We start from the raw sequence: 57017 nt of genomic DNA, 5'->3' as shown, positions 1-57017 counted from the left end.
CGGCCCTGCCGCGTCGGGGGAAAGCGCGGCAGGACCGTTGAGTCGCCTGCCCGGGAGCCGCGCTCCCATGCGGTGCGCAGTGCGCTGTGGCCCGTCTCACGTAGGTGGGCAGGTGCCCGATCGGCCAGGGCCCTCAGGGCATCAACCCGGGTTGACGGGAGAGGTGCCGAGCGGGCGGCACGGGAGTGCGTGCTCGTCGGCCCCGCCGTGTCCGTCGGGCTCCACCCGGTACAGCTGTGCAACGCGAGTGCGGGTCACCGCCTCCACGAGGACACCGTCCGTGAAGAGGGCTCCCACGCCGTCGTCCACCGCCCATCCCGGCGGAAGCTTCCCGCTCGCCACGGCTGCCCGGTAGGAGGGGCAGCGGCCCGGCTCGGTGGTGTAGTGCGGGCACACCGAGCCGGGCAGCAGGCCCAAGCCGTCCGGCAGGAAGGTGAGCGGGCCGAAGGAATCGGTATGCGAGCCTTCCGCCCAGCAGTTGGCGCCCGCACTGATCCCGCACAGCAGCGTCCCGCGGTTGTAGGCCTCCCGCAAAAGCTGATCGACGCCGTGCGTGCGCCAGACGGCGAGCAGGTTCGCGGTGTTGCCGCCACCCACGTACACGACATCCTGGGCGAGCAGGTACGAGCGCAAGGCGGCGTCGTCGAACTCCCTCCGGAACAACGGCAGTACAGAGGGCTCGCAGTCGGTGCGCGACTCGAATGCGGCACGGAACTTCTCGACGTAGGCGGGTGCGTCCCCGCTCGCCGTGGGCAAGAAGCACACCCTGGGCCGGAGCGTACGCGCGTGGGCGAGCACCCAGCCGTCCAGCAGCCCGTCCTCGTCGTCCGAGAAGCCTCCGCCGAGCAGCGCCACACGACGCACGGGAGCGATGGCCACAGTGGCCTCCTTGAGGGGTGGGCCTGCACGCACAGGAAATTGTCCGCGAACAATGCCGGGCCGCGCGCTCCCGACGCAATCGAATAGTCAGGCGGCCCGGGCCGAGTCGGTGCGGCAGTCGCGGCAGTGGCCCGGTTCCCGCGCCCGGAAGGCGCGGTCGCAGCGGTCGCAGTTCTGGAGCGGGATCACGATGACGCCGCGGCGAGCAGGGGAAAGGTCCTGGGCTCCGGGCAGCGGCGGCGGGAGGAGCGTGGTGATCCGGTGCCGGAGAAGCCTCGCAGGATGTTTCAGGGGGACCGGCAGGTCGGCGGTGAGCGCGTGGCGGACGGTGTCGGGGTGGGCATCGCGTTCCAGCCAGGCGGTGACCCCCGGAGCGAGAGCGTCGATATCGCCCTCGGAGAGGACGAGTTGGGGTGCGTACCGGCGGAGGTCGGCGAGGAGTGCCCCTGCTGCCCGGTGCAGTTCCGGGGTGGGCGTCCGCGGCTGGGGGAGCGGCGGTGGCGGTGTCCGCCGTGCGGTGGGCGCCGGTACGAGGACGGGTGCGGGCTGCGGTGCGGCCACGGCAGGAGCGGCATGCGGTGCGGGCGCGGCAGGCACTGGATGTGGTGCTGCCACAGCTAGGACGGTATGCGGTGCGGGCACGGGAGCCGAGGTGCGCGCCAGCGGCGGTGCGGGGGCCGGGACGGGTACGGCCGGCGGCGGCGCGGGCTGCGGGGCCGGGGTGCCTGGCCTGGGCCTGGTCTGCGGTGCGTGCGTGGCGGGGGTGGACGCTCCGGCGTCCGGCCGGTTGTACGAGACCGTGCGGGTCGTGATGCGGCCGCTGGGGAGGCGTACACGGCTCCGGTGGAGGTAGCCGGTGGCTTCGAGCTCGCGCAGGGCGGCGGCGATGCGGGACTCGCTGTCCGGGAAGCGGCTTACAAGGACCTTGATGCCGATTCCGGCTCCGGCGGGCAGCGACTGGATGTGTACGGCAAGCCCGATGGCGACGAGTGAGAGGCCGCGGTGCTGGCTGAGGTGGTTGCCGACGACCGTGAAACCGGCGGTGTGCCGGACGTTGACGTGGATGACGCCGGATGACGGTGTGCCGCCCCCGGATGCGGAGGTCGGGGCGCACGGGGGCGCGGTAATCTGCTGAGTATCCATCGGGAAGCTATCTCTTCCTCGGTGGTCAGGCCCTCGATCGGGATTCGCTGTCCCGTTCGGGGGCCGTCGCATGTCTGTGGTTGTCGCGGCGAGCATATGCCGACCAACCCACCTCAAATCCAGCTGAGTTGCCATAAGTCACCCTTGTGAGTGACGACGGCCCGGGGTGGGTCGGGTTTGGGTGGGGTGGGTTTCTTTCCCCGATTCTTTAAAGCTTTTTACGTCGCGGGTTACCGGGTCGCGGGCAACCGGGTCGCGGGCAACCGGGTCGCGGGTTTCCGCGACCCGGTGAAGTGGTCTCCGGACGAGACCGGTCCCTGCCGGAACGGCGGTTCGTCGACTTGCTGTCCGGACCGGCGCGGACCGCACCGAACCGCACCGCACCGTACTTTCGACGCGGGGCGGCGTCGGCTCAGTCGCCGGTCAGCAGACGTGTTTCGGCGGCCGGTAGTCCCTTGGTCCACCAGTGGTCGTAGCGGCTGTAGACCCTGGGATCGCGGTCGGCGAGAAGCGCCCTGAGCGACCGTGCCTCCGCGGCCAGCCCCTGCCAGACGGGGCCGGGGAGGGGGTGGAAGGCGGTGGCCTCGATCCCTCCGTCCACGGGACGCCAGACTCCGGCGACGTGGCCGTCGACCAGCAGGGTGGGCAGCACGTCTCCGTTCACGCGGGTCACGAGCTTGCGGTAGGCGGGCGGGACGACGCGGCTGCGGTCGGCGTACGCCAGCAGGATGCTGTCCCACATCGCCATCAGTCTGGGCGGCGCCGGAGTGTCCTCGGCCGGACGTGGCGCACCGGGGATGTCGTACAGCACAGTTCCGCCGGGGCCCTCCAGCTGCTCGAGCTCGCCGGCGAGCGCCTGCACCGCCGTCCTGACCCGGGCCCGCTGGACCAGCGCGAACTGGGCCATGTCCGCCACCGAAGCCGGCCCGAAGCCCTCCAGGTAGCGGCGGATCAGGGTCCGCAGGCCCTCGGCGGCAGCGTCAGGATCGGTCAGCACCGGCAGCGTGTCGGCCGCGACGTACGACTGCACGGTGCCGAACGACCAGGGCCCGCCGACGGGGGCGTGCCACAGTGGCGCGTACTGGCGCAGCATCCGCCAGGTCACCGGCTCCATCGGTGCGCCCACCCGCTCCTCGAGCCACCCCCTCATCTCGGCGGAGGTCCGTGGCCGGTCGGCGTACTTCAGCAGATCCGGGACGAGAGCGTCGGCGTCGTCGAGGGTGAGCCCGGAGGCCGTGAAACGTGCGTCGCCGAGCCTGGAGGCGCGCAGCGTCGGCTCCATGGCCTCACGGAAGGCCCGGTAGTCCTCCGCGTGGACCATGTGCAGGGTGATCCGCATCAGCGTCGACTTGACCACCTGGAAGCCGTCCACAGCGGTCTCGAGGCCGGCCGGGTCGAAGTCGCTGAGCCGGTTCCACAGCGCGAGGTACGGCGAGGCCGGGTGCTGAGCCTGCAGGGCGACGACCCGGCGCACCGCGTCGACGACGTCGAGCGACTCCCGGCCGAGCAGCAACTGCCGGGCGAGTGTGGACCGGTTGAGAGCACGAGCAGTGATCGCCATGCCGGGATTCTCTCGTTCGGCCACGCCGTGCGGAACCCCGGCCGACTACAGGCCCGCGATGCTGCCCGTGTTCCGCAGCAGCAAGGGGCGCGTTCCCACCGGGTCGCCCGTGAACGGAATGAGTGGCTCCAGTCGTGCGCGGGTCACGGCGTGCATCGTGACCCGCGCCGCTGACTTCAGGGGTTGCGGAAGTCGCCCCGGTGATCCGAGCCGTGGCGAAGCGCGGTCAGTTCTGCTCAGGGCGCTCGATGGACACCTTGGGCAGTTTCCGGGCCAGTGGGGCAGGGAGCCACCAGGCCCATGTGCCGAGCATCTGCATGGCGGCGGGAACGATGAGGCATCGGATGACGACGGCGTCGAGGAGGATGGCGACGGCCAGGCCGAGTCCGAACTGCTCGAGCATGCGGTCGTCGCTGAGGACGAAGGCCCCGAAGACGAACATCATGATGGCCGCGGCGGCGGTGATGACCCTGCCGGTGGAAGCGAGCCCTTCGCGTACGGATTGCGAGGGGTTTTTGGTGCGCGTCCATTCTTCGTGGATGCGGGAGATGAGGAAGACCTCGTAGTCCATGGACAGCCCGAAGACGATCGCAAAGATCAGCGCTGGAATGAAGGCTTCGATGGGCCCCGGCTGTGCTCCGAACCAGCCGTGCTGGAACACCAGGGTGATCACGCCGAGGGCGGCGGAGATGGACAGCAGGTTCAGGAAGGCGGCCTTGACGGGAATCCAGATGGATCGGAAGACCAGCAGGAGCAGCAGCGAGGAGAGGCCCACGACGACGGCGACGAACAGGGGCAGGCGGTCGGCGAGTGTTTCGGAGACGTCCTGGGAGGCGGCGGTGGCGCCGCCGACCAGCACTTGGGCGCCAGTGGTGTGCTCCAGGGGCGGGGCCACGTCGTCGCGCAGACGGTGGACGAGGTCCACGGTTTCCTCGGACTGCGGCGAGGTCGTCGGGTAGACGAAGACAGTGGACAGGGCGCCGTCCTCGGAAGGCATCGCAGGGCTGGCCTCGGCGACGCCGTCGGTGGTGGCGAGCTGTGCCTGAACGGTCCTACCGGCTTCTTGATCTCCCTTGACCAGGACGATGAGCGGTCCGTTGAAGCCGGGGCCGAAGCCTTCGGCGAGCAGCCCGTAAGCGTGGCGTGACGTGGTCTCCTCGGGGTCGTTGCCGGAGTCGGCGAAGCCGAGGCGCATGCCCACTGCCGGTGCGGACAGGGCCAGGAGCGCGATCACGCCGACCAGGAGGGTCGGGATCGGGCGTCGCTGTACGGCGCGCGCCATGGCGCGCCAGCGGTTGCCCTCGGTCCTGCCCTTCCCGGTGGCCTCGGTCTGCTGCTTGAGGACATGGCGCTGGATCCGTTCGCCGGACAGTGCCAGCAGGGCGGGCAGCAGTACCAGGGAAGCGGCCATCGTGATCAGGACGGTGATTGCCACCGCGAGGGCGATGCCCTGCAGGGAGCCGAGTCCGAGGGCGACCAGGCCCAGGAGGGCGACGATGACGGTGCAGCCCGCGAAGAAGACCGTCCGGCCGGCGGAGTCGAGGGCTTTCCGGCCGGCTTCCGAGGGCTGGTTGCCGGCCAGGAGTTCATGGCGGTAGCGGTAGAAGATCAGCAGGGCGTAGTCGACGCCGACGCCGAGGCCGACGAGCATCAGGATGGGCGGGGTGAAGTCGGCGACGGTGAAGATGTGCGAGGCCAGGGCGATCAGGCCGATGGAACCGCCGACCGCGAACAGGGCGGTGATCAGCGGCAGAGATGCCGCCAACAGCGAGCCGAACAGCAGCACCAGGATGACCAGGGCTGCCACGATCCCGGCGAGTTCGGCAGTCGGGCCCGCCTTGTCCTCCGCGTTGCGCGCGGCCTCGCCGCCCACTTCGACCTGGAGGTGCTCGGTGGCGACGCCCTGCGCGGTATCGATGATCTTGGCGACGTCCTCCTTCGGGACATCCTCCGTCTTGCCGTCCAGAGTGACGGACGCGTAGGCGATCGTGCCGTCCTTCGACACGGCCGAGGCGTCGGCGAAGGGGCTACGCACGTCGGCGACCCCCGCCATCCGCTTCACCTCGGCCAGCATCGGCTCGATGCCGCCCTTGTCGCTCTTGATGCCGGCGGTGTCCTTGAAGACGATTTCGATACTGTCGCCCGCCTGGTCACTGCCGTGTTCCTCGAACAGGTCGGTGGCCGCCTGGGAATCGGTGCCCGGCAGCGAGAAATCGTTCTGATACGCGGAGCCCGCAGCGGTGGAGCCGAGCGCGATGGCAGCCACCACGGCCACCCAGAGCACGATGGCGGCCCATCGATGACGCTGCGCCCAAGCTGCCAGGGCACCGAACCGTCCGACGGGCGCGGACGAACCGCCCTGCGGCGCAGGCGGGACAAGGGACGCGGCCGAGCCGCGGGGGGAAGACATGATGCCTACCTCGAATTCGAGCGAGTGTTGCCTTGGGTCATCACGCCCACAAATCCTCCGGAAAGAGCGGGCAGGCCGAGCGTCAGCCCGGCGAACACACCGCTGACCGTGATCGAGAACGTTCCGGCGACGGTGATCAGCAGGATTCCGGCGGCGGCACCCACGAGTGCGCCGACGAAGGCAGCACCGATCCGGGCGGGATCGCGAGACGACGACATGCCTCGATCCTGCTCGGGAACCCCGGGCGCGGGCGTCCGCCCACGGCTGACACCCGGCCTGCACCAGGAGCAGGAGGCAGCGGCCGTGCCGTACACCAGCAGATGTACGGCACGGCCGCCGCGTACCTCCCCAGCACGCAATCGCTGCGCAAAGTCGGACATACAGTTCCGGTTCCCGGCGTGCCGCAGGCAGAATGAAGCAATGCCGCACCTCGATACAACGCGTCTCCGCCTGCCCACCGGGACAGGTGCCGACATCGCGCTCGCCGGGGTCGTGCTGGTACTGGTGGGGGTGGCCGAGGGACAGCGACTGGGATCGGACTGGAACGCGAGCACATCGGTGATCGGCTCCTGGCTCTTGGCAGTGGCGGTGTGCGTCGCGCTGCCTCTGCACCGCCGGCATCCGGTGGCGGTCGGCTGGCTCACGGTGATCGGCACAGGCGCCTACTACCTGCTGAGCACAGTCGACGGTCCGCTGGTCCTGGTTCCGATCGCCGTGCTGTACGCACTGGCGGCCCGCGGACGGACCCAGGCATCGGTCGCCATGGCGGCGGTGATGGTCATCGGGGTGGGGGCGGGAGTTCTGGCAGGCACCGGCGACGTGAACGGCACAGCGGTGTTCATGCTGACCGGCTGGCTCGTCGCGGTGGTGGCGCTGGGAACGATGCGCCACGGCCGGGTCGCCTACGCCGAGGAGGAGGCCAGGCTGCGCGCCACTCAGGAGCGGCTCCGCATCGCCCGTGAACTGCACGACGTCATCGGCCACAACATGTCGATGATCCACGTGCAGGCGTCGTCCGCCCTGCACCGGATGCAGAAGGACCCCGCCCAGGCGCAGGAGGCGCTGACCGCCATCAAGCAGGGCAGCAAGGAGGGCCTCCAGGAACTCCGAGCCACCCTCGGGGTACTGCGCCAGGTCGACGAACAGGCCCCCACCGCTCCGGCGCCGGGCCTGTCCAGGATCGACGAGCTGGTCTCCTCGACCGCTCGCGGGGGTCTCGACGTACGCATCGAGGAGAGCGGGACCACCTCACCGCTCCCGGCAGCGGTGGACCTCGCCGCCTATCGAATCATCCAGGAGTCGTTGACAAACGCCGTCAAGCACAGCGGCGCCCGGCACGTCGCCGTCATGATCCACCACGGCGAACGGGGACTGAGGCTCAGCGTCGAGGACGACGGACGCGGTGCGACCCGCTCCAGGCACGAGGGCGGAAGCGGGATCACCGGCATGACAGAACGGGCCCGCGCACTGGGCGGAACGTTGAGCGCCGGGCCCGGCAGTGCGGGCGGGTTCCTCGTCCGGGGCCAGCTACCGTTCCCAGACCACCACGAGCCGATCGGCGGGGCAGTTGATGATCAGGATCCTGCTGGCGGATGACCAGCGTCTCGTGCGCGCCGGGATCCGCGGCATCCTCGACGATGAGGACGACCTGCACGTGGTCACCGAGGCCGCCGACGGGCAGGCCGCTCTTGCCGCCTGCCGTGAACTGCGGCCCGACGTGGTGCTGATGGATATCCGCATGCCGGTCATGGACGGACTCGAAGCCGCTCGTCGCATCACCACCGACGAGGACCTGGCGGCGGTGAAGGTGGTCATGCTGACCACGTTCGACCTCGACGAGTACGTGTACGGGGCCCTGCGAGCCGGAGCCACGGGCTTCCTCGTCAAGGACACCGAACCGGCGGAACTCCTGCACGCGGTGCGCGTCGCCGTGCGAGGTGACGCGCTCATCAGCCCTTCCATCACCCGCCGGCTCATCGCCGAATTCGCCAACCGCCCGGACAACCCTCTGGAGCCCGACCAGCGCCTCGACATGCTGACCAGCCGCGAACGCGAAGTCATGCAGCTGATCGCCGCCGGATGCACCAACGACGAGATCGCCGCACGACTGGTGGTCTCGCCTCTGACCGCGAAGACCCACGTCAGCCGCATCATGGCCAAACTCGGTGCACGGGACAGGTCGCAGGTCGTGGTCATGGCCTATGAGTACCGCATGGTCAGCCCCGGCTGGCTCACGGACTGAATCCCCGACCCCGACAGAACCTCAGACCCTGAGGTTGCTTGCCATGCGCTGCCGAGCATCCGCTGCGCGAGGACGTGTTCGCGTGGATCTGCCTCGCACCGGGCAGCGAAGTGGGTGAGCTACGCGAACACCCCACGCGTTCCTTGCCCAATTGGAAGTCCGCAGGCCCCTGCGCATGATCACCGAGCAAGCGCGCTGCCCACCGGCCGCGGAATCCGGTGTTTCCGCAGGAGCCAGTGCTCGTGAGGGATCGGGCATGAAGAAGGGCCGGTCTGTTTTCACAGACCGGCCCTTGATCAATCAGGGTGAGTAACGGGACTTGAACCCGCGACATCCTGGACCACAACCAGGTGCTCTGCCAGCTGAGCTATACCCACCATGTCGTCCGGTCGTTTCCGACCGGCCGAGAAAAAGTGTACAGGGTCCGGGAGGGTGCTCGCGCCCGAGTTCTTCCGGACCGGGTCACGGGCCCCGCAGGGCCCGTGACCAGGGGCGTTTTCCTACTGCCCGGCGGGCAGTGCGTGGCGCGCCGCGATCTCCTTGGCGTGCGCCGAGTCCGGGCCGGGCTGCGGGACGAAGACCGCGTCCCGGTAGTAGCGGAGCTCCGTGATCGAGTCACGGATGTCCGCCAGTGCCCGGTGGTTGCCGTTCTTGTCCGGACTGTTGAAGTACGCCCTCGGGTACCAGCGGCGCGCCAGTTCCTTGACCGAGGACACATCGACGATCCGGTAGTGGAGGTACCCCTCCAGTGACGGCATGTCCCGCGACAGGAAGCCGCGGTCGGTGCCGACCGAATTCCCGCACAGCGGGGCCTTGCCGGGCTCCTTCACATGTTCACGTACGTAGGCGAGGACCCGTTCCTCGGCGTCGGCCAGGGTCGTGCCCCCGGCGAGCTCGTCGAGGAGGCCCGAGGCGGTGTGCATCTGCCGCACCACCTCGGGCATGGTCTCCAGGGCCGCGTCCGGCGGGCGGATCACGATGTCGACCCCTTCGCCGAGCACGTTCAGTTCCGAGTCGGTGACCAGTGCGGCCACCTCGATGAGTGCGTCGTCCGTCAACGAGAGCCCGGTCATCTCGCAGTCGATCCACACCATGCGATCGTTCATGGCTCCACCCTACGGGGCACTCCGCTGCCCCGGCAGGGCCGGGCGCCCCGGAACGTACGACTCGGGCCCCGGTTTCAGCTGCTCCGCAGGACCGCCGGAGGTCGCGACCGCGGTGACGGGAGACGGGCCGGGGGAAGCCGCCGCAGCGGTCCGCCGGCTCTGCGCCGAGCCCTGGGAGGGCACGGACGACTCCAGCACCGTGGCGACGCTCTCCAACGCCCCGCCCTGCGGACGACGGGCCCGGTAGGCGGCCCGGTACGCGGCGGGGGAGGAGCCCAGCTGGCGGCGGAAGTGCCCGCGCAGCGCAACCGGCGAGCGGAAGCCGCAGCGGCCCGCAACCTCGTCGACCGAGTAGTCGGAGGTCTCGAGCAGCCGCTGAGCCTGCAGCACGCGCTGGGTGATGAGCCACTGGAGCGGTGCGCTGCCCGTGAGCGAACGGAACCTGCGGTCGAAGGTCCGCCTGCTCATGTAGGCGCGCGCCGCCAGCGTCTCCACGTCGAACTGCTCGTGGAGGTGCTCCAGCGCCCAGGCCACGACCTCGGCGAGCGGGTCGGAGCCGATCTCTTCAGGTAAAGACCTGTCGAGGTAGCGCTCCTGACCTCCACTGCGCCGTGGCGGTACGACGAGCCTGCGGGCCAGGGCCCCGGCTGCTTCTGTGCCATGGTCGGTACGGACTATGTGAAGGCATAGATCGATTCCGGCCGCCGTTCCGGCGGAGGTGAGCACATCTCCGTCGTCGACGAACAGCTCACGCGGATCGACGTGCACCGACGGATAACGCTTGGCCAGCGTCGGTGCGTACATCCAGTGTGTGGTGGCCGGGCGGCCGTCCAACAGGCCGGCTGCGGCGAGGACGAAGGCCCCCGTGCACAGTCCGACGATGCGTGCGCCCTCCTCGTGGGCGCGCCGCAGCGCGTCCAACGCCTCAGCGGGTGGTGGCGATGTGATGGATCGCCAGGCGGGCACCACGACGGTGCCTGCCCTGCTGATCGCCTCCAGTCCGTACGGCGCGCTGAGTTCGAGCCCGCCCGTGGTGCGCAGCGGTCCCTCCTCGCCTCCGCAGACCAGCAGGCGGTAGCGCGGAACGCCCGCGTCCTGCCGGTCGATTCCGAAGACGGAGAGCGGGATCGAGCTCTCGAAGATAGGGCCACCACTGAACAGCAGTACGGCTACAACTTCCCGGCGTCGCCGCCCGGTCAGCTTCCGTGCGGCCTCCGTTGCGGTGGCGGAGTCCTGGCTCATGACGCTAAGCCCCCCTCGGTGTTCGCGTCTCCCTGGTCCCTACGGGCCTGTCGCTCCTGCACGTTTCCCCTCGGTCTCGCACACGTCCCCAGTCCTCGACACTCATGATCGAATCTACTGCGTTCCGTGGTGCCGACGTGACACGTTTCCCCACCGGCACTATGTCGACAAGGCCACTTGGCGCGAAGCATTCGATCACGAAGCGTTTCACTCACGAGCCCCTCAGGGAAGTGCGCATGGCGATCATGGCCCGTCCCCGTAGGGTCAAAGCGTACCGCGCGGTCTATTCCTGCCTGCTGGCACGTGGGTTGGTCGGCCAAAACGCCAAGAAAGTGAGGGCGATGTGAAGTTGGCTGAAAAGTAGTGGTTGCGTGCGCGGATTCCAGTCAAGCGACCGGTGCACCACCCTGTGCATCAGAGGCCTCCGTGCGCCCCGGAGGCTTCTGCGGGCCGCGCTGACCCCGGTTGGGGACGAGGCGGAGTCGCTCGGTGGCGCGGCGTGACGGCCCGGTCGCGGCGGTGGGCGCCGCATCCGGCCGTCTGGGGCGATCCGGCCGTCACGGCCTGAAGGGGCGCGGGTGGGAGCGCCTCCACGCCGGACGAGCTGGATGTACGACACAACCGGCATTGCCATACGGGGCCGGCTCGGGCATGCTCCCTCCATCGCCGCATGCGCTTTGCGAGGTTCTGGGCGGTGGAGGAGTGGCGCCGTACCCTTGGGGGTAGGGGGTTGGGAAGCTCATTCCCGGACACAGCTTCATCCATAAACGAACCTCCGAACCGCTCTCTCCTCACGAGGACTCTCTTCGCCGAGACACCGATGGCCGGTCACGAAATCCCTGAACCCGCAGACCGCAAGCAGGTAGCCGACCCACGGTCGGACCCGCAGACGGTCGCAGAGTCGCGCCCATCCTGCGATCCAGCCTTCCGGCATGGAGTCGTGGTCGGTTTTGACGGCTCCACGTCGAGCGAACGAGCCCTCGCGTACGCCATCGGCATGGCGAACAGACTCGGCTCCGGGCTGATCATCGTCCACGTCGCCAACCGGCTGCCGACCACGGTCTGGGCAGGCTGCGAGCCGCCCGTCTTCGTCGACGTCCCCGATCACCGCACGGAGGTCCTCGGGCTCGAGCTGGCCTGCGCGGACTACCTCGCCGAGGTGCCGTGGGTGCTCGTGGAGCGCGGTGGCGACATCTGTCACGAGCTGGAGGAGGTCGGCCGGGAGTACTCGGCCGACGCGATCGTCGTCGGCTCCACGCACGGCATCGTGGGGCGGATCTTCGGCTCGGTGGCCGGCCGTCTCGCGCGGCGGGCCCAGCGCCCGGTCATCGTCATCCCCTGAGGCGCGAGGCGCACCCTCCTGGGGCCCCCGGCACTGCCCCGCTCCCTGGGTGGCCGAGGTGCCGTACTTCTCCCCGATGCGCTCCGCGAGCTGGTCCCTGACTGAGCGTCAATCTCCCGTTGTCCGCGGCGAATCCACTCGTGCGCGCAGGTGGATTGTGCGCTTGTGAAGGGTATCTGTACTGCATCAGGTAGCAGCAGCACGGCAGTTGAAGGGAGCCCGCCGTGGACAACGACGTCTCTGCGGGAAGTGCCAGTACCACCACCCTCGGCCATCTCGCCCTGGGTCTCACTCTGTTGGCGTTCGGCATCGGTCACACCGGAGTCATCGACGGTGTCACCGCGGCCGACGCCGTGTCGCTCGCGCTCTACGTCGGCGGCATCGCGCTGTTCGTCGCGGGACTCCTGGAGTTCCGCGCGGGCAACACCTTCGCCGGTACGGCCTTCGCCGGTCTCGGCGCCTTCTGGTTCACCTGGGGCACCGGTGCCGGTTCGTCGGTCTCGGACGATGCGGCAGGACTCTTCCTGCTGCTCTGGGCCCTCTTCGCGCTGAGCCTGACCCTGGGGGCGGCCGGTGCGGGCCTGCTCACCCAGGGGACGTACGGGCTGCTCTTCCTGGGGCTGCTGCTCCTGGGCGTCGGGCAGTTCGCCGGCAGCGACGGGCTCGGCAAGGTCGGCGGCTGGGTGGCCGCCGTGGCCGGGCTCGCCGCCTGGTACGGGGCGACGGCGGCGCTGGCCAAGTGGCCGACCGCGGTACCCAAGCGCGCTGCAGGCCGGGGTGTGACGGCCACCGGCTAGCAGCCGGGCGGGGTGGCCTCGGGTGCCGCCCGCCCAACGGGAGAGAGCGGCCCCCGCACCCTCGTGGCGTGGTGCGGGGGCCGCTCTGTGCGTACGGGCCGGCTCTCCCGGAGGGAGCCGGACCCGACGGCGTCCTACTCGACGGTGACGGACTTCGCCAGGTTGCGCGGCTTGTCGATGTCGCGACCCATGGCCAGCGCCGTGTGGTACGCGAGCAGCTGCAGCGGGATGCCCATCAGGATCGGGTCCAGCTCGTTCTCGTTCTTCGGGACGATGATCGTGTGGTCGGCCTTCTCCTGCTCGCGGTGGGCGACGGCGAGGATCCGGCCGCTGCGGGCCTTGATCTCCTCAAGAGCGGCGCGGTTCTTCTCCAGCAGGTCGTCGTCCGGGACGATCGCGACGGTGGGGAGCGCCGGCTCGATGAGCGCCAGGGGGCCGTGCTTCAGCTCCGAGGCGGGGTAGGCCTCGGCGTGGATGTAGGAGATCTCCTTGAGCTTCAGGGAGGCCTCCAGCGCGACGGGGTAGCCCCGCACGCGGCCGATGAACATCATCGACTGGGCGCCCGCGTACTCCTCGGCCAGCTTCTTGATCTCCTCCTCGGACTCGAGGATCTGACCGATCTGCTCGGGCAGCTTGCGCAGGCCCTCGATGATCCGCTTGCCGTCGGAGACCGACAGGTCGCGGATGCGGCCCAGGTGCAGGGCGAGCAGCGCGAAGGCGACGACGGTGTTGGTGAAGCACTTGGTGGAGACGACGCAGACCTCCGGGCCCGCGTGGACGTACATGCCGCCGTCGGCCTCGCGGGCGATCGCCGAGCCGACGACGTTCACCACGCCGAGGACGCGTGCGCCCTTGCGCTTGAGCTCCTGGACGGCGGCCAGCACGTCGTAGGTCTCACCGGACTGCGAGACGGCGACGTACAGCGTGTCGGGGTCCACGACGGGGTTGCGGTAGCGGAACTCGGAGGCGGGCTCGGCGTCCGCGGGGATGCGGGCCAGCTCCTCGATGAGGCCGGCGCCGATCATGCCCGCGTGGTACGAGGTGCCGCAGCCCAGGATCTTGATGCGGCGGACCCCGCGGGCCTCGCGGGCGTCCAGGTTCAGGCCGCCCAGGTGCACGGTGGAGAAGCGGTCGTCGATCCGGCCGCGCAGGACGCGGTCCACGGCGTCGGCCTGCTCGGAGATCTCCTTGTGCATGTACGTGTCGTGGCCGCCCATGTCGTACGACTCGGCCTCCCACTCCACGGTGGTGGGCGTCGCCGTCGTGGTCGAGCCCTCCGTCGTGTACGTACGGAAGTCGTCGGCCTTGAGGGTGGCCATCTCGCCGTCGTCCAGGGTGACGATCTGGCGGGTGTGGGCGACGAGCGCGGCGACGTCCGAGGCGACGAACATCTCCTTCTCGCCGATGCCGAGCACGACGGGCGAGCCGTTGCGGGCGACGACGATGCGGTCGTTGAAGTCGGCGTGCAGGACGGCGATGCCGTACGTGCCCTCGACGGACTTCAGCGCCTCGCGGACCTTCTCCTCGAGGGTGGAGGCCTGCGCCCGGGCGATCAGGTGGACCAGGACCTCGGTGTCGGTCTCGGAGAGGAAGACGACGCCGTCGGCGACGAGCTTCGCGCGGATCTCGGAGGCGTTGTCGATGATGCCGTTGTGGACGACGGCGACCTTGTTCTCCGCGTCCAGGTGCGGGTGCGCGTTCTCGTCGCTCGGGGCGCCGTGGGTGGCCCAGCGGGTGTGCGCGATGCCGGTGGTGCCGGCGAACCGCTTGGGTACGCGGGTCTCCAGCTCGCGGACCCGGCCCTTGGCCTTGACCATCTTCAGGGTGCCCGGCTTGCCCGCGGCGGCCTTGCCCGTGATGACGATGCCCGCCGAGTCGTACCCCCGGTACTCCAGCCGCTGCAGGCCTTCCAGCAGCAGTGGAGCCACATCACGCTTACCGATATAACCGACGATCCCGCACATAGAGTCTCTGCCCCTCCATCGACGTACAAAAGTGTGTGCCCTGCCCTGCCGGTCCGGCTCAGCCGTAGACGATGCGGCGCAGCTGGCGGAGCGAGAGCTCCTGCGGCGCCACCGCCCGGTGAGGCAGCTCGGCCGCGATCCGCTCGAAGATGTCCGTGTTCACCAGGCCGCCGGACTGCAGTTCGCGGTGGCGGCGGCGGACGTAGTCCTCGGTCGTCTCGTCGAAGTACGCCAGCACGTCGAGGATCACCCTGGCGGCCTCGCCGCGCTGGAGCGCGGTGGAGCGTACGAGGTGGTCGATGAGGTCGTCATGCGACGGGCGGCGTTCGAGCACCCGTCGATATTGCTTGCCCCGGCCGCAATGTGCAAGAAATCTGCCCGATATCGGGCAGCGTCACACGGGAATACGTCGGCGGTCGGGTCAGAGGCGCCTCAGAACCGCCTGTTTTGCGGTGCTGAACTCGTCATCGGTGAGGATCCCCGCCTGATGCAGCTCGCCGAGCTCGCGCAGTCTGCGCAGGAGCACGTCGTGATCGTCGGCGGGCGGGACGGCGGCCTTCGCGAGGTCCGCCGCGGGCAGTTCCGGCGCCGCCCTGGGGCGGGGCAGCCGCGTCAGGACGGCCGCGGCGACCAGGACGGCGGAGTACTCCTTCCTGGACAGGCCCCACAGCTCCAGCGAGTACGGGTCGAACTTGGGCGGCGCCGAGGAGCTGCCCGCGCCCCTCTCGAAGCGCAGGTAGCCGTTCTCCAGACCGATCGCCGGCAGCCAGCGCACGCCCGTCACCTCCGACACCGGGAACGTGACCGAGCCGCCCGAGGTCTTCGACTCGGAGGCCTTCCAGTTCCAGGTGAGCCGCACCGTCTCCCCGTCGAAGGAGGCCGTGCCGTCACCGCCGCCGCCGGAGACCGGCAGTGAGGGGCCCGGCAGCAGGAAGCCTTCCGCGGGCGTATCGGGCACCTGCTCGATGACCAGGGCGTTGCGCACCTCGTCGACGAAGTACTCCGCGACGCCCGTGCGGTCCTTCTCCACCGCGAGCTGATAGGGGTCGGAGGCGTCCTTGAGCCTGCCGTCCGCTGCCCGCAGCACCGGGCACGCACCGGTGCGCAGGCGTAGCCGGAGCCGGCCGCCCTTCCGGTCGGGCTCGAAGGAGACTCCCGCCAGCGCCTGTACGGGGATGGCGAGTTCGCCCAGGTCCTGCCGGACCGGATGTACCTTGCTGCCCGGCACGACGCGCACCGTGTCCCCGTCGAACGTCCAGGTGCCGTCGCGCTGGATGATTTCCGCCATGCCGCCGATTCTGCCAGCAGGACGACGAGAAGTGGTCTAGTCCTTGACGGTCCGTGTGACGCGCGGTACGCATGGTGACCGTTCGGTTGCTCAGGAGATCCACAGGTGTGAACCCGTCGAAAGGGACCGGCTTGTGAGACAACACAGAACGCTTTCCCGCTTGTTCGGCTCGCTGCTGCTCGTCCTGGCAGCCGGTGTGTCCAGCGTCTCGGCGGCCCCGGCCGACACCGGCCCGGCACCGGCCGCGTCACCCCGGCCGCTCGGCGAGATCGTGCCCGCCCCCGTGTCGGTGAAGCCGGGCGGACCCGCGTACGCCCTCACGGCGGGCACGCGCATACGGGTCGACGGCCGCTCCCGCGAGGCCCGGCGCATCGGTGAGTACCTCGCGGACGTGCTGCGGCCCTCCACCGGGTACGCGCTGCCGGTCACCGAACGGGCCGGGCACGACGGCATACGGCTCGAACTCGGCTCCCGGGACACCGCCCTGGGCGCCGAGGGCTACCGCCTGAAGTCCTCCCGCGGCTCCGTCACCATCACCGCACGCGCCCCCGCAGGACTCTTCCACGGCGTCCAGACACTGCGGCAGCTGCTCCCCGCCGCCGTAGAGGAGGACAGCCCGCAGTCGGGGCCCTGGGAGATCGCGGGCGGCACGCTCACGGACTCGCCGCGCTACGCGTACCGGAGCGCGATGCTCGACGTCTCACGGCACTTCTTCTCGGTCACCGAGGTGAAGCGGTACATCGACCAGCTCGCCCTCTACAAGTTCAACAAGCTGCACCTGCACCTCTCCGACGACCAGGGCTGGCGCATAGCCATCGACTCCTGGCCCCGGCTCGCCGAGTACGGCGGCTCCACCGAGGTCGGGGGCGGCCCCGGCGGCCACTACACGAAGAGCGACTACAAGGAGATCCTCCGGTACGCGGCCTCCCGCCACCTGGAGGTCGTCCCCGAGATCGATCTGCCCGGCCACACGAACGCGGCACTCGCCTCCTACGCCGAGCTCAACTGCGACGGCGTGGCCCCGCCGCTCTACACGGGCACCTCGGTCGGTTTCAGCTCGCTGTGCGTGCCCAAGGCGGTGACGTACGACTTCGTGGACGACGTGATCCGCGAGCTGGCCGCTCTCACGCCCGGCCGGTACCTCCACATCGGCGGCGACGAGGCGCACTCCACGAGCCATGAGGACTACGTGGCGTTCATGGAGAAGGCGCAGGCCGCTGTCGGCAGGTACGGCAAGACCGTCGTCGGCTGGCACCAGCTGACCGGGGCGGTCCCGGTGAAGGGCGCGGTCGCCCAGTACTGGGGCTACGACCGGACGGGCGCGGCCGAACGGCAACAGGTGGCGGACGCCGCGAAGAACGGCACGAAGCTGGTGCTGTCCCCGGCGGACCGTACGTACCTGGACATGAAGTACACCAAGGACACGAAGCTCGGTCTGGCCTGGGCGGGCTACGTCGAGGTCCAGCGGTCCTACGACTGGAATCCGGCGGCCTATCTGGAGGGCGTCCCCGAGGAGGCCGTGCTCGGGGTGGAGGCACCGATCTGGACCGAGACCCTGACCGACAGCGCGGACATCGAGCAGATGGCGTTCCCGCGGCTTCCGGGGGTCGCCGAGCTGGGATGGTCGCCCGCGGCCACGCACGACTGGGACACCTACAAGGTGCGCCTCGCGGCGCAGGGGCCGCGGCTGTCCGCGCTGGGGATCGACTTCTACCGGTCGCCGCAGGTCCCTTGGCGCACGGAGTGAGGTGACCGCCCTGGGCTGCCGGGCGGTGACGACCGCCCGGGAGCCCAGGACACGGGGTCAGGAACTCGTGCCGCGGAAACCGACCGGCACTACGCGTCCTGGGAAGCCGCTTGTTCCCTCAGCTGTTCCTCGCTGAGTCCGCGCCGCCAGTAACCGACGAACGTCACCCGCTTGCGGTCGAACTGCCGTTCCTGCACGAGGTGGCGGCGCAGGGCCCGGACACCGGAGGACTCACCTGCGATCCATACGTACGGGGTGCCCTCGGGCAGCTCGGCGGCGCGCACGGCCTCCACGGCGGAAGGCGCACCCTCCGCCCGCACGAGCCAGCTGATACGCGCGTCGGCCGCCGTGCGGAGCGCCTGGCGGTCCTGGGCGCACGGGATCTCCAGCCAGACCCTGGCCTTCGTCCCGGCCGGCAGCCACTCCAGGGCGGCCGACGCGGCGGGCAGTGCCGTCTCGTCGGCCCAGATCAGCACCCAGTCGGTGTCCCGCGGCGGCCGGAAGCGGACCGCGGTGTTGTCCTCGACGGCCGGACCGAGCGCCTTGAGCAGCTGCCCCGGCGCGGCCGCGGCCGCCCAGCGGCAGGCGGGCCCGCCGTCCTCGTGCAGCGCGAAGTCGATGTCGACCTCGGTGGAACCGTCCTCGGCGCGGCGCTGCGCCCGCACCGTGTAGGAGCGCATCACCGCCCGTACGTCCTCGGGGAGGGCGCGCCATGCGGTGAACCACTCACCGTTCCCGTCGACGGGTACGAGGGGCTCGCTCTGGCCCGGGTGCGGCAGGAACAGCGAGAGGCTCTGGTCCCGTCCCCCGGCGGCGAAGCCGTCGAGCCCCGGGCCGCCGAAGGTGACCCGGCACATGGAAGGGCTCAGCCGGCGGGTCCGCAGGACCGTCAGGCCGAAGAACCGGAAGGGTTCGACGGGTGCGGCGGCAGTCATACGAGGGCTCCTCCCAGGAACCGGAACCGGGGCGACTACGGCGACGGCCCGGCCCGGAGCGACTCGCTCCCGGCCGGGCCGAGGGTCAGCTGACCTTCTTGGCGTTCTCGATGGCCTCGGCCAGGTCCTCGAGGATCGGTGCGCACTTGTCGTACGAGTAGATGGGCTCCGTCGTGCGCGGGACGATCTGGCCGGCCTTGACGGCGGGCAGCTGCGCCCACGTCGGCTTCGAGGTCAGGGCGTCGGGCTGCAGGGCCGAGGACCGGTTGTCCATCATGATGACGTCGGCCTCGTACTTGTCGACGTTCTCCCAGCTCAGCTCCTCGAAGAAGCCGGCAGCATTGACCTTCGGCTCGACGAACTGCACGCCGAGCTCCTGGAAGTACAGGGTGTCCGCGGACGTCTTGGCGAGCGAGACGTAGAAGAGGTCCTGGCTCGCCGAGCCGACCATGACCTTGATGTTCGGCTGGGACTTGGCGGCGGCGCGCAGCCGGGCGGCCGCCTTCTCGAAGCGTGCCTTGGCGTCGGTGGCCTTCTTGGCCTTGACGTCGGCGCCGAGGGAGGCCGCGAGGTCCTCGTGGCGCTGGATCGCCTTCGGCATGGTGGTCTGGGCGGCCCACAGCGCCGCGCTCGGCGCCAGCTTGAGGATCTTGTCCTTGGACTCGTCCGGCACGTACCAGAGGGCGTCCTTCTCCCACATGGCGGTGACGAGCAGATCCGGTGCGAGACCGGCGTACTTCTCGACGTTGAACTCGCCCCAGACGTTGCCGAGCACCTCGACCTTGCTGATGTCGAGGTCGCCTGCCTGTACGTCGGCCTTGCCGTCAGCGGTCTTCGTCGGGCCGAAGACGCCCTTGACCTCGATGCCGTAGTCGTGGAGGGCCGCGGCGACACCGACGAAGGCGACGATGTTCTTCGGGGCCGACTCCGCCTTGGCGGTCAGGCCCCGGTCGTCCTTGAAGGTCCACGGACCGGACTCGGCCGACTCCGAGCCTGCGCCGGACTCCTTGGAGTCGCTGTCGCCGCACGCGGCAAGCATGGCGCCGAGGCCGACGGCTCCGCCGGCGGCCAGCAGACCGCGACGGGAGAGGGAGGTGGGCCGGACGTTGGGCATGGGCTGTCTGCTTTCGTGCGGGTCGTGGCTGGCCGCCGACGGGTTCGAAGGTAGGTTAGCCTAACCTCAGATTTGGGCAGGTGGGGGGTCGAAAGGCCGCCCTGCCGGTGTCCGGCGGAGCGGCCTTCGATGTGGCCCGAGCGGCCCGTCCGAGTGGCCGAAAGGCCTTCGTCCGCGTCAGGCGTCCATCCCCAACTCCCGTGCGATCAGCATCCGCTGGACCTCGCTCGTGCCCTCGCCGATCTCCAGGATCTTGGAGTCGCGCCACATGCGCGCCACCGGGTACTCGTTCATGAAGCCGTAGCCGCCGTGGATCTGGGTGGCCTCGCGGGCGTTGTCCACCGCCACCGTCGACGAGTACAGCTTGGCGATCGCCGCCTCCTTCTTGAACGGCTCGCCCGCCAGCAGCCGTGAGGCCGCGTCCCGCCAGCCGATCCGGGCCATGTGCGCGCGCATCTCCATGTCCGCGATCTTGAACTGGATGGCCTGGTTGGCACCGATCGGCTTCCCGAAGGCGTGCCGCTCCCTCGCGTACTTCACCGACTCGTCCACACAGCCCTGTGCCAGGCCCGTCGACAGCGCGGAGATGGCGATCCGGCCCTCGTCCAGGATCCGCAGGAACTGCGCGTAGCCCCGGCCCTCCTCGCCCAGCAGGTTCGCCGCCGGGACGCGGACGTCGGAGAAGGACAGCTCACGGGTGTCCGAGGCGTTCCAGCCGACCTTGGAGTAGGGCGCCGCGACCGTGAAACCGGGGGTGCCGGACGGCACGATGATCGAGGAGATGCGGGGCGCGCCGTTCTCCTTGCGGCCCGTCACCGCGGTGACCGTGACCAGCTCCGTGATGTCCGTGCCGGAGTTGGTGATGAAGCACTTGGAACCGTTGATCACCCATTCGTCCGTCGCCTCGTCCAGCACGGCCGTCGTCCGGGTACCGCCGGCGTCCGACCCGCCGTCCGGCTCCGTCAGCCCGAACGCGCCGAGCGCCTCGCCCGCACAGAGCTTCGGCAGCCAGCGCTGCTTCTGCTCCTCGGTACCGAAGCGGTAGATCGGCATCGCGCCCAGCGAGACCCCGGCCTCCAGGGTGATCGCCACGGAGGAGTCGACCCGGGCCAGCTCCTCCAGGGCGATCCCGAGGGCGAGATAGTCCCCGCCCATGCCGCCGTACTCCTCCGGGAACGGCAGACCGAACAGGCCCATCCGCCCCATCTCCCGCACGATCTCGTACGGGAACTCATGGCGCTCGTAGAAGTCGCCGATCTTCGGCGCGATGACGTCGTGGGCGAACTCCTCGACGGTACGGCGCAGTTCCTCGTGCTCGGCGGTCAGCCGGTGGTCCAGGGACATGAACGTCACTCCTTGTGCGACGGCGCTTGTGACGCCGAGAGCGCTTTGACGGTGCGGGACGGGCTGGGGCGGCCCAGCTGTTCGGCCATCCACACGCTCGTGGCGGTGAGTGCGCCGAGATCGACCCCGGTTTCGATACCGAGGCCGTCGAGCATCCACACGAGATCCTCGGTGGCGAGATTCCCGGTCGCGCTCTTCGCGTACGGGCAGCCGCCGAGGCCGCCCGCGGAGGCGTCCACCGTCGTCACCCCCTGCTGGAGCGCGGCCAGGGTGTTGGAGAGCGCCTGGCCGTACGTGTCGTGGAAGTGCACCCCGATCGTGTCGGTGGGCACCCCCGCCCCGTTCAGCGCGGACAGCAGGGCGACCACCTGGCCCGGGGTGGCGACGCCGATGGTGTCGCCGAGGGAGAGCTCGTCGCAGCCGAGGTCCATCAGTGCCTTCGCGACACGGACGACCTGGGCGAGGGGCACGGCACCCTCCCACGGATCGCCGAAGCACATCGACAGATAGCCCCGGACATGGACCTCCTCCGCCTTCGCCCGGGCCACGACCGGCTCGAACATGGCGAGCGACTCGTCCACGGTGCGGTTGAGATTGCGGGCGGCGAACGTCTCCGTGGCCGACCCGAAGACCGCGATCCTCCGCGCCCCGAGGGCCAGCGCCCGGTCCAGACCGCGTTCGTTCGGTACGAGGACGGGCAGCGCCACGTCCCCGACATCCGCGACGTCCCCGAGCAGCGGGAACAACTGCTCGGCGTCGGCGAGCTGGGGCACCCACTTCGGGTGGACGAAGCTGGTCGCCTCGATCGTGGACAGCCCGGCGACGGCGAGCCGGCGGATGAACTCCGCCTTCACCTCCGTCGGCACCACGGCCTTCTCGTTCTGCAGCCCGTCGCGGGCCCCGACCTCATGGATGCGGACCCGGCCCGGCAGCCCCGGAGCGGGCACGGTCATGGGCAGATCGGCGTCGGTCACGATTCCTCCCTCGGGGCCACCACGGCCAGGATCTGGTCCATCGCAACCGTGGCACCGGCGGTGACGTCCAGCTCGGTGACCGTCCCCGCGTGCGGGGCGGAGATGACGTGCTCCATCTTCATCGCCTCGACCACGAGCAGACTCTGCCCGGCCGCGACCTCGTCCCCGACGGCCACCTTCACCACCGTCACCGTCCCCGGCATGGGCGCCGCGAGCGTGTCGGCCCCTGACCTCGCGGCGCCGCTGAGGGACGCCTCCACCGGGTCGTGGTCCTGGACGTGCCAGGTGTCCCCGTCCCGGCCGAGCCAGACCCCGTCCGCGGACGCGGCCAGGCTGAACGCATGGGTGAGGCCGTCGAGTTCGACGGTGACGCGCCGCGCGGTCACCTCGACGAGTCGGGACACCTGCGAACCGGGCAGCGAGGGCACCGGCCCGCACGCGTCGGCCCGCTCGTCCCGGTCCCCTGCGTGGCCGAACGCCAGCTCGGCCGTGCCCCCCGCGGCCGTGCGCAGGCTCACCCGCACCGGATCATGGCCCGGTACGCGGAAGTGGTGGAAGGTCGCGGCGGGCGTGCCACCGAGGCGCCAGCCGTCGGTCGCCGAGAACGGGTCGACCCAGCCGGAGGTCCTGGCGGACGGCGCCTGCCGCAGCAGTGCCGCCGCCGCGTACACCTCCTCGGGCACCCCCGTCGGCACGAGGCCGTCCGCCTCGCGCTCCACGAGTCCGGTGTCCAGATCGCCCGCGACCACCGACGGATGGGCCAGCAGCCGCCGCAGGAACCCGGCGTTCGTCGGGACGCCCAGCACCACCGTGTCCGCCAGCGCCGCCCGCAGTCGGCGCAGCGCCGTCGCCCGGTCCGGCCCGTACGCGATGACCTTCGACAGCATCGGGTCGTACGTGCTGCCGACGGGCACGCCCTCGCTGAGACCCGAGTCCGTGCGCACCCCGCCGCCCTGCGGCTCGTCCAGGGCGAGCACGGTCCCACCGGACGGCAGGAAGCCGCGCGCCGGGTCCTCCGCGCAGACCCGGGCCTCGATCGCATGCCCGGTGAGCGTGATGTCGGCCTGGGTGTGCGGGAGCCGCTCGCCGGCCGCGACCCGCAGCTGCCACTCCACCAGGTCGAGGCCGGTGATCAGCTCGGTGACCGGGTGCTCGACCTGGAGGCGGGTGTTCATCTCCATGAAGTAGTACGAGGCGGGGTCGCTGCCCGGGACGATGAACTCCACCGTGCCCGCGCCCACATACCCGCAGGACCGTGCCGCCTGGACGGCGGCCTCACCCATCGCCGCCCGGGTCTTCTCGTCGAGCAGGACCGAGGGCGCCTCCTCGATGATCTTCTGGTGGCGCCGCTGGAGCGAGCACTCGCGCTCGCCCAGATGCACCACGTTGCCGTGGCCGTCGGCGAGGACCTGGATCTCGATGTGGCGCGGCCGGTCGATCCACCGCTCCACCAGCAGGGTGTCGTCGCCGAAGGAGGCGCGCGCCTCGCGCCGGGCCGCCGCGATCTCGTCCGCGAGCAGCGCCTCGTCGCGCACCAGCCGCATGCCCTTGCCGCCACCGCCCGCGGACGGCTTCAGAAGCACGGGCATGCCGATCTCCCGGGCGGAACCGGCCAGTTGCCCGTCGGTGAGCTCGCTCCCCGTGGAGCCGGGCACGACCGGAACCCCGGCCGCCGCGACGGTCTCCTTGGCGCGGATCTTGTCGCCCATCAGCGAGATCGCCGAGGCCGGCGGGCCGATGAAGGCGAGCCCCGCGTCCGCGCAGGCCCGGGCGAAGCCCGCGTTCTCGGCGAGGAAGCCGTACCCCGGGTGGACGGCCTCGGCGCCCGTGCGCCGGGCGGCGTCCAGGAGCCGCTCCACGGACAGATAACTCATCGCGGCGGGCGCGGGCCCGATCCGGACCGCAGTATCGGCCTCCCGGACATGCCGGGCGTCCGCGTCCGCGTCGCTGAAGACGGCGACCGACCGTACGCCGAGCTCGCGCAGGGTCCGGATGACCCGGACCGCGATCTCGCCACGGTTGGCGACCAGAACAGTGCTGAACATGGAAGTCCTCACATCACATCCGGAAGACGCCGAAGCCCGGGCCGCCCGGATCCTTCTGGGGCAGCGGGGCATTGGCACAGGCCGTCAGAGCGAGCCCCAGCACCTGCCGGGTCTCCATCGGGTCGATCACACCGTCGTCCCAGAGCCGGGCGGTGGCGTAGTAGGCGCTGCCCTGCTGCTCGTACTGCGCGCGGACCGGATCCTTGAAGGCCTCCTCGTCCTCGGCGGGCCATTGTTCGCCGCGCCCCTCGATCTGGTCCCGCTTGACCGTGGCCAGTACGGAGGCGGCCTGCTCGCCGCCCATGACGGAGATCTTGGCGTTGGGCCACATCCACAGGAAGCGCGGCGAATAGGCGCGGCCGCACATGGAGTAGTTGCCCGCGCCGTACGAACCGCCGACGACGACGGTCAACTTCGGGACCCGGGTGGACGCCACGGCCGTCACCATCTTGGCGCCGTGCTTGGCGATGCCACCCGCCTCGTAGTCCCGGCCGACCATGAACCCGGAGATGTTCTGCAGGAACACCAGCGGGATGCCGCGCTGGTCGCACAGCTCGATGAAGTGCGCGCCCTTCTGGGCGGACTCCGAGAAGAGGATCCCGTTGTTCGCGATGATGCCGACCGGGTGGCCGTGGATCCGGGCGAAGCCCGTGATCAGCGTCTGGCCGTACTCGGCCTTGAACTCGGCGAAGCGCGAGCCGTCCACCACCCGGGCGATTACCTCGCGTACGTCGTACGGCGTGCGCGAGTCGACGGGCACCGCCCCGTACAGCCCGGCGGGATCGACCTCGGGCTCGTCGGCGGGCTCCACGGACCAGGGGAGCTCCCCGCGCGCGGGGAGCGTCGCGACGATGTTCCGCACGATCCGCAGCGCGTGCGCGTCGTCCTCGGCGAGGTGGTCGGTGACCCCGGAGGTACGGGAGTGGACCTCGCCGCCGCCGAGGTCCTCGGCCGTGACGACCTCGCCCGTGGCGGCCTTCACCAGCGGCGGGCCGCCCAGGAAGATCGTGCCCTGGTTCCGGACGATGACCGCCTCGTCGCTCATCGCCGGGACGTACGCCCCGCCCGCCGTGCAGGAGCCGAGCACCGCCGCGATCTGCGGGATGCCGGCCCCGGACATCCGGGCCTGGTTGAAGAAGATGCGCCCGAAGTGGTCCCGGTCGGGGAACACCTCGTCCTGCATCGGGAGGAACGCGCCGCCTGAGTCCACCAGGTACAGGCAGGGCAGCCGGTTCTCCAGGGCGACCTCCTGGGCACGGAGGTGCTTCTTCACCGTCATCGGGTAGTACGTGCCGCCCTTGACGGTCGCGTCATTGGCGACGATCACGCACTCACGGCCGCTGACCCGTCCGATTCCGGAGATCACCCCGGCCGCCGGGGCGGCGCCCCCGTACAGCCCCTCGGCCGCCAGAGGTGCCAGCTCCAGGAACGGCGAACCCGGATCGAGCAGGGTGTCCACCCGCTCCCGGGGCAGCAGCTTGCCGCGCGCCACATGCCGGGCGCGGGCCTTCTCACCCCCGCCGAGCCGTGCCGTGGTGAGCCGCGTGCGCAGCTCATCGGCGAGCGCGTGATGCGCCGCCTCATTGGCCTGCCAGGCCTCCGAGGCGGGATCGGCCGCGCTCGCCAGGACCGGTGCCTGCTGCATCGTGTCGAGCCCCCTTGCCCGTACCGCTGAAGTTAATAAGCGTTAACGCATTACGCTCAGGTTAACGAGCGCTAACGCGCCTGTCTAGAATGAATCTCCATGAGCACCAATGCCGCCGACCGCACCGCTGCCCGTGCCGTCTCCCGTGTCGCGGCTCCCACCCGCCGCGAGCAGATCCTCAGGGAGGCCGCCCGCCTCTTCGCCGAGCGTGGCTTCCACGGCGTCGGCGTCGACGAGATAGGGGCGGCGGTCGGCATCAGCGGCCCCGGCCTCTACCGCCACTTCCCCGGCAAGGACGCGATGCTCGCCGAGCTGCTGGTCGGCATCAGTGAGCGCCTGCTCGCCGGCGGCAGGCTCCGCGTCACCGAGGACGCCGCCTCGTCGGGCAGCTCGCCCCGGGATCTCCTGGACGCCCTCATCGAGGGGCACATCGACTTCGCCCTGGACGACCGCCCCCTGATCACCCTCCACGACCGCGAGCTGGACCGGCTGCGCGACACGGACCGCAAGCGGGTGCGCCAGCTCCAGCGGCAGTACGTGGAGGTGTGGGTCGAGGTCGTCCGCGCCCTCTACCCGGCCCTCGCGGAGGACGAGGCCCGCGTCACCGTGCACGCGGTGTTCGGCCTGCTGAACTCCACCCCCCACCTCGCCCGCCCCGAGGCGCTCCCGGGCCGCGAGGCCACGGCCGCCCTGCTGCACCGGCTGGCGCGCGGGGCGTTCGAGGCTGCGGCCGAAGCGTCCTGAGCGCACGGACGGTCAGGCGCCGCTCCGGTCCGTGCCGCCCCTGATCTCGTCGAGGGATTCCTGCATGGCGGCCCGCGCCCGGCCGAACCAGTCGGCCAGTACGGCGATCTCGTCCGGCCCGTAGTCGGCGAAGAGGGAGCCCAGGCGGTCGTAGAACGGGCCGTACACCGCGAAGATGCGCGCCTGCGCCGATTCGTCCATCACCACGTGCACCCGGCGCCGGTCGCCCGGGTCGGGCAGGCGCCGGGCGTATCCGGCCTTCTCCAGCCGGTTGAGTACGCCGGTCACCCCGCCGGTGGTCAGCCGTGCCCGCTCGGCGAGGTCGCCGGCGGTCAGCGGTGCCCCGGCGAGGGCGCCCTCCATCACGAGACCGAGACAGGTCAGGTCGGTGGTGTTGAGGCCGAGCCGCCCGGCGATGTCGTGCTGCCCGAACTGTGCGAGCGCGATCATCCGGTCCATCGCCTGCAGCGCCTGGTCGGCCGTCGCCTCCGGGCGCTTCTTGCCGTCCACGGAGATTCCCCTTAGTGTCTAAGTAGCTTAGCTCGTAAGCTATTGGTGCCGGGTGGGTTGCCGGTCGCTGAACTATCACACCCTGAGGAGCGGACGTGAGCGCACACGGTGACCACGACCTGGGTCACACCGTGGCCGGCTGGACGGGTACCGCCATCGGTGTCCTGGGGAGCGCGGTACTGGGAGCGGGCGTCATCGCCACGTCCGCCGCGATCCTGTGGCTCGGCGCGGCCGTCGTCGCGACGGCGGCGCTGACCTGCTGGGCACTCCATCTCGCGGGATGGGGCAAAGCCGCGGGACCGCGCCCGGCGGGCGCCCAGGACTGGCGGTCCCGGGACCCCGCCGCCCGCCACGGCCACCCCGGCTGCCTCGGCTGCCGGATGGCAGGCCGCGGTCGGATCCGTGCCGCCGCGGCCGCGATGCCGACACCCGCGTCCCGGCCCGCCGAGGTGTGAGCCGCGGAACGGGCCGCGCCCGTGCCCCGCAACGAGCCGCGCCCGGTGCCCCGGGATTCCGCGGAACAAGACGCCCGGCACACAGCGCGTTCCTGACGGCACAATGGGTTCATGCCGATACCCAGCCGCGCCGCCCTCGTCGAGCACCTCGTCCGTACGCGTATCGCGGGCGACGTAGCCACCCCCCGGGACAACAACCTCTCCCACTACCGCAAACTCGCCAACGGAGACCGCCACTACTGGCTGGGGCTCGAGCTCGGCGACCGGTGGCGCGACGAGCAGGACGTGCTGGCCGTGATGGCCGAGCGATGCGGGGTCAGCGACGACCCGGAGCACAGGCAGGGCCAGGACACCATCGACCCGGAGCTCACCGTCGACGCCCTGGACCGGATGGCGGCCCGGCTGCGGAAGGCGGCGGCGGGCGGGGAGCGGGTGCTGTTCGCGACCGGGCACCCGGGCGGGCTCCTGGATGTGCACCGGCAGACCGCCGCGGCCCTGCGGGCCGCCGGCTGCGAGATCGTGAGGATCCCCGGCGGGCTCATGGCGGACGAGGGCATGGTCTTCCAGTTCGCGGACGTGGCCGTGCTGGAACGCGGTGCGACCCTGTGGCACACGCACTCCCCGGCGCCGATGGCCGCGATCCTTGACGGGCTGGAGCGCGAGGGCAGGCCGCAGCCGGACCTGGTGGTGGCCGACCACGGATGGGCCGGGTGCGCGGGACAGCGAGGGCTCGACTCCGTCGGGTACGCGGACTCCAACGACCCGGCGCTGTTCCTGGGCGAGGCCGAGGGCACCCTCCAGGTCACCGTGCCGCTGGACGACCACGTCACCGACCCGCGGTTCTACGACCCGATGACGGACTACCTGCTGGACGCGGCCGGACTGCTCGGGCCCGTCGACCTGGCGTAGCGGGCCGCGAGATCCCGCAGGTGCTCGACCAGCTCGGGCGGCTCCGCCACCGTGAAGTCGTGGCCGAGCATGCCCAGATGGACGGCGAGCGTGTCCAGCGAGTCGGCCCCGGTGTCCAGGACGCAGGTCTCCGCGTCGACGGCCTCCACCGAACCCACCGCGGGATTGATCTGCTCGATCACCGTGGCGGCGGGTGCGTGCACCGTCACCCGGGCGCGGTGGCGCCAGGCCGCGGCGGACGCCTTGCCCGCGACATAGGCCGCCGCATTGCCGTCGGGGTCCTCGCGCGGAGCGAAGCGCGGGCCGGACGGGGTGCGCGGGGTTATCCGGTCCGCGCGGAAGGTGCGCCAGTCGTCCCGGTCGACGTCCCAGGCGACCAGGTACCAGCGGCGGCCCCAGTTGACGACACGCTGGGGTTCGACCAGCCGGCGCGTCGACGCCCCCGCGTGGTCGCGGTAGTCCAGGCGCAGACGCTCGTGGTCGCGGCAGGCGGCCGTCAGCGTCATGAGGACGTCCGTGTCGACGGCCGGTGCGGGCCGGTCGGCGGGCACCGGCACGGTGTACTGCTGCAGCGCCCGCACCCGGCGGCGCAGCCGGGGCGGCAGCACCTGCTCCAGCTTGGCGAGCGCCTGGAGCGAGGTCTCCTCCATGCCGGCCATCGAACTCCCGGCGACATTGCGCACCGCGATGGTGACCGCGACCGCCTCGTCGTCCTCCAGCAGCAGCGGTGGCATCGCGCTGCCCGCCGCCAGCCGGTAACCCCCGGTCGATCCGCGGGTGGCGTCCACCGGGTAGCCGAGCGTGCGCAGCCGCTCGATGTCGTTGCGCACCGTCCGGCCGCTCACGCCGAGCCGTTCGGCGAGTTCGGTGCCGGGCCACTCGCGAGGTGACTGGAGCAGGGACAGGAGCCGCAGCAGACGGGCGGAGGTTTCCAACATGCCCCCACTGTGAGGCCCCAATAGGAACGAATTCTTCCTATTGGAATCCTAGAATTCTGCTCATGGAGAACAGCACCAGCAGCACCAGCTCGAACGCCCACGCCGACGCCGTCCGTCCCTTCCGGGTCGAGATCCCGCAGGCCGAGATCGACGACCTCCACGACCGCCTCTCCCGCACCCGCTGGAACACCGGGGTGCCCGGCGTCGAGGGCTGGTCGCGCGGCGTACCCGCCGACTACCTGAAGGGGCTCGCCGAGTACTGGGCGCACGGATTCGACTGGCACAAGGCCGAGGCCCGGCTGAACGAGTTCCCGCAGTACCTCACCGAGATCGACGGCCAGGACATCCACTTCGCGCACGTCCGCTCGGACAGGGCCGACGCCACCCCGCTGCTGCTGATCCACGACTGGCCGGGATCGTTCGTCCAGTTCACCGACGTCATCGAGCCGCTGTCGCGCGACTTCCACGTCGTCGTCACGTCCACGCCCGGCGTCGGCTTCTCCGGGCCGCTCTCCTCGCCCGGCTGGAACACCGGCCGGATCGCCGCCGCGTTCACGACCCTCATGGCCCGCCTCGGCTACGAGCGGTACGGCGTGCAGGGCAACGGCGGCGGTGCCTGGATCGCCGGCGAGATGGGCCGGATCGCCCCCGGCCACGTCGTCGGTATCCATGTGAACGGCCTGGTCACCTTCCCGTCGGACGACCCCGCGGACTTCGCCGGCCTCACCGAGGGCGAGCAGACCCGGCTGGAGCGGCTGCAGCGGTTCCGCGACGACAAGATGGGCTTCAACGCCATCCAGTCGACCCGGCCCGAGACGGTGGCCTACGGACTGCACGACTCGCCGGTCGGCCAGCTCGCCTGGATCGTGGAGAAGTTCAAGGAGTGGACCGACACCGCGAAGGAACTCCCCGAGGACGCGGTGGACCGGGACAGGCTGCTGACCAACGTCAGCCTGTACTGGTACACCGGAACGGCGGGTTCCTCGGCCCACCTGTACTACGAGACGGCCCACGACCCGGGCGCCTGGGCGCCCAAGGAGCGCGGTACGGTCCCGACCGCGGTCGTCGTCGCGCTGCCCTCGGACGTCGCCATCCGCCGGTACGCCGAGCGTGACCACAACGTGGTGCGCTGGACCGAGTTCGAACGCGGCGGCAACTTCCTCTCCCTGGAACAGCCCGAGCTGCTGGTCGAGGACGTGCGGGAGTTCTTCGCGGGCCTCGAGGACCTCTAGGGGCCAACCTCCGGATCGCGCCGGGCCCGGCGCCGCTGACCGAGGCCCGGGGTCGGATCCAGATAGACCCGGCGGACCGACGGATACCGCTCCCGCAGCTGCTCTTCCGCCTCCTCGCAGGCCCATTCGACCTGCTCGGCACTGGCCACGTCCCGGAAGTCGACCTTCGCCGCGATCAGCACCTCGTCCGGGCCCTGGATGAGCGTGGTCAGCTCCAGCACGTCGATGATGTGCGGGACGGAGAGCAGTTCCTCCCGCACCCCCGCCCGCATCGCCGCGGACACCGGACGGCCGATCAGCAGCTGGGCGTTGGACCGGCAGAGCACCCAGGCCACGTACACGAGGAGGACGCCGATCAGCACGGACGCGATGCCGTCCCACATCCCCGATCCGGAGAGCTGGCCGCCGAGCAGACCACCGGCGGCCAGCAGAAGACCGATCAGTGCGGCGGAGTCCTCCATCACGACGGCCTTGACCGCGGTGTCGGGGGTGCGGCGCAGATAGCGGGGCGCGGGGACATCGAGGCCGGCCGCCTCGCTCCGTACCTGCCGGACTCCCGTACGCAGCGAGTAGCCCTCCAGCAGGAAGGCGACGCCGAGCACGAGGTAGGACACGAGCGGGTCGCCGAGGTCCTCACCCTGGACCAGGGTGTGGATGCCGTCGTAGAGGGAGAAGACCGCGCCGCCGACGAACGTGGCGACGGAGGCGAGCATCGCCCAGATGTACCGCTCGGGGCCGTAGCCCAGCGGGTGTTCCTCGTCGGCGGGCTTCCGGCTGCGCTTCAGCGCGGTGAGGAGCATGACCTCGGTGACGGTGTCGGCGACCGAGTGCGCGGCCTCCGAGAGCATCGCGCTCGAACCGCTGATCAGGCCCGCCACCAGCTTCGCCGCGGCGATACCGAGATTGGCCGCAGCCGCGACGACGACGGTGGACGTGGACTCCCCACCATGGTTCTTCTCGTCACTCATGGTGGGGAGTATGTCCGTTTACGGGTCTTCAGTCCCGCGGGACGCGGACCACGCCCTCCTGGATGACCGTGATGGCGAGCTGTCCGTCCGCCGTGTAGATCCGGGCCTGGCCGAGACCGCGCCCGCCGGAGGCGGACGGCGACTCCTGGTCGTACAGCAGCCATTCGTCGGCGCGGAAGGGCCGGTGGAACCACATCGCGTGGTCCAGGCTGGCCCCCACCACGTCACCGACCGCCCAGCCGCCGCGCCCGTGGGCGAGCAGCACCGAGTCGAGCAGCGTCATGTCGGAGACGTACGTGGCCATGCAGACGTGCAGCAGCGGGTCGTCCGCCAGCTTGCCGTGCGTCCGGAACCACACCTGGGACCGCGGTTCGCGCGGCTCGCCCGCCGTGGCGAACGGAGGGGCGTCCACGTACCGCAGGTCGACCGCCGCCCGCGCCTCGAGCAGCCGGTCCACCATCAGCGGATCGGCGAAGCGGTCCGCGTACCGGGGCAGCATCTGCGCGGCGGTGGGCAGGGTCTCCGGGTCCGGGGCGGGCGGCATGGGCGCTTGGTGGTCCATGCCCTCCTCGTGCGCCTGGAAGGAGGCCGAGAGGTGGAAGATCGGCTTGCCGTGCTGCACCGCGACGACCCGGCGGGTCGCGAAGGACCGCCCGTCACGGATGCGGTCCACGGTGTAGACGATCGGTGCGCCCGGATCCCCGGGGCGCAGGAAGTACGCGTGCAGGGAGTGGGCCGACCTGTCCGCCGGGACCGTACGGCCCGCGGCGACCAGCGCCTGCGCCGCGACCTGGCCGCCGAAGACCCGGGGCACGACCGCGCTGCGGCTCGTGCCCCGGAAGATGTCCTGCTCGATCTGCTCCAGGTCGAGCAGATCGAGCAGGGATTCAAGTGCTGCGCTCATGGAGAAGAACGTAGCCGCTCTTACAGGCCCATGGACTTGGCGATGATCGACTTCATGACCTCGCTGGTGCCGCCGTAGATGCGGTTGACCCGGTTGTCCGCGTACAGGCGGGCGATCGGGTACTCGTTCATGAAGCCGTAGCCGCCGTGCAGCTGGAGGCAGCGGTCGATCACGCGGTGTGCGACCTCGGTGCAGAACAGCTTCGCGGAGGCGGCCTCGGCGGCGGACAGCTCGCCGGCGTCGAGGGCCTCCAGTGCGCGGTCGGCGACGGCCTGGGCGGCGTCCACCTCGGCCTGGCAGGCGGCCAGCTCGAACTTGGTGTTCTGGAACGAGGCGACGGTCTTGCCGAAGACCGTGCGGTCCTGCACGTACTCCGTGGCGAACCGGACAGCGGCAGCGGCCTGCGCGTAGGCGCCGAAGGCAATGCCCCAGCGCTCGGACGCCAGGTTGGTGCCGAGGTAGCCGAAGCCCTTGTTCTCCTCGCCGAGCAGGTCCTCGACGGGCACCTTGACGTCGACGAAGGCGAGCTCGGCGGTGTCGGAGACCTTCAGGCCGAGCTTGTCCAGCTTGCGGCCGACGGAGTAGCCCGCCGACTTGGTGTCCACGGCGAACAGGGAGATGCCGAAGCGGCGGTCGTCCTCGCGGGGCGCGGACGTGCGTGCGCACACGATCACGCGGTCGGCATGCACGCCACCGGTGATGAAGGTCTTGGAGCCGTTGAGGACGTAGTGCGTGCCGTCCTCGGAGAGCTTGGCAGTGGTCTTCATGCCCGCGACGTCGGAACCGGTGCCCGGCTCGGTCATCGCGAGGGCCCACATCTCCTCGCCGGTGGCGAACTTCGGCAGCCAGCGCTTCTTCTGCTCGTCGCTGGCGAGCATCTTGATGTACGGCAGGCCGAGCAGGGTGTGCACACCTGAGCCGCCGAAGGAGACACCGGCGCGGGCGGTCTCCTCGTAGATCACGGCCTCGTACTTGTGCGAGTCGATGCCGGCGCCGCCGTACTCCTCGTCCACCTCGATGCCGAAGACACCCAGCTCGCCGAGCTTGAGGTAGAACTCGCGCGGCGCCTGACCCGCGGCGAACCACTCGTCGTAGACGGGGACGACCTCGGCTGCGATGAAGGCGCGGATGGTCTCCCGGAACGCCTCGTGGTCCTCGTTGTAAACCGTACGGCGCACGGGATGCCTCCTGGTGTCAGCTGCAGCTTCGATGCGGGGTGGCTAAGCGCTTGCTCAGTTCTGGTCAAAGTTACCCGGCGGTCACAGCGGCTGTCCAGGGTGATGCTCAGCACGCCCGCACCTCCTGAGGCACCCGTAGCGGAGAGTGCTGACTCCGAGCGCTGCGTACACCCAAATGGCGGTGGGCGACCGTCGGGCGCACAGTGAATGAGGAGCCGACGAGGACGAGGGCAGCCTCGTCGCCACAACCCTCTGTGAGGCAGTCATGGCTGATGTCGAGTCCCTGGGCGGGAGTGCAACGACAGACAGGAACGGGGGCCGGGCCGGGCGGGGCAGGACCACCATCGCCGACAACGTGGTGGCCACCATCGCCGGAATCGCCATCCGCGAGACCGACGGCGTGCATTCCGTCGGCCGAGGAGCAGCGAAGGCCCTGGGTGCCGTCACCGGCCGGATGTCCGGGTCGTCCGGGCACGGACGCGCCGTCAAGGTGGAAGTGGGGGAGAAGCAGACGGCGATCGATGTCGACATCGAGGTGGAGTACGGCGTCCCGATCCATGAGCTCGCCGAGCAGGTCAGGACTCACGTGACGGACGCGGTGGAGACGATGACCGGTCTGGAGGTCGTCGAGATCAACATCAACGTCTTCGACGTCCACGTCCCGGGTGAGGACGAGGACGAGGACGGCGAGGAGGAGGAGAGCCGCCGCCGGACGTCCGCCCGCGTGCAGTGAGCCGCGCGCCCGCCCGCCGGGTCCCGCCCGCCGAGGCGCCGGGACCGGCGGCGGGCGCCGAACGGATCGGGTGGGGGCCGTCACCCGGATTTCCTCTGGAGAGTCTTCGAACATCGTTACGCTGCACCGCAGTTGCCGAAAGTGCGGAGGCCTGCGGTGGGGGAGCCGGTATTCGGAGTCCTGGGGCCGCTCCAGGTGAGGGCGCACGGAGTCCCGGTACGGTTCGGGGGAGCCAAACCCCGGGCCGTACTGGCGACTCTGCTGCTCCAGCCGAACGGCTTCGTCTCACTGGACCTGCTGACGGAGGTCCTGTGGCCCGGGGGCGCACCTCGGTCCGCGGTCGCCAACGTGCGCACGTATGTACGGACGCTACGGTTGCGGCTGCCCCCCGCGGCGGTCGACGGACTGCGCACCGAGACCTCCGGCTACTCGCTCGACGTCGCACCCGGGCAGGTGGACATGCTGCTCTTCGAGCAGCAGCTCGCGGCGGCCCGTACCGCCCGCGACCGCGGTGACGACGCCGCCGCCCTGCGCGCCTACGAAACGGCCCTGGGGCTGTGGCGGGGCGGGGTGCTCCAGGACGTGGCCTCCAGCGTGGTGTGGGACCCGGCCATCACGCGCCTGGAAGGGCTGAGGTCGGTCGCGGCCGACGAGTGCCTGGAGTTGCGGCTCCGGCTCGGGGACTACGCCCACCTGGTCTCCGGCCTGCGGTCCCGACTGACCGAGAGCCCCCTGCGGGAGGACCTGTGGCGGATGCTCGTGCACGCGCTGAACGACGCGGGCCGCAGCGCCGAGGCGCGGGCCGCGTACGCCGAGGCGGAGCACGTGATCGCCGCCGAGCTCGGGATCGGGCCGAGCGAACCGCTGCGGGCCATCGGCGCCGAGGTCAACGGCTACGCCGGCCGCCGCCGCGCGGCAACACCCGTTCCCGTCTGCCAACTCCCGATGGACATACCCGACTTCACCGGCCGCGCCGTCGAAGTCGCGGACCTGGAGGCGTTACTGTCCACCGCCGGCCGGCAGCCCGTGGTCGCGGCGGTGTCCGGGCCGCCGGGCGCGGGGAAGTCCACGCTGGCCGTGCATGTGGCCCACCGGGTGCGTGACGCGTTCCCCGACGGGCAGCTCTTCGCCGACCTGGCCGGAACGAGCGAGTGCCCCCGCGAGGCGACGGACGTCCTGGCCGAGATGCTGCGTGGCCTGGGCGTCATCGACAGCGCGATACCCGGTGAACCGGGCGAACGCGCAGCGATGTTCCGATCCCGACTGGCCCAGCGGCGCTTCCTCATCGTGCTCGACGACGCCCTGGACAGCGCACAGGTGAGCCCGCTGCTCCCGGGCACCGGCGGCTCGGCGGTACTGGTCAGCTCGCGGCGCCGGATGCCCGGTCTGCCGGCGCACGCCTGCCCGCTCGGGCTCATGCGGCACGACGACGCCCGCGCCCTGTTCGGGGCCATCGTCGGCGCGGACCGGCTGCGCAGGGAGGGGGCCGACGCCGACCGTGTCCTCGCCGAGTGCGGATCACTGCCGCTTGCGGTACGGATCGCGGCCGCCCGGCTCGTGAACCGGCCCGGCTGGAGCGTCGGCACGCTGGCCGACTCGCTGCGCGACGAGCGCGGCCGCCTCGGGGCGGTCGGCTCCGGGGGTGAGCTGGAGGTGCGCGCCGGCGCCGAACTCAGCTACCGCCATCTGCCCGAGCCCGCCGCCCATGCCTTCCGCACGTTCGGTGACCTGCCCGACGACGCCGTCCCGGGCTGGCTCGTCGCCGTTGCGACGGGGTGCGACGGCGAGACCGAGGGGGGCCTGGAGACCCTGCTCGACGAACACCTCGTCGAAGTCGTGGGCAAGGATCAACTCGGTCTGAACCGCTACCGGATGCACGACCTGCTGCGGTCCTACGCCCGCGAGATCGCCCTGACGGACAACCAGCAGATACGGCTCCGGCGGCGCCTGAGGGTCATCGACGCGCTCATCGCCCTCTCCCGCTCCGCCAACGCCGCCATGCCCACCCGCTTCCTCGGTGTGCTGGGCGACCCCGACGAGCGGGACCTACCGGACGGACCGGCGCACGCTCTCGCCTCCACCGTGCGCGCCCGGCCCGTGGACTGGTTCGAGAGCGAGCACCGCAACCTCGTCGCCGCCGTCGACGCAGCCGTCCGGCTCGGGCGGACCGACCGGGCCGCCGACCTCGCGATCGAACTGGCGGGCTTCTTCGACATGCGGGGCTACTACGGGGACTGGCTGCGGACCCACCGGCTCGTGCTCGACGCCATGCCGCACCACGACGACCTCAGGGCGGCGGCCCTGCTGCGCAACCTCGGCCAGCTGCACCTCTACCAGGACCGGTACCCCGACGCGCTCGCCTCCTTCGACCGGGCCAGGGCGCTCTTCGCCGAGCTCGGTCACCCGACGGGGGAGGCGATCGCCGCGGTGGGGTCCGGCTCGGTCCACCGGGTCGTGGGCGATCTCGGCACCGCGCTCGGGACGTTCACCGCCGCGCTCCAGGAATTCGCCGCGGCCGGCGACCGGCACGGCGAGGCAGTGGCACGCAACGCGATCGCCTCCGTCTGGCTGGAGCGCAAGGACCCCGGGACCGCGGCCGGCTGGCTGCGCGGGGCCCTGGAGCTGTCCCGTGCCGACGGGGACCGGCACCGCGAGGCACAGGTGCGCCGCAGGGTCGCCGTGCTGCACGAACTGCGTGGCGAACCGCAGGCGGCGCGTGGCGAGCTGGAACGCGCCCTCGGCATCTTCGACGAGCTGGCCGACCTGCACTGCGCCGCGTACGTGCAGCAGAGCATCGCGGAACTGTGCTTGCGCCAGGGCGACTCCGGTGAGGCATCGGCGCTGTTGATCGGGGCACTCGCTGTGCAGCAGCAGCTCGGGGACCGCCGCGCCGAGGCCCGGGTGGCCGGCCTGCTGGGCGAGTTGCACGACGCGACCGGCCGCAAGCAGACCGCGCGGCAGTACTTCCACCGCTCCCTCGCGACCTGGCGCCGCCTGGGCCTGTCCGACGAGGCCGGACTGGTGGACGCGAAGCTCCGCTCGATGCGCTGAGCGGCGCCGACGCGGAACAGGTGCGGGTGCGACCGCCGTCGCACCCGCACCTGGCACAGGGGGTCACCGGGTGCCGGCCCGTCCTCCCGCCGGCACCCGGCGGTGCGTCAGCATCTGTTCTTGCTGACCTGGTTGCGCTTGAGGTAGTCGCTCCACGTGACGCCCTGGACGACCGCGACGACGACCGATCCGTTGAGCTTCTGCTCGTAGTGCAGGTGCGGGGTGATGTCGTAGAGGGCGGACGTGTTGCCGACCTCGCCGATCAGCTGGCCCACGTTCACCGTTGCGCCCGCGGCCACCGAACGCGTCTTCAGGTGGGCGTACCGCGTCTGCCAGCCGCCGCCGTGGCCGATGACTATCGTGTTCCCGTATCCGGCGCCCGTCGAGTAATACGACTCGAGCACCGTGCCACCGGCACTGGCGAACACCCGGCGGCCCTCGTCGTCAGGGGTGCCGTTCGCGTCGTAGTGGTTCCAGTCGATCGCGTGCGCGGGACTGTGCCCCGACCAATTGCTGCCGAGCCACGTCTGGTTGCACTCGAAGGGCATCTTGAAGGCGGGCCGCGCGGCCACGGCGGCCTCCGACGAGTCCACGACCGGCGCCGCGACAGCGGCCGGAACGGTGAGCACGGTGGCCGCGACCGCGCTCATGGTGATCAGCGACCGGCGAAAATTCCTGTGCATGGTTCTCCCCTTGTCGTCGGGTGACACGGCGATTCAAGGAGGCGGGCATACACGGCGGATACATTCCGCCCCGTGTTGTCAGTGGCGTGGTGCAGCATCGGGACGACGGATCACCGAGTGGACGGGGGGATCGCCGTGGCGATCACGAACCAGCGCATGACGGAGTACGCGTTCCTGCGGGGGCTGTACGAGGACGGGTACTTCCCCGACCACGTCGTGGACAAGGGCAAGGCCGTCCTCATCCGGCTCTGCGAACGGATCGAGGCGGAGCGGCCCGCCGACCTGACCGCCCTGTACGCGCTGACGACAGCGGCGACCGATGAGTTCAACGCTCTGGAAGCCGAGTTCGAGGAGGCCGGGAGTGAGATCGAGACGGTCGCCCGCGAGGAGATCGCCGAGAACTTCTGGTCCATCGCGACGGCGTACGGGTTCGCGGACGCGGACGTGGAGGAGCTGATCGCCACCCGGGAGTGGTGACGGAAGACGGGGGCGGCGTCGGGATCCGTGTCAGGAGTCGAGCACCGCGGCGACGGCTTCGATCTCCACGAGCTGGTCGGTGTAGCCGAGCACGGTGACTCCCAGCAACGTACTCGGGGCGTCATGCTCACCGAACGCCGCCCGGACCACATCCCAGGCGGCCACCAGGTCCTCCCGCCGCGTGGACGCGACGAGCACCCGCGTACTGATGACGTCCTCCAGGGAGGCGTTCGCGGCCGCGAGAGCGGTCCGCATGTTCTCGAACGCCTTCGCCGCCTGGCCCGCGTAGTCACCGACAGCCGCCGTGGAGCCGTCCTCGTTCAGCGGGCACGCCCCGGCGAGGAAGACCGGCCGTGCGCCGGCGGGTGCCGTGGCCGCGTAGGCGTACTCGGCGACGTCGGACAACTGGGCGGAACGGATCAACGTGACGGTACCGGGCATGCTGTCCAGGCCTCCTGGGTCGAAGAGTCCTCATCCTCACAAGAGTTCTCCGCCTCAGCATCGTCTTTTCGGCCGGCCCGCGTGCCGAGGGCCCCTAGGCTGCGTGAATGGGTGACATGTACGCAGTGGATCTCGCACTGGACCTCCGTGCCTCCGTGCCGGGCACCGTCATGGACGATCTTCGCCGGCACCTCGGAACGCATCCGGACGGTCAGGACTGCGAACCGGGCGACGAGCCGGACGACCTGGTGCCGCTGCTCGCCGAACGCGGTCCGGCGATGCGCATCGGCGGGCTCCTGGTGGGAGAGGTCGCCCGAACCGGCGACGGCTGGTCACTGACCGCGCGGCAGGAGGTGCATGCCGAGCTCCTGCCCGACCTGGACGCGCTCCTGGAGCGGCTGGCTCACCACTGCGGGACCCAGGGCGTCATCGGGCAGATCCGGTTCTACGAGAACCACGTGCCGGAACTGCTGATCAACGACTCGGGCACGCTCGTCAGGATGGCACTGATGCCCGCGACGAACGGTGACACCCCGGCCCGTCCCCACGGGTGACGGCCCGTCCCAGGCGGTACTGACAACAGGTCCGGGGCCCCTGGGGCGTCAGGAGCCGTCGGGCTGCCCCGCTCCCGTCGGCTTGGCGGCACTCGGCCGGGGCGATACTTCGGCGGTGTCCGGAGCGGCGTCCGGAGCGGCGTCGGAGGACCCGCAACTCCCGGCCACCGGCGCCGCGGTCCGGGACGGTGGGGCGGCCTTCGGCCGGACCAGCCGGTGCTGGGCCAGGCAGGCCAGGGCCAGGGTGGCGCCCAGCACAGGCCAGGCCAACGGGCCGGCGCCCACGGCGGCCCCGACGACGACAGGCCCCAGACTGCGCTGCGCCGACTGGGCCAGGCCGTGCACCCCGAGGTAGGCGCCCTGCGCCTCAGGGGGTGCGAGGGCGACGGAGAGTTCCCAGGAGGAGAGGGAGTGCAGGATCTCCGCCAGGGTGAAGGCGACGGCCGCGACGACGACAGCGCCGGTGGCGAACCAGGGGCCGCCTCCGGCGGAGGCCGCGAGCGCCACTCCTCCCGTGAGGAACGCGGCACCGATCGGGACGAGCAGGCGGCGGGCCGCGGCCCGGGTCTCCCCGAAGCGGGACAGGGGGACCTGGAGCGCTATCACCAGAACGCTGTTGAGGACGAGCACGAGGGGCGCCAGCCCGACCGGGGCGCTGGTGGCGTGGACGATCCACAGCGGGAATCCGACCTGGAGCACGCTGTCGTCCAGGAACAGCCAGATCTCCGTACCGGTGAAGGCGAGATAGCGGCGGTCACGCCAGGGCGTCGCCCCGTCGGTGCGCGCGACCGGGCGGGCCTCCCCGCCGACGGCGCCACCGGACCCGGCGACGACACGGCCGGGGGTGGGCGGCTCCGTGCACCGGAGTGTGAGGACCGCCATGGCCAGGTAGGACGCGGCGTTGGCGAGCAGCAGTACCTGGTAGGCGAGGACGGTTCCGACCGTGAGTACGGCAGCGGCTCCCGTTCCGCCCACGGCCCAGCCGATGTTCACCGCGGTGCGCTGGATCGCCTGGTAGCGGACGCGCTGCGGGCCGGCCACGCGTGCGGCGAACAGCTTGGTCAGCACGCTCGATGCGCGGTCGGGCAGCGCGCCCAGTGCCGAGTACAGGACCAGCAGTGCGAAGTCGTGCGTGGTCAGCAACGCCACCAGGGCAGCTCCCCTGGCCAGTTGGGCGGCGACCAGGAGGCGGGTGACGGGGAAGCGGTCGGCCAGCCGCCCGGCGAGCGGGGGCCCGGCGATGCCGAGGATGCCGGACACCCCCAGCAGCAGGCCGATCTGAGAGACCGACAGATGCGTCACGTAGACGAAGTAGAGCGTCGCCACGCCCATCCACAGTCCGGTGCCGACCTTGTCGACGACCGCGACCACCAGCATCAGCCGTCCGTCCCGGCCGCCCGGGACGGCAAGGCGCCGGACGAGCGGGACGCGGCTCGGTGTCGGCTGCATCAGATCCCCCTTGACACATATTTTGTATCGGTACAAACTTGTATCTGTGGCAGAACAATATGGGATCACGGGTGGCACGGCCAGAGAGATTTCCGCCTCGGTCGAAAGCCGCGTGGCCGACGGCACGCTCCGGCCGGGCACCTCGCTGCCCCCGGTGCGCCGGCTCGCCCAGGAGCTGGGCGTGAGCGCGGGCACGGCGGCGGCCGCCTACAAGGAGCTGCGCGGGCGCGGGGTCGTGGTGACCCTGGGGCGCGGCGGCACAGTGGTGGCATCCGCTCCCGTCGTCACTTCCCGACGCCCTCCACAGGTGCCGTCCGGACTCCGTGACCTGGCGGGCGGGCACCCCGATCCCGCCTGCCTTCCGGCGCTGACCCCGCCCGCGCGGGTGGAGCCCGTGCCCGGATCGCACCGGGCCGCGCCGAGGCTCGCCGCACTCGAGGAGGCGGCCCGCGACTGGTTCGCCCGCGACGGCGTGCCCACCGGTTCCGTGACGTTCGCCCACGGAGCGCTCGACTGCATCGCCCGGCTGCTGTCCACCGAACTCAGACCCGGCGATGCCGTGGCCGTGGAGGATCCCGGCTTCCACCACCTCCTCGACCTCGTCCCGGCACTCGCGCTGCGCATGCTGCCGGTGACGGTCGACGACGAGGGCATCCGCCCCGAGGCGCTGCGGGCGGCCCTGCGCGCGGGCGCACGCGCGCTGGTGTGCAGCCCCCGCGCCCAGAGCCCGTCCGGCGCGCGCTTCACCGTCGGGCGCAGGGACGAACTCCTGTCCGTGCTTAGCGACTTCCCCGACGTACTCGTCGTGGAGGACGATCACAACGCGGACATCGCCGGCGCGCCCGCGGTGAGCCTGACCTCCGGCGCGCTGCCCCGCTGGGCGCAGGTGCGCACCGTGTCCAAACACCTGGGCATCGATCTGCGCTGGGCCGCCCTCGCCTGCGACCCCGCCACCCTCGCGCGCCACGACGGCCGGATGCTGCTGACCTCCGGATGGGTCAGCCACATCCTGCAAACCACCGTCGCGGAGCTCCTGACCGACCCGGCGGTGACCCGGCTGGTGGGCAGGGCCGCCCGCACGTACACCACCCGGCGCGAGGCCCTGCGCACCGCGCTGGGGCAGCACGGCATCAACTCCCACGGCGTGAGCGGCCTCAACGTGTGGGTGCCCGTCCGGGACGAGTCCGCCGTCGTCAACGGGCTGCGCACGCGCGGCTGGTGGACCGCGGCGGGCACCCGCTTCCGTATCGCGACCCCACCCGGCGTACGCGTCACCACCGCGACCCTCACCCCCACCGAATCCCAGCTCCTCGCACGTGACTTCGCGGACACCCTCGCGGAGTCGCAAGCGGTGTACGGCGGTTAGGACCCGTACGTCAGCGCAGCACCAGCCACAGCTCCGCGCGCACGTCCATGTCGTCCAGGTCCGCGTCCAGCAGCTCCGCGCAGCGTGCGATGCGCTGGCGGACCGTGTTGCGGTGGACCCGCAGGGCCACGGCCGTCCGGTCCCAGCTGCCGTGCAGGCTCAGCCAGCACCGCAGCGTCTCGGCCAGGGGTGCGGTGAGGGGGGCCAGGAGGGTACGGGCGTGGGCCTCGGCCCGGTCGGCCGGGACCAGGGCCGCGAGGCCTCCGGGACCGGCACGGTGTGCGGCCAGCGGGGAGCGGGTGGCCTCCGCGCGGCCCAGGGCGCGGGCGGCCTCGGTGTCGGCGGCGGGCAGGGCCTCGGCGGGGGAGGGGGCGGACGCGCCGAGGATCCAGCCCGGCTGCGCCGTCGCCCCGCGGTGGCCGGTGAGCAGGACCCGTACCGTTTCGCCGTTCGTGTCGACCAGGGCGGAGCCCAGCGACGCACCGAGGGCTCCCGCGGTGAGCGGGTCGGGGACCGTGCCGTCCGTGCGGCGGGCATGGACCACCGTCCAGGGTGCGCCGTCGTCCGAGAGGAGAGGGGCCACCTGCTCCGGGGGCGCCCCCAGCAGCATCCGTACGAGCGCCGCCGCACGGCCCGCCGCGCCCGCGCCCTGGTGCGGAGCGGTCAGCAGGGCGAGCAGGACGACGGCGATCCCGGCGACGGTGTGGTCGCCGGGATGGCGCCGACGGGTCGCCAGAGCCAGGGCCAGCCCCTGCCCGCCGCTCAGCGCGTAGGCGGCGAGCTGCGTGCCGTCCAGGGTGTCGGTCGCGGAAGCCGGGGAGGCCCGCCGGCCGGAGGAGACCACCCGGCACAGCTGGGCCAGGGCGGCCCGCTCGTCCGGCGGCGGATGGCCGCCCGCCGTGTGCAGCTCCTCGCCCTCCCCGGTGAGCAGCACCACCCGGCCCTCCAGCTGTACGGCGAGCTGGTGGAGCACCGCGGGCACCGGGTCGGGCCGGGCGGCAGCCGTCGCCAGGGCCTGCTGGGCGCGGGTCACCCGGCGCAGCTCGCGGTGGCGGGCCTCCGCCATCAGCCGCCACACCGCCCGCGCGATCGCCGTGAACGGGGTCTCGGGGGGTACCTCGAGCAGCGGCAGACCATGCCGGTCGCAGGCCTCCACCAGCGCCGCCGGCACCGTGTCGTGCACGGGCGCCACCCCGAAACCGAGCGCCGCCGCGCCCGCCTCCACCAGCCGGGCCACGTACGTGTCCGGATCGGTGAGCAGTACCCCGGCGCTCAGCAGCAGCTCGCCGCCGAGCAGGTACGGGTACGGGTCGGCCATCTCCGAGGTGTGCACCCACAGCAGATCCGCGCGGTCCGGACCGGCGATCCGGCGCAGCCCGAGTTCCTCCCTGGCCAGCAGCTCGGCCAGGGGGATGGGCGGGGTCGGCGGCCCGGCGGGGGAGTCCGACATGGACGGTCCATCCATTCGAAGGGCTGGGAGTGGATGAAACGTACACTTCAGCGTCGGCTTCCGGCCACCTACCGTCTTCACGACACACGACCCGTGTATCGAGACGAGACGGAGGAAGCCCATGGCTGTCGACTACGCAGTGATCGTCGTCTATCTGGCCGGCATGCTCGCCATGGGCTGGTGGGGCATGCGCCGCGCCAAGTCCAAGAGCGAGTTCCTGGTCGCCGGCCGGCGGCTCGGCCCCTGGATGTACTCCGGCACCATGGCCGCGATCGTCCTCGGTGGCGCCTCGACGATCGGCGGGGTCGGCCTCGGCTACCAGTACGGGCTCTCCGGCGCCTGGATGGTCTTCACCATCGGCCTCGGGCTGCTCGCCCTGTCGGTCTTCTTCTCGGCCCGCATCGCCCGGCTGAAGGTCTACACCGTCTCCGAGATGCTCGACCTGCGCTACGGCGGCAGGGCCGGGCTCATATCCGGCGTCGTCATGTGGGCCTACACACTGATGCTCGCGGTCACCTCGACCATCGCGTACGCCACCATCTTCGACGTCCTCTTCGACATGAACCGGACCGTCTCGATCATCCTCGGCGGCGCCATCGTCGTCGCGTACTCCACGCTCGGCGGCATGTGGTCGATCACGCTCACCGACATGGTGCAGTTCGTCGTCAAGACGATCGGCGTCCTGCTGCTGCTCCTGCCGATCGCGGTCGTCAAGGCGGGCGGCTTCAGCGAGATGAAGGCCCAGCTGCCCACCGAGTACTTCGACCCGCTGGGCATCGGCGGCGAGACGATCTTCACGTACGTCCTGATCTACACCTTCGGCATGCTGATCGGCCAGGACATCTGGCAGCGCGTGTTCACGGCCCGCAGCGACCGCACGGCACGCTGGGGCGGAACCGTCGCCGGTACCTACTGCCTGGTGTACGCGGTCGCCGGGGCCGTCATCGGCACGGCCGCCAAGGTCATGTACCCGAAGCTGCCCAGCGCGGACGCCGCCTTCGCGACCATCGTCAAGGACGAACTGCCGGTCGGTGTGCGCGGCCTGGTGCTGGCAGCCGCGCTCGCCGCGGTGATGTCGACGTCCTCCGGGGCACTGATCGCCTGCGCGACCGTGGCCAACAACGACATCTGGTCGCGGCTGCGGGGCGCCGTCGGCAGGGGGGACGGCGAGGAGCACGACGAGGTGAAGGGCAACCGGGTCTTCATCCTGATCATGGGCATCGCGGTCATCGCCATCGCCATCGCGCTCAACAACGTCGTCGAAGCCCTGACCGTCGCCTACAACCTGCTCGTCGGCGGGCTGCTGGTGCCGATCCTGGGCGGCCTCCTGTGGCGCAGGGGCACCGCGGCAGGCGCCCTGGCTGCTGTCTCCGTGGGCGGCGTCGCGGTGATCGGACTGATGGCGACGTACGGGATCCTCGCCAACGAGCCCGTCTACTACGGACTGCTCGCCTCGCTCGCCGTGTACGTGATCGTCTCGCTGGCGACCAGGCCGACGGACGCCGCCGTGCTCGTCGCCTGGCGCGAACGGCTGGCGGGCCGGGGTGCGGAGGCCGAACCGGCGCCTGCCCCGGAGCCGGCCACCACCTGACCCCCTCGTCGTCCTCGATCGCCGGCCGGGCCTGATCGCGCAATCCGGGCCCGTCCGGCGTTCGAGGACGGAACCCGTTGCCGTGGGGGCCGGCACACCGCCGCACCCCGCACACTGGATACCGTACGAAAACCGAAGGAAAGGCACTCCGCCCCATGAGCAGCAACGAAACGCCGCGCGGCCCCGTCGACTCCTCCCGCGTCCCGCGGTACGCCGGTCCCGCGACGTTCGCCCGGCTGCCGCGGCTCGACGAGGTCGGCACCACCGACATCGCCGTGGTCGGCGTGCCCTTCGACAGCGGCGTCTCCTACCGTCCTGGCGCGCGCTTCGGCGGCAACGCCATCCGCGAGGCCTCCCGCCTCCTGCGCCCCTACAACCCGGCGCAGGACGCCTCCCCGTTCGCCCTCGCCCAGGTCGCCGACGCCGGTGACATCGCCGCGAACCCGTTCAACATCAACGAGGCGGTCGACACGGTCGAGGCCGCCGCGGACGACCTGCTCTCCACCGGCGCGCGCCTGATGACGCTCGGCGGCGACCACACCATCGCGCTGCCCCTGCTGCGTTCCGTCGCCAAGAAGCACGGCCCCGTCGCCCTGCTCCACTTCGACGCCCACCTGGACACCTGGGACACCTACTTCGGCGCCGAATACACCCACGGCACCCCGTTCCGCCGGGCCGTCGAGGAGGGCATCCTCGACACCGAGGCGCTCTCCCACGTCGGCACGCGCGGCCCGCTGTACGGCAAGCAGGACCTCACCGACGACGAGAAGATGGGCTTCGGCATCGTCACCTCCGCCGACGTCATGCGGCGCGGCGTCGACGAGATCGCCGACCAGCTGCGCCAGCGCATCGGCGACCGGCCGCTCTACATCTCCATCGACATCGACGTCCTGGACCCGGCCCACGCCCCCGGCACCGGCACCCCCGAGGCCGGCGGCCTGACCTCGCGCGAGCTCCTGGAGATCCTGCGCGGCCTCTCCTCCTGCAACCTGGTCTCCGCCGACCTGGTCGAGGTGGCCCCCGCGTACGACCACGCGGAGATCACCTCCGTCGCCGCCTCCCACACGGCGTACGAACTCACGACGATCATGGCCCGCCAGATCGCGGCGGCCAAGGGAGCACAGGGCAAGTGAGCCACGACCACGACGACCGGCCCAGGCTCACCCCCGCGCAGGCCGAGGCGGCCCTGAACCCGCCGGCCGGACGCAACGGCGGAGACCTCGTGGTCGAGACCCTCCAGGGCCTCGGCGCCACCACCGTCTTCGGACTGCCCGGCCAGCACGCGCTCGGCATGTTCGACGCGCTGCGGCGCTCCTCCCTCGCCTACATCGGGCTGCGCGTCGAGAACAACGCGGGCTTCGCCGCCGACGCCTACGGCCGGATCACCGGAGAGGTCGCCCCGCTGCTCCTCTCCACCGGGCCGGGCGCGCTGACCTCCCTCGCCGCACTCCAGGAAGCGGCGGCGGCGTCCGCACCCGTGCTGGCGATCTCCAGCCAGATCCCGACCGCCGGGCTCGGCGGCGGACGCCACGGCTACCTGCACGAGCTCCGCGACCAGAAGGCGTCGTTCCGCGACATCGTGAAGTCCGTGCACACCGTGCGCACGGCCTCGCAGATCCCGTCCGCGATCGCCGCCGCCTGGGAGTCCGCCCTCACCGCTCCGCACGGGCCGGTCTGGGTGGAGATCCCGCAGGACGTGCTGCTCGCCGAGACGGTCCTGCCGGTCGTCAGCGCACTCGACGCGACCCCGCGCGAGCTGTACCCGCGCCCCGAACTGACCGTCGCGGCAGCCCACCTGCTGTCGAACGCCGAGCGGCCCGCGATCATCGCGGGCGGCGGAGTCGTACGGTCCGACGCGACCGGCAAGCTGCGCGCGCTCGCGGAGAAGATCAACGCCCCGGTCGTCACCACGTTCGGCGGCAAGGGCGCCTTCCCCTGGGAGCACCCGCTCTCGCTCCGGTCCTGGCTGGAGGACCGGCACACCACGGACTTCCTGGAGTCCGCGGACGTGCTGCTGGTCGTCGGCTCCGGGCTCGGCGAACTCTCCTCGAACTACCACACGTTCGCTCCCCGCGGCCGGGTCATCCAGATCGAGGCCGACGCCGGGAAGCTGGAGTCCAACCACCCCGCACTCGGCATCCACTCCGACGCCCGCGAGGCCCTCGACGACCTCCTGGACGCGGTGGAGACCCGCGAGGACGAGACCGCGCCCGAGCGCGTCGCGGCTGTGCTGGGGGCCGTCCACGACAGGATCGCCGCCCAGGACCTCACCCTGGAGCAGCAGGTGCTCGCCTCGGTCCGCGAGGCACTGCCCGACACCTCGCCCAGCTTCTGGGACATGACGATCCTCGCCTACTGGGCCTGGTCCGCGTTCGACGCCCGCCACCCCAACACGATGCACTCGGCACAGGGCGCGGGCGGCCTCGGCTACGGCTTCCCGGCCGCGATCGGCGCAGCGGCGGCCGACCGTTCGAAGCCCGTGCTGGCGGTCTCCGGCGACGGCGGCGCGATGTACTCGATCGCCGAGCTCGCCACCGCGCGGCAGTACGACCTGCCCGTCACCTGGCTGATCGTCGACGACGGCGGCTACGGCATCCTGCGCGAGTACATGACGGGTGCCTTCGGCGAGGCCACGGCGACGGAACTGACCCGGCCGGACTTCGTCGCCCTGGCCGAGTCCTTCGGCGTCCCCGCGGTCCTCACGACGCCGGAGTCCCTGGCCGCCGACCTGGGGAAGGCCCTGGCGAGCCCCGGCCCGTCGGTGGTCGTGCTCCCCGCCCTGCTGAGGATGTTCGAGCCGACACACCTGTGAGCACCTGCCGTCCGCGCACCCCGGTGAGCCGTGCCCCGGGTGCGCGGACGGCTATGCCTTCGGGTGCTCCGGGCACCTACATCGACTGAAGGGCCTTCGCGATCTCGGCCCTCTGGGCCTCGACACCGAGGTGGAACTGCTCCCGCTGCCCGGCGTCGAGGGCGAACGGAGGTTCCTTCCGCGTCGGCAGGAGATCGGGGATCGACCGGAACAGCACCGCCGCCTCCGCTCCCCGCCCCTTGTTGTGCGCAGTGATCAGGTACTTCCCGACCCGCCACAGATGCTCGTTGAGCACCTTCGACGGTGATCTCACGATGTCCTTCACCGTCGAGGGCAGGCCCAGCGAATGATGCGGTCCGTCGCTGCACTTCTGCAGCGCTGCCAATGCGGCGTAGAGCTGTCCGCAGCGGAATGCCTCCGCGTGCCGGCTGTTCGGCATGGAGCCCCTTGTCGCAGTCGTCGACGTCGTTCCCGAGTCCGTCAGCGGACATCACTACCCGGGTCCCCCACCGGCCGAACCCGCCCGCCCGGCGTGCGGAAGCCCGGCCGAGGGCGCCCCGTTCACCCCGGGTGGTCCTAGGACCACCCGAGTACCGTCTCCGACCATGGGCCGAGAATTGTTGCAGCGGGATGAAATCCGCAGCTGACCGCGTTGGTGACGTGCGGTAGGTCAGGCGGGACAGCGGGGCGGACTGGAGGCACGGGGTGGCGGGCACGAAGGTGCAGGGCGCGGAGGAACAGGGCGCCGACCAGCAGGGGTGGGGCCGGCGGCTGACCGGATACGCGTGGCGTTACCGGCGCAACGTCGTGCTGGCACTCGGGTCGTCGCTCGCCGGTATGGCCGTGATGGCCCTCGTCCCGCTGATCACCAAGGTGATCATCGACGATGTCGTCGGCGACCACACCCGTTCCCTCGGCGTCTGGACCGGCCTCCTCATCGGCGCCGCCGTCCTCGTCTACGCCGCCACCTTCGTCCGCCGCTACTACGGCGGCCGGCTCGCCCTCGACGTACAGCACGACCTGCGTACCGAGATGTACACGACGATCACCCGGCTCGACGGGAAGCGGCAGGACGAGCTGTCCACCGGACAGGTCGTCGGGCGTGCCACCAGCGACCTGCAGCTGATCCAGGGGCTCCTCTTCATGCTCCCGATGACCATCGGGAACATCCTGCTCTTCATCATCTCCCTGGTGATCATGGCGTGGCTCTCGCTGCCCCTCACCCTCATCGCCCTCGCCGTCGCCCCCGCCCTCTGGTTCATCGCCCGCCGCTCCCGCACCCGCCTCTTCCCCGCCACCTGGTACGCGCAGAGCCAGGCCGCCGCCGTCGCCGGAGTGGTCGACGGGGCCGTGTCCGGAGTCAGGGTCGTCAAGGGGTTCGGGCAGGAGGAACAGGAGACGGGCAAGCTCCGCGAGGTCAGCCGCCGGCTCTTCGCGGGCCGGCTGCGCACCATCCGGCTGAACTCCCGCTACACCCCCGCCCTCCAGGCCGTCCCCGCGTTCGGCCAGGTCGCCATGCTGGCGCTCGGCGGCTGGCTCGCCACCCGCGGCGAGATCACCCTCGGCACGTTCGTCGCCTTCTCCACCTACCTCGCCCAGCTTGTCGGCCCCGTCCGGATGCTCGCCGTGGTCCTGACCGTCGGCCAGCAGGCACGGGCCGGTGTGGAGCGCGTCCTGGAGCTGATCGACACCGAACCGTCCATGCAGGACGGTACGAAGGCGCTCCCGGCCGACGCCCCCGCCCGCGTCGAGTTCGACGACGTGCGCTTCGGCTACGACGAGGAGCGCCCCGTACTCGACGGCTTCTCCCTCACCGTCGAGCCCGGCGAGACGGTCGCCGTCGTCGGTGCCTCCGGCAGTGGCAAGTCCACCGTCGCGCTCCTGCTGCCCCGCTTCTACGACGTGACGCACGGCGCCGTCGTCGTCGGCGGCCACGACGTCCGCGAGCTGACCCAGAACTCGCTCCGGGCCGCCATCGGGCTCGTACCGGAGGACAGCTTCCTCTTCTCCGACACGATCCGCGCCAACATCGCGTACGGATTTCCGGGGGCCACCCAGGAGCGGATCGAGCAGGCCGCCCGCGCCGCCCAGGCCCACGGCTTCATCTCCGAGCTGCCCGAGGGGTACGACACCACGGTCGGCGAGCACGGGCTCACCCTCTCCGGCGGCCAGCGCCAGCGCGTCGCGCTCGCCCGCGCCATCCTCACCGACCCCCGACTGCTGCTCCTCGACGACGCCACCTCCGCCGTCGACGCCCGGGTGGAACACGAGATCCACGAGGCCCTGGCACAGGTCATGGCCGGCCGCACGACCCTGCTGATAGCGCACCGCCGCTCCACCCTCGGCCTCGCCGACCGCATCGCGGTCCTCGACCAGGGGCGGCTCGCGGACATCGGCACGCACGCGGAGCTGGAGCAGCGCTCGGCGCTCTACCGCCGGCTCCTCACCGACCCCGACGAACTGGGCGGCACCTCCCCGGGCCACCGGCCGGTCGTGACGGGGGCGCCCGAGGACGACGACCGCGCGCTCCAGGAGGAACTGGAGGCCGAGTTCGACGCCGAGCGCGGCGTCACCCCCGAGCTGTGGATCCGCAAGGAGGAGCAGCGCGACACGGCCGCGGCCGGAATGCCCGCGACCCCCGAGCTCCTCGCCCAGGTCGACGCGCTGCCGCCCGCCACGGACGCCCCGGGCATCGACGAGGCGAGCGCGGTCCGTCCCGAGGAGTCGTACGGGCTGCGCAGGCTGCTGCGCGGCTTCGGGCTCCCGCTGCTGGTGAGTCTGGCACTGGTCGCCGTCGACGCGGGCATGGGCCTGCTCCTGCCCGTACTGATCCGGCACGGCATCGACGACGGCGTCACCAAGATGGCGCTCGGCGCGGTCTGGGCGGCGGCGGGTCTCGGTCTGCTCGCGGTCCTCGTGCAGTGGGCGGCCCAGATCGGCGAGACCCGGATGACCGGTCGTACGGGCGAACGCGTGCTGTACTCGCTCCGCCTCAAGATCTTCGCGCAGCTCCAGCGGCTCGGCCTCGACTACTACGAGCGCGAGCTGACCGGCCGGATCATGACCCGGATGACGACGGACGTGGACGCGCTGTCCACCTTCCTCCAGACCGGGCTGGTCACGGCCTTCGTCTCCGTCGTCACCTTCTTCGGCATCACCGTCGTCCTGCTCGTCCTCGACGTCCAGCTGGCCCTGGTCGTCTTCGCGACGCTGCCGTTGCTGATCGTCGGCACGTTCTTCTTCCGCCGCAAGAGCGTCAAGGCGTACGAGCTGGCCCGGACACGCATCAGCGTCGTCAACGCCGACCTCCAGGAGTCCGTCTCCGGCCTGCGGATCGTGCAGGCGTTCCGGCGCGAGCAGGACGGCGCCGAGCAGTTCGCGGCCCGCAGCGACCACTACCGCCAGGCCCGGGTGCGCGGCCAGTGGCTGATCTCCGTGTACTTCCCGTTCGTGCAGCTGCTCGCCTCCGTCGCGGCGGCCGCCGTGCTGATCGTCGGCGCGGGCCGCGTCGACAACGGCACGCTGACCACGGGTGCGCTGGTCGCCTACCTCCTCTACATCGACCTGTTCTTCGCCCCCGTGCAGCAGCTGTCCCAGGTCTTCGACGGCTACCAGCAGGCCACGGTCTCCCTCGGCCGGATCCAGGAACTCCTCCGGGAGCCCACCTCCACGGCCCACCACGACGCGCCGCAGGACGTCTCCTCGCTGCGCGGCGAGATCGCCTTCGAGAACGTCTCCTTCGCCTACGGGTCCTTCGACGGCGAGAAGGGTGAGGAGGAGGCCCTCACAGGCATCGACCTGCGGATCCCGGCCGGTCAGACGGTCGCGTTCGTCGGTGAGACCGGAGCGGGGAAGTCCACGCTCGTCAAGCTCGTCGCCCGCTTCTACGACCCGACGAGCGGGCGGGTCACGGCGGACGGCACGGATCTGCGCGCACTCGACATGACCGCGTACCGGCACCGGCTCGGCGTCGTACCGCAGGAGTCCTACCTCTTCGCCGGTACGGTCCGCGACGCCATCGCCTACGGCCTGCCCGACGCCACCGACGCGCAGGTGGAGGCGGCGGCCAGGGGGGTCGGCGCGCACGACATGATCGCCACCCTGGAGGACGGCTACCTGCACGAGGTCGCCGAGCGGGGACGCAACCTCTCGGCCGGCCAGCGCCAGCTGATCGCCCTCGCCCGCGCCGAGCTGGTCGACCCCGACGTCCTCCTCCTCGACGAGGCGACGGCCTCCCTGGACCTCGCCAGCGAGGCCCTGGTCAACCAGGCCACCGACCGGCTGACCGGCCGCCGTACCACGCTCGTGGTGGCACACCGGCTGACGACGGCCGCCCGCGCCGACCGGGTCGTGGTGATGGACCACGGCAGGGTCGCCGAGGACGGCACGCACGACGAACTGCTCGCCAGGGGCGGGACGTACGCCCGGCTGTGGCGCACCTTCATAGGGGAGGACATAGGGGAGGACACACCGGCGGGTGTGTGACACCGTCCGGCCACTCCACCGGTTCCCGGAACCTTTCGGCCCGTCCCGGCGTCGTACGCACATACGTACATGTGTCTGGTGCGGCTCGGAATGTTCGATGGAACAGACGGAACAGGTGGGGTGGACGGGGTGGTGGGACCGCTGAGGCCGTCGAGACCGTCGGGAGGACCCGCAGGAGGGAGACGCGTGGCGGTCCTCCTGTTCGTCCTGCCGCTGCTCGGAGCCGTCGGGCTGGTACTCGGCCCCTCGGGTGCGGCCCACGCCGCGTCGGCCTGTTCCGGACGGCTGGTCAAGACGGTGACGTTCTCCACCGGCTCACTGCGCGTCTACGAGAGCCGCGCCTACGCGTGCGCCGTCACCGTCGCCGCCAAGCCGGGTGCGCGCCGCGCCATGCGCGTGTCCCTGCAGCCGCGCGGTGGCCGGGCGGCCGTCGACAGCGGCACGTTCACCAAGCTGGCCGGTCCGGTCACGGTCCACGCCCTCAACCGCTGCGTCCGTGCGTCCGGTTCCATCGCGGGCAAATCGGCATCCACCGGATGGATCCTGTGCTGACGTACAACTGGGTCTGGCGTTGCAGGTGTTACCCCGGCTAGGTTCGCGGCGACTGTCGTGAATCAAGGGGAGGGTGCATGCGCAAGGCGCTCAGAGGGGTCCTGTCGCTCGCGGTGCTCATAGGCACAGTGAGTGCGACGGGGGCCTCGGCCGGTGCGGCCACCGCCGCGGAACCGACCGCGAAGCAGAGCAGCGGCTCGACCAGCAGCAGCGAGAGCAGCAGCGAGGACATCAAGGACCGCATCCTGGCCATCCCGGGCATGAGTCTGATCGAGGAGAAGCCGTACCCCGGTTACCGCTACTTCGTCCTCAACTACACCCAGCCGATCGACCACAAGAGGCCGTCCAAGGGCACGTTCCAGCAGCGCATCACCCTGCTGCACAAGGACACGAGCCGCCCGACGGTCTTCTTCACCAGCGGCTACAACGTCTCGACCAACCCCAGCCGCAGCGAGCCGACGCAGATCATCGACGGCAACCAGGTCTCGCTGGAGTACCGCTTCTTCACCCCGTCCCGTCCCGCGCCGACGGACTGGTCGAAGCTCGACATCTGGCAGGCCGCCAGTGACCAGCACCGTGTCTTCACCGCGCTGAAGAAGATCTACTCCCAGAACTGGCTGACCACCGGCGGCTCCAAGGGCGGCATGACCGCCACCTACTTCGAGCGCTTCTACCCGAAGGACATGGACGGCGTCGTCGCCTACGTCGCGCCCAACGACGTGGTCAACAACGAGGACTCGGCGTACGACCGCTTCCTCGCCGGCGTCGGCACCAAGGAGTGCCGCGACCGGCTCTCCGGTGTCCAGCGCGAGGCCCTCGTCCGCCGCGGGCCGCTGGAGAAGAAGTACGAGGCGTACGCCGCCGAGAGCGGCTACACCTTCAACACCGTGGGCTCGCTCGACAAGGCGTACGAAGCCGTCGTCATGGACTACGTCTGGGCGTTCTGGCAGTACAGCCTGCTCGCCGACTGCGAGGCCATCCCGGCCGACGCCCCCAAGGCGACCGACGAGGAGATCTGGGACTCGATCGACGGCATCGCCGGCTTCGCGTCCTACGCCGACCAGGGCCTGGGGACGTACACGCCGTACTACTACCAGGCGGGTACGCAGCTCGGATCGCCCGACATCAGGCAGCCGTGGCTCGGCAACCTCAGCCGTTACGGGTACCAGCCGCCGCGCAACTTCGTACCGCGCGACATCTCCATGAAGTTCCAGCCGTCGGCGATGCGGGACATCGACAGCTGGGTCAGGAACAACGCCCGGCACATGCTGTACGTCTACGGGGAGAACGACCCGTGGGGTGCCGAGCCCTTCCGCCTCGGCAGGGGCGCGCGTGACAGCTACGTCTACACCGTGCCGGGCGGCAACCACGGTTCCAAGGTCGCCGGTCTCGTCGCCGACGAGAAGGCGAACGCCACCGCGGCCATCCTGCGCTGGGCCGGAGTGGCCCCCGCGGCCGTCGAGGCCGACCCGGCGAAGGCGAAGCCGCTCGCGAAGTTCGACGCGCGTCTGGACAAGCGGGACGCCGAGTCCGAGCGGGACGAGGGCACACTGCGGCCGTAGTCGGGCCTGTCCGGCCTGGCCGGCGACTACGCCGACGTGGGCTGTGCGCACCGGGGTTCACACCCGGCGCGCGCAGCCCACCGGCGTCTCCCCGCCCAGCTGCACGAAGAGATCCGTCGTGTCCGGGCACAGGCCGCGCCGCTCCACCGCGGAGCCGACCACGAACTCCGGTGGCCGCTCACCCGATCCGTCGCAGGCCGTCTCCCTGACCTCGCCCTCGCGCGAGCCGTAGACGCAGTCACCGACGACGGTCAGCGGGCCTCCACCCTGCCCCGGATCGCCCGGATGCGGGGACTCCAGATTGCGCATGCACGCGTACCCGCCGGGCACGGCCGGCTCCTGGGAGGAGCCGCGCCCCGAGACGTGCAGGACGAAATCGGTCGAGGGCGGGCAGGCCGGCCCCTCCGAGGGCGCACCCGTGTACCGCGTCAGTACCCGCGCCGCCGCCTTCTCGCTGCGGCACGACACCTCACGGACCACGTCCCCGCGCGAACTGCAGTCGGCGGGCCCCAGGAACACCACCCCGTAGCCCGACGGCGCGGTACTGTCCCGCAGCCCGTCGGCCGCCCCGGGCCCCGAGGCGCCCACGGGCTGCCCGCAGGCGCTCAGGGACAGCGCCGCGAGTGCGGACAGCAGGGCGCGCAGGACGCCCGGGACACGGTGCTCGTACATGGTCGACCCCCCGATACGTCCGTGAAGACGTACACCCAGCGTGACCCGCCGGAGCGGGCACACGCCAGGCGAGCGGGGGGCTTTGCGCTCTTCGGTGCCGGTACGCCTATGGTGCGGCGTACGTCTGGTACGACAGTCCGTAGCCGACCGGGTACAGCGCCTGCGCGGGGATGTCCGCACGCTGTACCGGGACCGGCAGCTTGCCCCGGGGTTCGGCCCGCCCCGCGATCACCCGGGCGGCGGCCCGGAGTTCGACGTCCGTCCAGGAGTACGCGGCGAGGCTCGCGGCGTAACCGGTGCCGGCCAGTTGGGCGATGTCGTACGGGTTACGGATCGCGACGGTGATGACCGGGACCCCGGTCGCCGTGAGGGCCTGGACGAGGGTGCGCTGGGAGCTCGTCGCGGTGACGTTGTACGTCCCCACGATCACGGCGTCCTTGCCCTGCGCGGCGGCCACGGCTTCGGCGATCTTCGCCGGGGCGGGAGCGGTGCCGGTGGACAGGGCGGTGGCCGTGTACCCCAGCTCCTCGAACGCCGCGGCGAGCGTCGTGGTCGGTGGTCCGGTCGAGCCCGACGGGGAGGCGGGATCGGCGCCGACCACGAGCAGGTTCCGGTGGGAGCGGCGGGAGAGCGGCAGCAGCGAACCGGCGTTGGCGAGCAGCGTGGTCGTGCGCTCGGCGATCCGGTCGGCGGCGGCGAGATGGGTACGGATGCCCACGGTGCGGTCCACGCCCCGGTGGGTGACGTAGGGGTCCCGGAACAGGCCCAGCTTCGACTTCAGCCGCAGGATGCGCAGGATCGATTCCTCGATGCGGGCCTCGCTGATCTCGCCGTTCCGCACGGCGTCGAGGACGGCATTCCACGCCACGGAGAGGTTCGGCGGGTTGAGCAGCTGGTCGACGCCTGCCTGCAGGGCGAGCACGGGGACGCGCTCGTCGCCGTACTTCGTGCGCACGCCCTCCATGCCGAGCGAGTCGGTGACCACGACACCGTCGTAGCCGAGCTCCTCGCGCAGGATGCCGGTGAGGATCGGCCGGGACAGGGTGGCCGGATCCTCCGAGGGGTCCAGGGCCGGCACCACGATGTGGGCCGTCATGATCGAGTCGATGCCCGCGGCGACGGCCGCCCGGAACGGCGGGGCGTCCAGCTCCGCCCACTGCTCGCGGGTGTGGTGGATGTAGGGCAGGCCCGTGTGGCTGTCGGTGCTGGTGTCGCCGTGGCCGGGGAAGTGCTTGGCCGTGGAGGCGATTCCGGAGCTCTGGTAGCCCTTCACCTGGGCGGCGACCAGGCCGGCCACCGACTCCGGGTCGGAGCCGAAGGAGCGTACGCCGATGACAGGGTTGGCCGGATTGACGTTGACGTCCGCGTCCGGCGCGTAGTTCTGGTTGATGCCGAGCGCGGCCAGCTCGGCCCCGGCGATCCGGCCGGCCGTGCGCGCGTCGGAGCGCGAGCCGCCCGCGCCGAGCGCCATCGCGCCGGGCATCAGGGTGGCGGGCTCACCGACGCGGCAGACGATCCCGTGT

Annotated in this window: 48 protein-coding genes and 1 tRNA gene (1 of these 49 cut by a window edge); 20 read left to right on the top strand and 29 right to left on the bottom strand. The window is 71.1% G+C overall.

The genetic code is table 11. From position 1 onward, the window contains the following. Nucleotides 1-141: 141 nt before the first annotated feature. The 5 genes from ABZS61_RS19135 to ABZS61_RS19115 all read right to left on the bottom strand — a co-directional run bounded on the left by ABZS61_RS19135 (nt 142) and on the right by ABZS61_RS19115 (nt 6211). The gene (locus tag ABZS61_RS19135) at nt 142-879 is read right to left on the bottom strand and encodes a peptidase E (protein ID WP_356422117.1); all 738 of its coding nucleotides are present in this window, start codon (nt 877-879) and stop codon (nt 142-144) included. Between the two features lie 87 nt (nt 880-966). After that, the gene (locus ABZS61_RS19130) at nt 967-2022 is read right to left on the bottom strand and encodes a helix-turn-helix domain-containing protein (RefSeq protein ID WP_356422114.1); all 1056 of its coding nucleotides are present in this window, start codon (nt 2020-2022) and stop codon (nt 967-969) included. A 412-nt stretch (nt 2023-2434) separates the two neighbouring features. Continuing rightward, nucleotides 2435-3583 (bottom strand): winged helix DNA-binding domain-containing protein, encoded by a 1149-nt coding sequence (locus ABZS61_RS19125; protein ID WP_356422111.1) that lies wholly within the window; start codon nt 3581-3583, stop codon nt 2435-2437. A gap of 226 nt (nt 3584-3809) precedes the next feature. Then, nucleotides 3810-5993, bottom strand: coding sequence for an MMPL family transporter (locus ABZS61_RS19120; protein WP_356422108.1), 2184 nt, complete (start codon nt 5991-5993; stop codon nt 3810-3812). Nucleotides 5994-5998: 5 nt separating this feature from the next. Next, on the bottom strand, nt 5999-6211 hold the full coding sequence (locus ABZS61_RS19115; RefSeq protein WP_356422106.1) for a hypothetical protein: 213 nt from the start codon (nt 6209-6211) through the stop codon (nt 5999-6001). A 202-nt stretch (nt 6212-6413) separates the two neighbouring features. Here ABZS61_RS19115 and ABZS61_RS19110 point away from each other — a divergent pair, with 202 nt between their 5' ends. Beyond that, nucleotides 6414-7589, top strand: a complete 1176-nt coding sequence (locus ABZS61_RS19110; RefSeq protein ID WP_356422103.1) for a sensor histidine kinase — start codon at nt 6414-6416, stop codon at nt 7587-7589. Then, nucleotides 7564-8235 (top strand): response regulator transcription factor, encoded by a 672-nt coding sequence (locus tag ABZS61_RS19105; RefSeq protein ID WP_356422100.1) that lies wholly within the window; start codon nt 7564-7566, stop codon nt 8233-8235. Before ABZS61_RS19110 ends, ABZS61_RS19105 begins: the two co-directional genes overlap by 26 nt. Nucleotides 8236-8539: 304 nt before the next feature. On the opposite strand, the gene ABZS61_RS19100 is transcribed toward ABZS61_RS19105, so the two are convergent. The 3 genes from ABZS61_RS19100 to ABZS61_RS19090 all read right to left on the bottom strand — a co-directional run bounded on the left by ABZS61_RS19100 (nt 8540) and on the right by ABZS61_RS19090 (nt 10583). Then, nucleotides 8540-8612 (bottom strand) — tRNA-His (locus ABZS61_RS19100). Nucleotides 8613-8735: 123 nt separating this feature from the next. Continuing rightward, nucleotides 8736-9341: an oligoribonuclease gene (gene orn / locus ABZS61_RS19095; RefSeq protein WP_356422097.1), complete on the bottom strand. Its 606-nt coding sequence runs from the start codon at nt 9339-9341 to the stop codon at nt 8736-8738. 9 nt (nt 9342-9350) lie between these two features. After that, nucleotides 9351-10583, bottom strand: a complete 1233-nt coding sequence (locus ABZS61_RS19090) for a helix-turn-helix domain-containing protein (protein WP_356422094.1) — start codon at nt 10581-10583, stop codon at nt 9351-9353. Between the two features lie 820 nt (nt 10584-11403). On the opposite strand from ABZS61_RS19090, the gene ABZS61_RS19085 reads away from it, so the two are divergent. Then, entirely contained in the window at nt 11404-11925 is a 522-nt protein-coding gene (locus ABZS61_RS19085) for a universal stress protein (RefSeq protein WP_356422091.1), read from the top strand. 224 nt (nt 11926-12149) lie between these two features. After that, nucleotides 12150-12722, top strand: coding sequence for an acetate uptake transporter (locus tag ABZS61_RS19080; protein ID WP_356422088.1), 573 nt, complete (start codon nt 12150-12152; stop codon nt 12720-12722). A gap of 134 nt (nt 12723-12856) precedes the next feature. Here the strand turns inward: ABZS61_RS19080 and glmS are convergent, their stop codons facing one another. From glmS to ABZS61_RS19065, 3 genes are all read right to left on the bottom strand, one after another. Next, a complete protein-coding gene (gene glmS, locus ABZS61_RS19075) occupies nt 12857-14686 on the bottom strand; it encodes a glutamine--fructose-6-phosphate transaminase (isomerizing) (protein ID WP_356422085.1) in 1830 nt (609 codons plus the stop codon). 58 nt (nt 14687-14744) lie between these two features. Beyond that, on the bottom strand, nt 14745-15020 hold the full coding sequence (locus ABZS61_RS19070) for a hypothetical protein (RefSeq protein WP_329210835.1): 276 nt from the start codon (nt 15018-15020) through the stop codon (nt 14745-14747). Nucleotides 15021-15107: 87 nt separating this feature from the next. Then, nucleotides 15108-15974, bottom strand: a complete 867-nt coding sequence (locus tag ABZS61_RS19065) for a DUF4429 domain-containing protein (RefSeq protein WP_356422081.1) — start codon at nt 15972-15974, stop codon at nt 15108-15110. A gap of 133 nt (nt 15975-16107) precedes the next feature. On the opposite strand from ABZS61_RS19065, the gene ABZS61_RS19060 reads away from it, so the two are divergent. Then, nucleotides 16108-17721, top strand: coding sequence for a beta-N-acetylhexosaminidase (locus tag ABZS61_RS19060; RefSeq protein ID WP_356422078.1), 1614 nt, complete (start codon nt 16108-16110; stop codon nt 17719-17721). Nucleotides 17722-17810: 89 nt separating this feature from the next. Here the strand turns inward: ABZS61_RS19060 and ABZS61_RS19055 are convergent, their stop codons facing one another. The 6 genes from ABZS61_RS19055 to ABZS61_RS19030 all read right to left on the bottom strand — a co-directional run bounded on the left by ABZS61_RS19055 (nt 17811) and on the right by ABZS61_RS19030 (nt 25778). Further along, nucleotides 17811-18656 carry a siderophore-interacting protein gene (locus ABZS61_RS19055; protein ID WP_356422075.1) on the bottom strand — a complete coding sequence of 282 codons (846 nt, stop codon included), beginning with the start codon at nt 18654-18656 and terminating at the stop codon, nt 17811-17813. Between the two features lie 85 nt (nt 18657-18741). Then, nucleotides 18742-19770, bottom strand: a complete 1029-nt coding sequence (locus ABZS61_RS19050; RefSeq protein ID WP_356422072.1) for an ABC transporter substrate-binding protein — start codon at nt 19768-19770, stop codon at nt 18742-18744. Nucleotides 19771-19947: 177 nt separating this feature from the next. Next, entirely contained in the window at nt 19948-21114 is a 1167-nt protein-coding gene (locus tag ABZS61_RS19045) for an acyl-CoA dehydrogenase family protein (RefSeq protein WP_356422069.1), read from the bottom strand. A gap of 5 nt (nt 21115-21119) precedes the next feature. Next, nucleotides 21120-22067 carry a hydroxymethylglutaryl-CoA lyase gene (locus tag ABZS61_RS19040; RefSeq protein ID WP_356422505.1) on the bottom strand — a complete coding sequence of 316 codons (948 nt, stop codon included), beginning with the start codon at nt 22065-22067 and terminating at the stop codon, nt 21120-21122. Nucleotides 22068-22084: 17 nt separating this feature from the next. Further along, complete coding sequence (locus ABZS61_RS19035) at nt 22085-24133, bottom strand: biotin carboxylase N-terminal domain-containing protein (RefSeq protein WP_356422066.1); 2049 nt, start codon at nt 24131-24133, stop codon at nt 22085-22087. A gap of 13 nt (nt 24134-24146) precedes the next feature. Next, nucleotides 24147-25778: a carboxyl transferase domain-containing protein gene (locus tag ABZS61_RS19030; RefSeq protein WP_356422063.1), complete on the bottom strand. Its 1632-nt coding sequence runs from the start codon at nt 25776-25778 to the stop codon at nt 24147-24149. 99 nt (nt 25779-25877) lie between these two features. On the opposite strand from ABZS61_RS19030, the gene ABZS61_RS19025 reads away from it, so the two are divergent. Further along, nucleotides 25878-26522, top strand: a complete 645-nt coding sequence (locus ABZS61_RS19025) for a TetR/AcrR family transcriptional regulator (protein ID WP_356422060.1) — start codon at nt 25878-25880, stop codon at nt 26520-26522. A 12-nt stretch (nt 26523-26534) separates the two neighbouring features. Here the strand turns inward: ABZS61_RS19025 and ABZS61_RS19020 are convergent, their stop codons facing one another. Then, the gene (locus tag ABZS61_RS19020; RefSeq protein WP_356422057.1) at nt 26535-27032 is read right to left on the bottom strand and encodes a MarR family transcriptional regulator; all 498 of its coding nucleotides are present in this window, start codon (nt 27030-27032) and stop codon (nt 26535-26537) included. A gap of 95 nt (nt 27033-27127) precedes the next feature. On the opposite strand from ABZS61_RS19020, the gene ABZS61_RS19015 reads away from it, so the two are divergent. After that, entirely contained in the window at nt 27128-27487 is a 360-nt protein-coding gene (locus ABZS61_RS19015; RefSeq protein ID WP_356422054.1) for an HGxxPAAW family protein, read from the top strand. A gap of 111 nt (nt 27488-27598) precedes the next feature. Beyond that, nucleotides 27599-28396 carry a phosphatase gene (locus ABZS61_RS19010; RefSeq protein WP_356422051.1) on the top strand — a complete coding sequence of 266 codons (798 nt, stop codon included), beginning with the start codon at nt 27599-27601 and terminating at the stop codon, nt 28394-28396. Here ABZS61_RS19010 and ABZS61_RS19005 read toward each other — a convergent pair. Then, nucleotides 28348-29334 (bottom strand): YafY family protein, encoded by a 987-nt coding sequence (locus ABZS61_RS19005; RefSeq protein WP_356422048.1) that lies wholly within the window; start codon nt 29332-29334, stop codon nt 28348-28350. The two genes, ABZS61_RS19010 and ABZS61_RS19005, sit on opposite strands and share 49 nt — an antisense overlap. 62 nt (nt 29335-29396) lie before the next feature. Between ABZS61_RS19005 and ABZS61_RS19000 the strand changes: the two genes are divergently transcribed. Further along, nucleotides 29397-30566 (top strand): epoxide hydrolase family protein, encoded by a 1170-nt coding sequence (locus ABZS61_RS19000; RefSeq protein ID WP_356422045.1) that lies wholly within the window; start codon nt 29397-29399, stop codon nt 30564-30566. Here the strand turns inward: ABZS61_RS19000 and ABZS61_RS18995 are convergent. From ABZS61_RS18995 to ABZS61_RS18985, 3 genes are read right to left on the bottom strand one after another with little or no spacing between them, the layout of a single operon-like run. Then, entirely contained in the window at nt 30563-31534 is a 972-nt protein-coding gene (locus ABZS61_RS18995) for a cation diffusion facilitator family transporter (RefSeq protein ID WP_356422042.1), read from the bottom strand. The two genes, ABZS61_RS19000 and ABZS61_RS18995, sit on opposite strands and share 4 nt — an antisense overlap. A 28-nt stretch (nt 31535-31562) precedes the next feature. Next, nucleotides 31563-32438 (bottom strand): acyl-CoA thioesterase II, encoded by an 876-nt coding sequence (locus ABZS61_RS18990; RefSeq protein WP_356422039.1) that lies wholly within the window; start codon nt 32436-32438, stop codon nt 31563-31565. 20 nt (nt 32439-32458) lie between these two features. Further along, the gene (locus ABZS61_RS18985; RefSeq protein ID WP_356422036.1) at nt 32459-33616 is read right to left on the bottom strand and encodes an acyl-CoA dehydrogenase family protein; all 1158 of its coding nucleotides are present in this window, start codon (nt 33614-33616) and stop codon (nt 32459-32461) included. Nucleotides 33617-33881: 265 nt separating this feature from the next. Between ABZS61_RS18985 and ABZS61_RS18980 the strand changes: the two genes are divergently transcribed. Together ABZS61_RS18980 and ABZS61_RS18975 are read left to right on the top strand one after the other, a co-directional pair. Further along, nucleotides 33882-34349: an Asp23/Gls24 family envelope stress response protein gene (locus ABZS61_RS18980; protein ID WP_356422034.1), complete on the top strand. Its 468-nt coding sequence runs from the start codon at nt 33882-33884 to the stop codon at nt 34347-34349. A gap of 156 nt (nt 34350-34505) precedes the next feature. Beyond that, nucleotides 34506-37400, top strand: coding sequence for a BTAD domain-containing putative transcriptional regulator (locus ABZS61_RS18975; protein ID WP_356422031.1), 2895 nt, complete (start codon nt 34506-34508; stop codon nt 37398-37400). Between the two features lie 107 nt (nt 37401-37507). On the opposite strand, the gene ABZS61_RS18970 is transcribed toward ABZS61_RS18975, so the two are convergent. Beyond that, a complete protein-coding gene (locus ABZS61_RS18970; protein WP_356422028.1) occupies nt 37508-38083 on the bottom strand; it encodes a M23 family metallopeptidase in 576 nt (191 codons plus the stop codon). A 135-nt stretch (nt 38084-38218) separates the two neighbouring features. Here ABZS61_RS18970 and ABZS61_RS18965 point away from each other — a divergent pair, with 135 nt between their 5' ends. Further along, nucleotides 38219-38560 carry a DUF5713 family protein gene (locus ABZS61_RS18965; protein ID WP_356422025.1) on the top strand — a complete coding sequence of 114 codons (342 nt, stop codon included), beginning with the start codon at nt 38219-38221 and terminating at the stop codon, nt 38558-38560. Nucleotides 38561-38590: 30 nt separating this feature from the next. Here ABZS61_RS18965 and ABZS61_RS18960 read toward each other — a convergent pair whose 3' ends face one another. Continuing rightward, the gene (locus ABZS61_RS18960) at nt 38591-39001 is read right to left on the bottom strand and encodes a Rid family hydrolase (protein ID WP_356422022.1); all 411 of its coding nucleotides are present in this window, start codon (nt 38999-39001) and stop codon (nt 38591-38593) included. A 107-nt stretch (nt 39002-39108) separates the two neighbouring features. Here ABZS61_RS18960 and ABZS61_RS18955 point away from each other — a divergent pair, with 107 nt between their 5' ends. Then, the gene (locus tag ABZS61_RS18955; protein ID WP_356422019.1) at nt 39109-39555 is read left to right on the top strand and encodes a hypothetical protein; all 447 of its coding nucleotides are present in this window, start codon (nt 39109-39111) and stop codon (nt 39553-39555) included. A gap of 48 nt (nt 39556-39603) precedes the next feature. Here the strand turns inward: ABZS61_RS18955 and ABZS61_RS18950 are convergent, their stop codons facing one another. Continuing rightward, entirely contained in the window at nt 39604-41004 is a 1401-nt protein-coding gene (locus ABZS61_RS18950) for an MFS transporter (protein ID WP_356422016.1), read from the bottom strand. Nucleotides 41005-41050: 46 nt separating this feature from the next. Here ABZS61_RS18950 and ABZS61_RS18945 point away from each other — a divergent pair, with 46 nt between their 5' ends. Continuing rightward, nucleotides 41051-42370, top strand: a complete 1320-nt coding sequence (locus tag ABZS61_RS18945) for a GntR family transcriptional regulator (RefSeq protein ID WP_356422013.1) — start codon at nt 41051-41053, stop codon at nt 42368-42370. 10 nt (nt 42371-42380) lie between these two features. On the opposite strand, the gene ABZS61_RS18940 is transcribed toward ABZS61_RS18945, so the two are convergent. Continuing rightward, nucleotides 42381-43820, bottom strand: coding sequence for a PucR family transcriptional regulator (locus ABZS61_RS18940; RefSeq protein WP_356422010.1), 1440 nt, complete (start codon nt 43818-43820; stop codon nt 42381-42383). Between the two features lie 121 nt (nt 43821-43941). Between ABZS61_RS18940 and ABZS61_RS18935 the strand changes: the two genes are divergently transcribed. The 3 genes from ABZS61_RS18935 to ABZS61_RS18925 all read left to right on the top strand — a co-directional run bounded on the left by ABZS61_RS18935 (nt 43942) and on the right by ABZS61_RS18925 (nt 48223). After that, on the top strand, nt 43942-45411 hold the full coding sequence (locus ABZS61_RS18935; RefSeq protein WP_356422007.1) for a sodium:solute symporter: 1470 nt from the start codon (nt 43942-43944) through the stop codon (nt 45409-45411). 155 nt (nt 45412-45566) lie between these two features. Further along, entirely contained in the window at nt 45567-46544 is a 978-nt protein-coding gene (gene speB / locus ABZS61_RS18930) for an agmatinase (RefSeq protein ID WP_356422004.1), read from the top strand. Then, nucleotides 46541-48223, top strand: coding sequence for a thiamine pyrophosphate-binding protein (locus ABZS61_RS18925; protein ID WP_356422001.1), 1683 nt, complete (start codon nt 46541-46543; stop codon nt 48221-48223). The genes speB and ABZS61_RS18925 overlap by 4 nt, the downstream gene beginning before the upstream one ends. Before the next feature lie 76 nt (nt 48224-48299). Here ABZS61_RS18925 and ABZS61_RS18920 read toward each other — a convergent pair whose 3' ends face one another. After that, on the bottom strand, nt 48300-48662 hold the full coding sequence (locus tag ABZS61_RS18920; RefSeq protein ID WP_356421999.1) for a hypothetical protein: 363 nt from the start codon (nt 48660-48662) through the stop codon (nt 48300-48302). A 281-nt stretch (nt 48663-48943) separates the two neighbouring features. Between ABZS61_RS18920 and ABZS61_RS18915 the strand changes: the two genes are divergently transcribed. The 3 genes from ABZS61_RS18915 to ABZS61_RS18905 all read left to right on the top strand — a co-directional run bounded on the left by ABZS61_RS18915 (nt 48944) and on the right by ABZS61_RS18905 (nt 54822). Further along, nucleotides 48944-52708 carry an ABC transporter ATP-binding protein gene (locus ABZS61_RS18915; RefSeq protein WP_356422502.1) on the top strand — a complete coding sequence of 1255 codons (3765 nt, stop codon included), beginning with the start codon at nt 48944-48946 and terminating at the stop codon, nt 52706-52708. Between the two features lie 69 nt (nt 52709-52777). Beyond that, nucleotides 52778-53260: a hypothetical protein gene (locus ABZS61_RS18910; protein WP_356421996.1), complete on the top strand. Its 483-nt coding sequence runs from the start codon at nt 52778-52780 to the stop codon at nt 53258-53260. 77 nt (nt 53261-53337) lie between these two features. Further along, nucleotides 53338-54822, top strand: coding sequence for a S28 family serine protease (locus tag ABZS61_RS18905; RefSeq protein WP_356421993.1), 1485 nt, complete (start codon nt 53338-53340; stop codon nt 54820-54822). Between the two features lie 57 nt (nt 54823-54879). On the opposite strand, the gene ABZS61_RS18900 is transcribed toward ABZS61_RS18905, so the two are convergent. Beyond that, the gene (locus ABZS61_RS18900; protein ID WP_356421990.1) at nt 54880-55494 is read right to left on the bottom strand and encodes a hypothetical protein; all 615 of its coding nucleotides are present in this window, start codon (nt 55492-55494) and stop codon (nt 54880-54882) included. A gap of 106 nt (nt 55495-55600) precedes the next feature. After that, nucleotides 55601-57017: the 3' portion of a glycoside hydrolase family 3 protein gene (locus ABZS61_RS18895; RefSeq protein WP_356421987.1), read on the bottom strand. Its footprint extends 431 nt past the window's final position; 1417 of the gene's 1848 nt are visible here — the last part of the coding sequence; its start codon lies beyond the right edge, outside the window; the stop codon is at nt 55601-55603.

This window comes from Streptomyces sp. NPDC005566 (genome assembly GCF_040605575.1).
Taxonomy (GTDB): domain Bacteria; phylum Actinomycetota; class Actinomycetes; order Streptomycetales; family Streptomycetaceae; genus Streptomyces.
Note: the sequence above shows the minus strand (reverse complement) of the source record. Positions and strands in the feature narration are given on the sequence as shown.

Coding starts and splice junctions, on each gene's coding strand:
- ABZS61_RS19010 (WP_356422051.1), top strand. CDS start 27,599: ATGCCGATACCCAGCCGCGCCGCCCTCGTCGAGCACCTCGTCCGTACG.
- ABZS61_RS18960 (WP_356422022.1), bottom strand. CDS start 39,001: ATGCCCGGTACCGTCACGTTGATCCGTTCCGCCCAGTTGTCCGACGTC.
- ABZS61_RS19040 (WP_356422505.1), bottom strand. CDS start 22,067: ATGACCGTGCCCGCTCCGGGGCTGCCGGGCCGGGTCCGCATCCATGAG.
- ABZS61_RS18970 (WP_356422028.1), bottom strand. CDS start 38,083: ATGCACAGGAATTTTCGCCGGTCGCTGATCACCATGAGCGCGGTCGCG.
- ABZS61_RS19045 (WP_356422069.1), bottom strand. CDS start 21,114: ATGTCCCTGGACCACCGGCTGACCGCCGAGCACGAGGAACTGCGCCGT.
- ABZS61_RS19130 (WP_356422114.1), bottom strand. CDS start 2,022: ATGGATACTCAGCAGATTACCGCGCCCCCGTGCGCCCCGACCTCCGCA.
- ABZS61_RS19120 (WP_356422108.1), bottom strand. CDS start 5,993: ATGTCTTCCCCCCGCGGCTCGGCCGCGTCCCTTGTCCCGCCTGCGCCG.
- ABZS61_RS19055 (WP_356422075.1), bottom strand. CDS start 18,656: ATGACTGCCGCCGCACCCGTCGAACCCTTCCGGTTCTTCGGCCTGACG.
- ABZS61_RS18935 (WP_356422007.1), top strand. CDS start 43,942: ATGGCTGTCGACTACGCAGTGATCGTCGTCTATCTGGCCGGCATGCTC.
- ABZS61_RS19090 (WP_356422094.1), bottom strand. CDS start 10,583: ATGAGCCAGGACTCCGCCACCGCAACGGAGGCCGCACGGAAGCTGACC.
- ABZS61_RS19035 (WP_356422066.1), bottom strand. CDS start 24,133: ATGTTCAGCACTGTTCTGGTCGCCAACCGTGGCGAGATCGCGGTCCGG.
- ABZS61_RS18955 (WP_356422019.1), top strand. CDS start 39,109: ATGGGTGACATGTACGCAGTGGATCTCGCACTGGACCTCCGTGCCTCC.
- ABZS61_RS19050 (WP_356422072.1), bottom strand. CDS start 19,770: ATGCCCAACGTCCGGCCCACCTCCCTCTCCCGTCGCGGTCTGCTGGCC.
- orn (WP_356422097.1), bottom strand. CDS start 9,341: ATGAACGATCGCATGGTGTGGATCGACTGCGAGATGACCGGGCTCTCG.
- ABZS61_RS19085 (WP_356422091.1), top strand. CDS start 11,404: ATGGCCGGTCACGAAATCCCTGAACCCGCAGACCGCAAGCAGGTAGCC.
- ABZS61_RS18950 (WP_356422016.1), bottom strand. CDS start 41,004: ATGCAGCCGACACCGAGCCGCGTCCCGCTCGTCCGGCGCCTTGCCGTC.
- ABZS61_RS19065 (WP_356422081.1), bottom strand. CDS start 15,974: ATGGCGGAAATCATCCAGCGCGACGGCACCTGGACGTTCGACGGGGAC.
- ABZS61_RS18940 (WP_356422010.1), bottom strand. CDS start 43,820: ATGTCGGACTCCCCCGCCGGGCCGCCGACCCCGCCCATCCCCCTGGCC.
- ABZS61_RS18910 (WP_356421996.1), top strand. CDS start 52,778: ATGTGTCTGGTGCGGCTCGGAATGTTCGATGGAACAGACGGAACAGGT.
- ABZS61_RS18905 (WP_356421993.1), top strand. CDS start 53,338: ATGCGCAAGGCGCTCAGAGGGGTCCTGTCGCTCGCGGTGCTCATAGGC.
- ABZS61_RS19110 (WP_356422103.1), top strand. CDS start 6,414: ATGCCGCACCTCGATACAACGCGTCTCCGCCTGCCCACCGGGACAGGT.
- glmS (WP_356422085.1), bottom strand. CDS start 14,686: ATGTGCGGGATCGTCGGTTATATCGGTAAGCGTGATGTGGCTCCACTG.
- ABZS61_RS18990 (WP_356422039.1), bottom strand. CDS start 32,438: ATGAGCGCAGCACTTGAATCCCTGCTCGATCTGCTCGACCTGGAGCAG.
- speB (WP_356422004.1), top strand. CDS start 45,567: ATGAGCAGCAACGAAACGCCGCGCGGCCCCGTCGACTCCTCCCGCGTC.
- ABZS61_RS19105 (WP_356422100.1), top strand. CDS start 7,564: ATGATCAGGATCCTGCTGGCGGATGACCAGCGTCTCGTGCGCGCCGGG.
- ABZS61_RS19025 (WP_356422060.1), top strand. CDS start 25,878: ATGAGCACCAATGCCGCCGACCGCACCGCTGCCCGTGCCGTCTCCCGT.
- ABZS61_RS18980 (WP_356422034.1), top strand. CDS start 33,882: ATGGCTGATGTCGAGTCCCTGGGCGGGAGTGCAACGACAGACAGGAAC.
- ABZS61_RS18995 (WP_356422042.1), bottom strand. CDS start 31,534: ATGAGTGACGAGAAGAACCATGGTGGGGAGTCCACGTCCACCGTCGTC.
- ABZS61_RS19005 (WP_356422048.1), bottom strand. CDS start 29,334: ATGTTGGAAACCTCCGCCCGTCTGCTGCGGCTCCTGTCCCTGCTCCAG.
- ABZS61_RS19000 (WP_356422045.1), top strand. CDS start 29,397: ATGGAGAACAGCACCAGCAGCACCAGCTCGAACGCCCACGCCGACGCC.
- ABZS61_RS19125 (WP_356422111.1), bottom strand. CDS start 3,583: ATGGCGATCACTGCTCGTGCTCTCAACCGGTCCACACTCGCCCGGCAG.
- ABZS61_RS18920 (WP_356421999.1), bottom strand. CDS start 48,662: ATGCCGAACAGCCGGCACGCGGAGGCATTCCGCTGCGGACAGCTCTAC.
- ABZS61_RS19115 (WP_356422106.1), bottom strand. CDS start 6,211: ATGTCGTCGTCTCGCGATCCCGCCCGGATCGGTGCTGCCTTCGTCGGC.
- ABZS61_RS19030 (WP_356422063.1), bottom strand. CDS start 25,778: ATGCAGCAGGCACCGGTCCTGGCGAGCGCGGCCGATCCCGCCTCGGAG.
- ABZS61_RS18900 (WP_356421990.1), bottom strand. CDS start 55,494: ATGTACGAGCACCGTGTCCCGGGCGTCCTGCGCGCCCTGCTGTCCGCA.